Below are 56,283 nucleotides of genomic sequence, written 5' to 3'. Positions count from 1 at the left end.
GATACCATTGCGACGGACGAAATCCGCTATGGCGACAACGACCGTCTGGCGGCGCAGGTTGCCGTGACCGTTGGTGCGGACCAGTTGATCCTGTTGTCGGATGTCGACGGCTTTTACACAGCCAACCCCGCGACGGATCCGGATGCCACGCGCTATGAACAGATCGACACCATCACGCCCGAGATCGAGGCGATGGCAGGCGATGCAGGGTCTGGCCTCTCCAAAGGTGGGATGAAGACCAAGCTGATGGCAGCCAAAATGGCAACGGCTGGTGGTTGCGCCATGGCGATTACCGAAGGTTCGATCTTCAACCCCTTGCAATCGCTTGAAAATGGCGCGAATGCCACTTGGTTCACAGCCCAGCTTGATCCGCAGGCCGCGCGCAAACGTTGGATCGGTGCGATGAAGCCACGGGGGATGGTCACCGTGGATGCGGGGGCCGCGCAGGCGCTGAGCCGCGGCAAGAGCCTGCTGCCTGCTGGAGTCGTCAAAGTGGCTGGTACGTTCGGTCGGGGTGATCCGGTCGAGATCACCGACCCGGAAAATCACAAGATCGGGCAGGGACTTACGCGCTATACCGCGTCGGAATCACGGACTATCATGGGGTGCAAATCCTCGGATATTGAAGGCCGGCTAGGTTATCCGGGCCGGGCCGCTTTGATCCACCGCGATGATATGGCATTCTAGATACCTCATTGGCGGTTTCGAAACGCGAAACGGTTGCCGACACGACAGCACAGACAAGGGCGCAAACGATGAAAGACATGGACAATATTCCCGCTTTGATGGCTGATATCGGTGCTCGCGCCAAGGCTGCCAGCCAGGAACTTGCCTTTGCTACAGCCGAGAGCAAACGAACTGCATTGATGGCCGCCGCTGATGCGGTTTGGCTGCAGCGCAGCGATATCATCGCCGCAAATGCCCGCGATCTGGATTATGGCCGCGACAAGGGGCTGTCTGCGGCAATGATGGATCGTCTGATGCTGGACGAAGAACGCATCCACGGCGTCGTCGAAGGGTTGCAAGCCGTCGCAGACCAGCCCGACCCCGTTGGCGAAGTCATGGAAGAATGGGACAGACCCACGGGGCTGCATATCAGCCGGGTGCGAACGCCGCTTGGCGTGATTGGCGTGATCTATGAAAGCCGACCCAATGTGACCGCAGATGCCGGCGCGCTGTGCCTGAAATCAGGCAACGCCGTCATCCTGCGAGGCGGGTCTGAGAGTTTTCATTCCTCTTCCGCTATTCATGCCTGTCTGGCCGAGGGTTTGCGGGTTGCAGGACTCCCCGTAGACGCGATTCAACTGGTGCCCACACGAGATCGCGCCGCAGTATCCGAACTGCTGACCATGACCGACACGGTTGACGTGATTGTGCCGCGCGGTGGCAAGGGCTTGGTCGGTTTGGTTCAGCGCGAAGCCCGGGTGCCCGTCTTTGCTCACCTGGAAGGCATCGTGCATATCTATCTGGACAAGGACGCAAGCCTACAAAAGGCGCTGGATATCGTGCTGAATGCTAAAACGCGCCGGACAGGGATTTGCGGGGCCGCTGAATGCCTGCTGATTCATCAAGACATCGCCGAAACCATCGGCGCAGAGGTGATTTCAGCGCTGATAGCGGCAGGTGTCGAAGTGCGTGCAGAAGGCGCGCTTGCCAAGGTTAACGGGGCGATCAGCGCAGGTGACGAAGACTGGGGTCGCGAGTACCTGGACATGATCATCGCGGCCAAGCCGGTCGCTGACATCGACGCTGCGATTGCACATATTCGCGCCTATGGCTCAAACCACACCGACTGCATCATTACCGAGAGCACTGGCGCTGCCGCCCGGTTCTTTGAGCAATTGGACAGCGCCATCCTGATGCACAATGCGTCGACACAATTCGCCGATGGTGGCGAGTTTGGCATGGGGGCCGAGATTGGCATCGCCACCGGCAAGATGCATGCACGCGGGCCGGTTGGCGCAAAGCAGCTGACCAGCTTCAAATACCTTGTGCGCGGCGATGGAACGGTGCGCACCTAAGGCGCATACCGGCTCAGAAGTGGATGGCGATATGGCCGTCGGCTTGCTCGGTTGATATCGGGCGAGCAAGATCTTGGGCGATTGTGGGCATCAAGGCAAACTGCACCTGCGCCGGTGTGACCTGTGCAAGCGTGTCCGGCGCCGACAGTCCTGCCCACAGATCCGGATCGACATTCAATTTTGTCGACGTCCCGGTCACGCTCCATCGCCCATTCTCAACCGCTGCCACGATGTTGCCGCCATAGGGCATGGCGGTTTCAAGGCATTGGATCGCCAGAAACGCCAGCCTCACGCAAGCGCGGCTTTGCGGCTCATGAGGGCTCCAGTGTAATTGTAAACGCCCGCCGCGGCTGACATCGTCCAAGACCGATGTGACCTCGGCACGGCCCAACATCTGTTCGCCAGCTGCACCATAAGCGATGCGGAAAAACCGAATCCGGGCGCCAGCATTGCCCACGCTGTCGCTGATCAGTTCCAGTTCAGGCCCCTCCATGCCACCGGCCATATCCAGCAGTTCCAACCCGTTGGTGATGGCACCGATCGGGCTGATCAGGTCATGGCAGATTCTGGACCCTATCAAAGACGCCAGATTGTGATTACTCTGTCCCACGCAATTTCTCCGTTTCAGGGCAGTTTATGACCGATCTCAACGCAATACTGGAGCCCGGCATGCTGGTGCGCCATCCCGATTTCGATGAATGGGGCCTTGGACAGGTACAGTCAAACATTGGTGGCAAAATCACGGTCAACTTTCGTGAGCAAGGAAAGGTCGTCATTGACGGCACTCGGGTGTCGTTGGTTCCTGTCTTTGATTCCTGAAACCGGTTTACGAAAGGTTAATTTCTGGCGCAATCACCGCCTGTGTTGCCAATGCACTGCTGTGCAGGCTATTGATCACCTACTGAATTCCGGATCAATGATACAAAGCGAAAATGCCTGAATCCGCGCCAGAATTTTCCGTCAGGCTGGCAAGCACCGATGCCGAACGACGGGCCGCACAGGCGTTGCGCTATGATGTCTTTGTGCGCGAACTCGGAGGCGGCGGCCCGCTTGTGGATCACGAGAACGGGTTGGAGCGCGACCGATTCGATCCGTATTTCGATCACCTGCTGGTCTTTCACACTCCATCTGACCGCGTGGTCGGGGTCTATCGGTTGATGCCTGATGATCAGGCCATCAGGGCGGGGCAATTCTATTCCGAAGACGAATATGATCTGAGTCCTCTCAAATCCACCGGTCGCCGACTGCTTGAGCTTGGCCGGTCATGCCTGCATCGCGATTTTCGGGGGGGTATGGCACTGTACCATCTCTGGACCGGGCTGGCACGATATGTCGAGGCACACGGCATAGACATCCTGTTCGGCGTGGCCAGCTTTCATGGCACTGATCCTCAGGCGATTGCCCAACCGCTTTCGATGCTGAACCACGCACATCTCGCGCCGCCCGAATTGCGGGTCCGCGCCCGACCCGAGCATTTCCAGCGGATGGATCTTGTGCCGCCTGACCAACTTGACCGGCGTCGTGCCGTGGTCGAGATGCCTGCATTGATCAAGGCTTATCTGCGGCTCGGCGGGTTTGTCGGAAAGGGCGCCTATCTTGACCATGCCTTTAACACCACCGACGTTTGCCTTGTGCTGGACACCGCGCGGATGAATGACCGCCAAAGGCGGCTCTATTCGGGCGACCGTTCGGAATGAACCCGACTTGGGACAGTGGCTCGGAACCGGATCCGGTTCGAATAGGTCTGTCCGGCTGGCTGCGTGTGGCAATACGTGGGACTGCGCTGGCGGTCCTTGTGTTTGGCTGCCTGATCTTGCTGCTGTCGATCCGATTGGTCGAAAAGCCACTGTTTTGTGTTAGGCGACCAATGACACCTTTTATCACCCAATTCGTCTGCCGAAATGCCTTTCGCATCCTTGGCATGGGGTTTTCGACCTCGGGCGAGTTGATGGCCGAGCATGGCGCCGTGGTAGCCAATCACTCTTCGTGGCTGGACATCTTCGCGCTGAACGCCCGCAAGCGCGTGTACTTTGTATCAAAGTCAGAAGTTGCGAGCTGGCCGGGAATTGGTTGGCTGGCGCGGGCGACCGGAACCGTGTTCATTGAACGCAACCCGGCGCGGGCGCGTGAACAGACACAACTGTTTGAAGAACGGCTTTTGGCCGGACACAAGCTGTTGTTCTTTCCCGAAGGCACATCAACCGATGGGTTGCGGATTTTAGCATTTAAAACAACGCTTTTCGCTGCGTTCTTTACAGAATACCTGAGGGACATGGCCCATATTCAACCGGTGAACGTGATCTATCATGCGCCACAGGGGGAACCCGCTAGCTTCTATGGTTGGTGGGGGGACATGGAGTTTGCGGAACACCTGCTCAAGACACTTGCGGTGCGTCGCCCCGGGTCGGTCGAATTGGTCTATCATCCGGCGGTGCGGGTTGCGGACTTCACCGGTCGCAAGGAACTTGCCGCGCATTGTGAACGCGTGGTGCGGGCCTGCCATGATGCCAGATTGGCTGATCAGATCGATGGGATCCGCTGACCGCTCGCGTCAAAATGGATCTCGGTGTCTTGTGACCAGTCGATCCCGCAATGCTCGCCTTCTTGCCGCCCGTGCAACGCGCCATCCTGGCGGACCGTGAACGGATCGCCGGATGGCAACGCCAGATGGATCAGGGTTTCCGCGCCAAGGGCTTCGGAGAACGTGACGATGCCGTTTGCATGGCCTTCGCCAGAGTGAACGATGCGGGCATGTTCGGGGCGCACCCCGACCGTCGCGCAGCCTGGTCGCGGAGTGTTAAGCGACGCGGGCGGGACAAAGTTGGTGGCGGGCGAGCCGATAAACCCGGCGACGAACTGCGTGGCCGGGTTGGCATAAACATCAAGCGGTGCACCGATCTGATCAGCAACGCCGTCATGCATCACGATCATGCGGTCAGCTAGGGTCATCGCCTCGACCTGATCATGGGTTACATAGAGCGATGTGATACCAAGTTCTTTCTGTAACGCCTTGATTTCAAGCCGCATCTGAACGCGAAGCTTGGCATCGAGGTTTGACAAGGGTTCGTCAAACAGGAACACCGATGGCTTACGCACTATGGCGCGTCCCATGGCGACCCGCTGGCGCTGTCCACCCGACAGTTCGCGTGGTTTCCGTTGCAGGTAGTCTTCGAGTTGCAGCATCTTTGCTGCGGTCGCAACACGGCCGTCTATTTCGTCCTTTGGTACCTTCGCGATCTTCAAACCATAGGAAATGTTGTCAAAAACATTCATATGCGGGTAGAGCGCGTAGTTCTGGAACACCATGGCGATGTCGCGGTCCATCGGCTCCAGTTCATTGACACGCTTGCCTTCGATTTCGATGTCGCCGCTGCTCACCGTTTCCAGCCCAGCCACCATTCGCAGCAAGGTGGATTTGCCACAGCCAGAGGGACCGACGATCACGATGAACTCGCCATCCGCGATGTCGATGTCGACGCCGTGGATCACCTCGGTCGTGCCAAAGCGTTTCTTGACGTTGCTGAGTTTCAGAGTTGCCATGAGTTATTTCTCGCTGTCCACAAGGCCGCGGATAAACAGGTTCTGCATGCTGATCACCACGATGATCGGGGGCAGCATGGCAAGGATCGACGTGGCCATGATGACCGGCCAGTCGGCGACGTCGTCACCGGATGGAAACATCTGTTTGATGCCCATAACGATCGTGTTCATTGACGGATCCGTGGTGATGAGCAGGGGCCAGAGGTACTGGTTCCAGCCATAGATAAACAGGATTACGAAGAGAGCCGCGATATTCGTGCGGCTCATCGGGAGCAGGATGTCCCAGAAGAACCGCATTGGCCTTGCTCCGTCAACGCGGGCCGCTTCGGCGAGTTCATCCGGAACCGTGAGAAAGAACTGGCGGAACAGGAAGGTTGCGGTGGCGCTGGCGATCAGCGGAAAGATCAGACCCGAATAGCTGTTGAGCATACCGAACCCGGCGACGACTTCGTAAGTGGGGACGATGCGCACTTCGACTGGCAGCATGAGGGTGAGAAAGATCAGCCAGAAGAACAGCCGCCGTCCGGGAAAGCGGAAATAGACGATGGCAAAGGCCGAAAGCAGTGAGATGAGGATTTTGCCAAGCGCAATGCCCATCGCCATGACCAGTGAATTTGCCAGCATCCGCAGGACGGGTGCGTTCACGCCAGAGAACAGAGCATCGCGGTAGTTCTGAAAGAACTGATCGCCCGGCCAAAGCGGCATCGGTGGCTGCGTAATCTCGGGTTGGGTGACGGTAGATGCGACGAAGGCCAGCCAGATCGGGAAAAAGATGATCAGAACGCCAACGATCAGACCCGCATGGGTCAGCCAGAGACCTGCGCCGCGCGTTTCGACCATGCCTGTGCGCTCTGCCATCAGTAATGCACCCGACGTTCGATGAATTTGAACTGGATGATGGTCAGCAGGCCGACAACCACCAGAAGGACCACTGATTGGGCGGCTGAACTGCCCAGATCCTGACCGACGAACCCATCGGCATAAACCTTGTAGACTAGGATCGTGGTGGCCTGCTGCGGCCCGCCGCTGGTGATGGTGTGGATCACCCCAAAGGTTTCAAAGAACGCATAGACGATGTTTACGACCAGCAGGAAAAACGTCGTCGGCGACAATAGCGGCCAGACAATCGTTCTGAACCGTGTCCAGAAACGTGCGCCATCGATGGCCGCGGCCTCGATCACTGAACGCGGGATCGCCTGCAGCCCCGCAAGGAAGAACAGAAAGTTATAGCTGATCCGCCCCCAGCTAGAGGCGGCGACGACAAGGCCCATGGCCTCGGTCTGGTTCAGCACATGGTTCCAGTCATACCCAAGCAGGCCCAGATACCAGGAAACAACCCCAACCCGGGTGTTGAACATGAAGAGCCACAGCACACCCGCGACTGCCGGGGCAACCGCATATGGCCAGATCAGCAATGTACGATAGGTGCCCGCACCCTTGATCAGCCGATCCGCCAGGAGGGCGAGATAGAGCGCCATGCCCATCGACACGACTGTGACCAGCCCCGAAAACACCGCCGTCGTCACGAACGATGCGCGATAGTATGGATCGCCAAACAGATATTCGAAGTTACCAAGCCCCACGAACTGGGATTTGAGGCCAAAGGGGTCGGGTATGAACAGCGACTGCCAGACCGCCTGACCGGCGGGATAAAAGAAGAAGACCGCCGTGATGATCACTTGCGGCAAAAGCAGCAGGAGCGGGAGTAGCCAGCCTTTGAAGGTTACGCGCTTTTCCATTCGGCTTCGATCAGTGTTGGGGCAGGGGATTTTGACCAAACGTATCGGTCGACATCTTGCCCAATGGGTTATTGATCTGTGCGCCCGGTTGCATCCGGGCGCAGCAGTTGTTCTTGACGGTGATTATTGGTTGGCCTGCTCAAAGCGACGCAGCAATTGGTTGCCACGCTCGACCGCGCTGTCCAAGGCCGCCTGTGCGTCCTTGTCACCGGCCCACACGGCCTCGAGCTCTTCGTCGATGATGCCTCGGATCTGATCAAAGCTACCAAGGCGCAACCCTTTGGAGTTTGGCGTAGGTTCTGCACCGGTCATCTGCAGAATGGCGATGTCGGTGCCGGGATTGGCGTCATAGAACCCTTCGTCCTTGGTCTGTTCGGCGGCGGCCAGAGTGATCGGCAGATAGCCGGTGTCCTGATGCCATTTCGCCTGAATGTCAGATGTCGACAGGAAGCTTAGGAATTCCGCAACACCTTCGTATTCTTCGGGATCGTGACCAGCCAGAACCCAGAGCGAAGAGCCACCGATGATTGTGTTTTGCGGAGCGCCTTCGACACCTTCCCAATAGGGCAGTGGCCGGATTTCAAAATCGAATTCGGCTTCGGCCTTGATCCCAGCGTATCCGGCAGAGGATTCAGTAAAAAGTGCACATTCACCGGCGCGGAAGTTCGCCCCGCCTTCGTTGCGGCGACCGTTGTAGATGAACTTGCCGTCCTTGGCCCAATCACCCATCTGCTGGATATGCTGAACCTGTACCGGCCCGTTCAGAGTGAGTTCGGTATCAAGCCCGGCATAGCCGTTCTCCTGACTGGCAAACGGCTGGTTGTGCCATGTGCTGAAGTTTTCGAGATGGATCCAGCTCTGCCATGCGGTGGTCAGGGGGCATTCATGTCCCGATTCCTTCAGCGCATCCAGCGCTTCTCCGACCTTTTGCCACGTGGAAAGGTCCATGTCGGGATCAAGTCCGGCACCCGACAGCGCGTCGCGATTCACCCAGAGAACCGGGGTCGAAGAGTTATAGGGCAGCGACAGCATCTGGCCATCGGTGGTGGTGTAATACCCTTTGACCGGGCCCAGATACCCATCCGGGTCAAATGGTGCGCCGCCTTCGGCCATCACTTCGTAAACCGGTTTGATGGCACCCTCTGCGGCCATCATCGTGGCGGTGCCAACTTCGAACACCATCAGGATCTGCGGCTGCTCGCCCGCGCGGAACGCGGCGATACCGGCATTCAGCGTTTCCGAATAGTTACCCTTGTGGTTTCCGACAACAACATAGTCGGACTGGCTGGCGTTGAAGGTTTCGATCTGCTCGGCGAGAAGTTCGCCAAGTCGTCCGGTGAATGCGTGCCACCATTGGATTTCGGTCTGCGCCCAAGCGCCATTGGATAGCGCTAACGTTGACGCTGCGGCAGCGAGCAAAGTTTTGATTTTCATGGCTTTCCCCCCAAGGAATTTATTTTGGTTCGATGTTTCATAGCCTAGCCACCTGCGCGATTCTGACAACAGTTTTACGACAACCGATCCGGAGATCGTGAAATTGCTCACGCTTGACGTCACGTGATGCCGCCGGTTCTCGCGAAACAACATTGCGGCCTCGGGATCCCGCGAAGTAGGCAAATACACGAGCGGATCGAAGCCATAATGCGAAGGGGCTTGCACCCCGGTTCATCCTGCAGTATGGCCCCCACATTCAACCCGCAGGCGGGGTTGGGCCGATGGGGGAGACATCCCCAAAGGTCCGCCGGTTGGCGCATTCGCGTCGAGACCCCCGCCGAGGATCAAACCGGAAAGGAAAACGAGCATGGCTCTTCCCGAGTTCTCCATGCGCCAGCTGCTGGAAGCAGGCGTACACTTTGGTCACCAGACACAGCGCTGGAACCCGCGTATGGCGCATTACATATATGGCGCACGTAACGGCATTCACATCATGGACCTGACGCAGACTGTTCCGATGCTGGATCAGGCGTTGCAGGTCATCCGTGACACCGTCGCCAAAGGTGGGCGCGTTCTGTTCGTCGGCACCAAGCGTCAGGCCAGCCAGCCCATCGCCGAAGCCGCCGAGAAATCAGCGCAGTATTACATGAACCACCGTTGGCTGGGCGGCACGCTCACCAACTGGCAGACCGTGTCCAAATCGATCCAGCGCCTGAAGCACATCGACGAGCAGATGGAAACTGGCGCCGAGGGCCTGACCAAGAAAGAGCGTCTTGGCATGGAGCGCGATCAGGGCAAATTGGAAGCCTCGCTGGGCGGCATTCGCGAAATGGGCGGCACACCCGACCTGTTGTTCGTGATCGACGTCAAGAAAGAGGCGCTCGCCATTGCCGAAGCGAACAAGCTGGGCATCCCGGTTGTCGCGATCGTCGATACCAACTGTTCCCCCGATGGCGTCGACTTTGTCATTCCGGGCAATGACGACGCTGCTCGTGCGATTTCGCTTTATTGCGATCTGGCCGCGCGCGCCGCACTGGACGGCATGTCGGCACAGCTTGGTGCCGCAGGCGTGGATCTGGGCGCCATGGAAGAAGCACCGGTTGAAGAAGCCGTTGCTGAACCTGCTGGTGTTGAAGTTGGTGGTGCATCGAGCGAGACCGTGTCGAACGACGCCATGGCAAAAGACGCCCCGATGGACATCGAGTCCACAGCAAAGACTCTGGAAAAAGCCGCCAAAGGCAGCTGATCGGTTTGCCACCGTTTTTTGCGGTGGTCTGACATGAACCTGAAATGCGGCGCGAGTATAGCTCGCGCTGCACCCGTTGAAAATTCCTGAACAGGAGAGCCGAACATGGCAATTACCGCATCTATGGTAAAGGAACTGCGCGACAGCACCGGCGCGGGCATGATGGACGCCAAGAAGGCGCTGACCGAAACCGATGGCGACATGGACGCCGCCGTTGATTGGCTGCGCACCAAAGGTCTGGCAAAAGCCGCCAAGAAATCCGGTCGTGTTGCTGCCGAAGGTCTGGTCGCTGTTGTCGTAGACGGCGGCAAAGGCGTTGCAGTCGAAGTGAACTCGGAAACAGACTTTGTCGGCAAAAACGCCGAATTCCAGGAAATGGTCAGTGGCATCGCCCGCACTGCTCTTGGCGTGTCTGACATCGAAGCGCTGAAAGCGGCTGACATGGGTGGCAAACCGGTTGCCGATGTCATCACAGACAAGATCGCCACCATCGGCGAGAACATGTCGGTTCGCCGGATGTCTGCCATCGAAGGCGACGCTGTCGTGTCCTACGTTCACAACGCAGCAGCCCCCGGTATGGGCAAGATCGGCGTTCTGGTTGCACAGTCAGGCGGCGACGAGGCGTTTGGCAAGCAGGTGGCGATGCACATCGCTGCTGTGAACCCCGCCGCGCTGAGCGAAGAAGGCATGGACCCTGCTGTTGTCGAGAAAGAAAAGCAGGTTCAGATGGACATTGCACGCGAGAGCGGCAAGCCCGAGCAGGTTATCGAAAAGATGATCATTGGCCGGATGAAAAAGTTCGTCGCCGAATCTACGCTGCTGAACCAGCAGTTCGTGGTGAACCCTGACCTGACCGTCGGTGAAGCGGCAAAAGAAGCCGGCGCCACGATTTCTGGTTTCGTTCGCCTCGAAGTGGGCGAAGGCATCGAGAAGAAGGAAGAGGATTTCGCCAGCGAAGTGGCCAAGGCCGTTCAAGGCTGATCCCCATTCTCTATTGATTGAAAGGCCCGCCTGGCACTGCGCCGGGCGGGCCTTTTCTATTTCCGAGATATGACATCGATAGCGAGCCAAATTGACGTCGCAGGAGTTGGTTAGGTCATGGGCGAAAAAAGACGGAGCCGCGCTCAACACTGCGCGGCTCCAATCAATTGAACGCCCCGATTCTATGGGGATGGAAGGGGCTACTCAAAGATTCCGGCCCAATACGTGGAACAATACACGCACGAGCCGGACAGGTAAGAGAGCCTTGTAATATCAAGGGTCGTTTCCCGATGTTCCCAGGCTAAAGCCACCACTCACGGAACAACTGCACTTTGCGATTTAAAGCGCGTTTGTTAAAGTAATGTATTCCTTACCCGAGGTAAACATGACCCAAAAATTCATGAAATATTATAATAGAATCAGGTGTCTGCGGGCATCGTGAACATCTGATTGAGCAGCGCTGCCTTGAGCACCGCCTGCGCCGAGGTTTCAACCGACAGCGACTCTCGCGCAAGACGCAGATGCTTTTCCACCGTCGCCGAGGTAAGCCCCATCAGGATCGCGATATCCTGCGTGGTCTTGCCGTCACCAACCCATTCCAGCGCTTCACGCTGCCGTTTTGTCAGCGCTCTGTTCGGGGGGGTGTAGGGAAGTGTGAGGATCCGAAGATGCGCCACGTTGTTCATCAGATGGATATCAGCGCCGTGTTCTGCCCAGACCTCGTCAATTTCTTCTTGCGACATCTCGGCCCTCGCCGCGAGCGAGATTGCACCCTTGGACCGTGGTGAGATCGATTTGAAGCTGATCGTATAGCCGGATTTGACCTTGAACGTCAGATTGAACGTCACAACCTTGATCTGTTCGGGGGTCAGCTTACCCAAGTCAAATTTTTCGTAGATCTGCCGCCAGCTGCCTGCACCTTCGTTTTCCAATGCCCAGTTCAGCATCGGCGCGTGAAAATACAGCCCGCCGTGAAGAAAGCCCGCAAGGTATTCCTGGCTGTGGTTGCTGAGGATCGTGAAATCATCAGGATCGCCCAGCGATGTTTCCGTGCGATAGCGCGTGAACCCATAAATCAGACGGTCAAAGCCGAACCGTTCCATCTGCGCGGTATGCACCGGCCAGAGTTCTTCCAGGCTTTGCGCGTTTGTGATGGTATGCAGATACTCGCGCAACTCCATAGCGGCTACGATCCTTCCAGATGAGATTTGAGCGCATCAAGCGCCATGATATAGCCCTGTGGTCCGAACCCGCAGATCTGTCCAAGGGCGACCTTTGCCAGATAAGACACGTGGCGGAACGACTCGCGCGCGTGGATATTGGACAGGTGTACCTCGACCGCAGGCAGCTCTACCGACGCAACCGCATCCATCAGAGCGATAGAGGTATGGGTGTAAGCGCCGGCATTGATCACCAGACCGGCTTGGGTTGCCTTGGCAGCATGGATGGCATCGACCATGCCGCCTTCGTGATTTGTCTGCAGGCAGGATACGTTCAGGCCGATGGCCTCGCCATGTGCACGACAGGCGTCCTCTACCATCGCAAGCGTGGTCGTTCCGTAGACCTCTGGCTGGCGGGTCCCAAGCAGGTTCAGATTTGGACCATTGAGGATCAGAATGCCGTTCATGATGCCAGTTTCCCTTTTTCAATAGGTCTTAGGCACGAAATTCTGGTTCTGTCCAGATCACAGCCAGCCGATGTCACAAATCAGTCAAAGACCGCCAGTCCCAGCCATTGTGCAACCAGCGCAGGGGTATCCTGACCTTCAATCTCGATTGTCAGGGTGTTTTCGCGCAAAAGGTCCGTGTCGTTACGTTTGGTAACTTCGGCCAAAACGAAGCGCCCGCGCAGCCGTGACCCGGCTTTGACCGGCGACAGAAAGCGCAGCTTGTTAAAGCCATAGTTGATGCCCATGACCTGACCGGGCAGCATCGGAAAACAGTCATAGGCAAAACGGCTTGCCAGCGACAGCGTCAGGAAGCCGTGCGCGATGGTGCCGCCAAATGGCGTCTCGGCTGCGGCGCGTTCGGGATCAACATGGATCCACTGGGTGTCGTGGGTCACGTCGGCAAAGGTATCAATCATCGGCTGATCAACCGTGATCCAATTGGACACGCCGACTTCGGTTCCAATACTTGCCTGAGCATTTTCCAATGCCTGATCGATTGCAGCCATGGTTGCCTCCTCTTCTTGTGGTCAGTTGATTAGGGATCAGGGCCGACACGCACCATGCGCTTGCCCTTGTTTTCACCGGCGAGCAGGCCAATCAGCGCGGCGGGCGCATTGTCTAGCCCGTCGACGATGTCTTCGAACACCTTGATCTGGCCATTGCTGACCCATGTCTGCAGCGCGCGCAGGGCGGTCGCGTCCTGATCGGCGAAATCCATCACGATAAAGCCTTCCATCCGCAGCCGTTTCACGACCACCAGCCCCGGAAGGTTGCGGGGGCCTGTCGGGGTGTCGGTGTCATATTGGCTGATCGCGCCGCAACAGGAAATCCGACCCCGGTTATTCATCACGGCAAGCGCCGTTTCCAGAACCGCGCCACCGACATTGTCGAAATAGACATCCACGCCATCGGGGCAGGCGGCGCGCAACGCCTTGAACAGGCCTGGCTCGCGATAGTCCACACAGGCATCAAAGCCCAGCGTATCAACAACCCAGCCGCATTTTTCCGGACCACCGGCGATACCGACAACGCGACAGCCAATCGCCTTGGCGATCTGTCCGACATACCCACCGACCGACCCTGCCGCAGCAGAGACGAGGACCGTTTCGCCCGCAATCGGACGCGCCACATTCACCAGACCGTGAAACGCGGTTTTTCCTGCGATGCCAAAGACCGACATCAGGTTGGACAAGGGGCGGATATCCGGCATCTTTTGCACCTTGTGCGCCGGACGGGTCACATATTCTGCCCAGACCGATTCCGACGCAACGATGTCGCCCTTCTTCAGCCGTGGGCTGTTGCTCTCCATCACTTCGCAGATCGCATAGGTTGGCATGATGTCACCCGCCTTGACCGCGTCACGATAGGTCGCGCCCTGCATCCAGCTTCTGTTGGCGGCATCGATCGACATGAGGATTGTGCGCAACAGCACCTCGCCGTCGCCTGCGGTCGGCATGTCGCCGTCTTTTGCGTTGAAATGCGCCTGTGTCAGTTCGCCTTTCGGCAATTCAGAGATCGCGATCATACGGTTGGTCATGTTCAGGTCCTGAGGTTTGGGCGTTCGTAGGGGTGTCAAACGGGCGCGTATCCCGGTAATCGTCGGGGCAAAAGCGTCAGAGAGGCCCGCGTGACATGAGCAAAGAGTATCACCAACCCAAGTTTTCGCCGCCACCGGGCGCTGCCGATCTGCTGTTGATCCGGCATGGACGCACCGAGGCCGCGCGCCCCGGCGTGTCGTTTCCCATGAAGGACGGGCATGGCGATCCGGCGCTGCATCCCGAGGGCGAAGAACAGGCGCTGGCTGTGGCCGCGCGGCTTGAACACGAACCTCTTTCTGCAATCTATGTGACGAACCTGCGGCGCACTCATCAGACCGCTGCGCCCTTGGCCGAACGTCTGGGGCTTGAGCCGCGTGTCGAAGCCGATCTGCGCGAGATCCATCTGGGCGAGTGGGACGGTGGCCTGTACCGCATCAAGGCGGCCGAGAACGCGCCCGAATTCCAACGCGCATTTGCGCAGCAAGAGTGGGGAGAAATCCCCGGTGCGGAAACCACAGCGATCCTGCATGCGCGTGTGCGCGCAGGTCTGTTGCGGATTGCCGCCGCGCACCCGGATGAACGGGTCGCGGTCGTCGTGCATGCGGGCGTTGTGGGCGCGGCCATGGCGATTGCCAGCGGTTCGCAAGCCTTTGCCTTCAACAGGGTCGCCAATGGCTCGATCAGCCGCATCGTGGTCGATGGGGACCAGATGATCGTGCAGGGGTTCAACGATATCTCGCATCTGAACTGACGGTCAGTCCATCGTCACGACGACTTTGCCCATCACCTTGCGTTCCGCCATCATGGTGAGCGCATCGGCGGTCTGGGCAAGTGGAAAGCGTGCGCTGATCCGGGGTTTGATATTGCCCGCAGCATATAGCTCAAACAACTCGCCCACGTTTTCCATGTGCCCCTTGGGGTCGCGGACCGTCGAGGCCCCCCAGAACACGCCGACCACCTGACAGCCTTTGAGCAGTGTCAGGTTCAGCGGCAGTTTGGGAATACCGGCCGGGAATCCGACCACAAGGAACCGACCCTCCCAGGCAAGTGCGCGCACGGCAGGCTCGGCATAGGCGCCGCCCACGGCATCATAGACAACATTGACGCCCTCGGACCCGACAAGTTCCTTGATCTCGCCAGAGAACGCCTTTTGCGCGTCGCGATCCATTTCGCGCGGATAGATGATGGTGTCGTCGGCTCCGATGGATGTGCAGAACTCGGCCTTTTCGGCGCTGGACACCGCTGCGATGACCCGCGCACCCGCTGCCTTGCCCAATTCAATGGCTGCGGCCCCAACACCGCCCGCAGCACCAAGGATCAGCAGGCTTTCACCAGCTTTCAGATGGGCACGGTCTTTCAGGGCGTGATGCGATGTGCCGTAGGTAAAGATAAAGCAGGCGGCATCCTCATAGGGCATGTTGTCGGGGATCTTGATCAGCCGTGTCGGGTCGACCGCCATGTGGGTGGCAAAGCCGCCAAAACCGGTCAGCGCCAACACGCGGTCGCCAACGGCAAAGCCCTTGACGTCCTTGCCAACGGCGGCAACGTCGCCCGCGATCTCGCCACCGGGCGCAAACGGGCGCGGGGGTTTCATCTGATAGAGATCACGGATCATCAGCGTATCGGGAAAGTTGACACCTGCCGCGCGAATTCTGACGATCACCTCGCCATCCTTGGGCTGCGGATCCGGCAGTTCGGTCAGTTCCAGCGTTTCGGGCCCACCGATGGCCTGGCTCAGCATTGCGTGCATGTGATCTCTCCCTGATGTCGCGGTTCCGCGCCGCAATCTTACCGCGCGACTGTTTCCCCGCAAATCAGTGTTGTCAATCGAAATTCGAAATGCAATTCTGCACAGCGGAACGGCGACGTGTGACGGGGAGGGAACCACCATGACACCGGAAATCTTGTTTTCCTTGAGCGGGAAAACCGCACTTGTAACAGGGGGCGCAACCGGCATCGGACGCATGGCTGCCGAGGCGCTGGTGCGCGCCGGGGCGCGGGTGCTGATCGCCTCGCGCAAAAGCGAGGCCTGCGAAGCTGTCGCGGAGCAGTTGAATGCTCTGGATGCGGAAGGATCGGCAGAAGGCTTTGCCGGGGATGTCAGCAGCGAAGACGGCGTCGACGCGTTGGCCAAAGCTGTCGCAGAGCGCACGGATCGGCTTGATATCCTGATGAACAATGCGGGTGTGACATGGGGTGCGCCGCTTGGTCAGTTTCCGTTTGCCGGTTGGGAAAAGGTCAACGCGGTTAACGTCGCCGGGCTGTTTCACCTGACGCAAAAGCTGATGCCGATGCTGATCGCTTCCGGCACGACAGAGGATCCAGCAAGGGTGGTCAATGTCGGCTCGGTCATGGGCGAAGTGCCGATGGGCGATGGCGCCTACAGCTATTCCGCGTCCAAGGCCGCCGTCCTGCACCTGAGCAAGATCTTGGCCAAGGAACTCGCCGGGCATCACGTGACAGTCAATGCGCTCGCACCCGGGCCGTTCGTGTCGCGGATGACGGCCTTTGCGACCCATGACGAAGGGTTGCGCGAAAAGGTCGGCTCGGACGTGCCGTTGGGCCGCGTCGGGCGGGATGAAGATATCGCTGGTTGCATGTTGTTCCTGTGCGGGCGTGGCGGGGCCTATGTGACAGGTGCCGTGATCCCGGTCAGCGGTGGCATCAATGTCATGACGGCCCCGAATATCTTTGCAAGCGCAATGGAATAGAAAAGGACGTTAAAACATGACAATCAGGTTTGACGATCGCGTGGCCATCGTGACCGGCGCCGGTGTGGGGCTGGGGCGTTCACATGCCTTGGGACTGGCGGCGCGCGGTGCCAAGGTGGTCGTGAACGACCTTGGTGCCGCAACGGACGGGTCCGGTACGTCCTCGGATGCAGCGCTGTCGGTGGTTGAAGAGATCAAGGCTGCAGGTGGTCAGGCGATGGCACATGGGGCCGATGTATCGGACCCCGAAGGCGTGGACGACATGGTCAAACAGGCCATGGCCGCTTGGGGTCGCATCGATATCGTTGTGAACAACGCCGGTATCCTGCGCGACAAGACCTTTGGCAAGTTGAGCCTTGATGATTTCCGCAAGGTGGTCGATGTGCACCTGATGGGCAGCGCCACGGTGAGTCATGCCTGCTGGCCGATCATGCGCGAACAGGGCTATGGCCGGATTGTTCTGACCTCTTCGGGCAGCGGGCTGTATGGCAATTTCGGTCAGTCCAATTACGGTGCGGCCAAGGCGGCGATGATGGGCTTGATGAACGTGCTGCATATCGAAGGCGCGCGCGACAATATCCGGGTTAACGTGCTCGCACCGACTGCGGCGACACGGATGACAGAAGCGCTGATCCCGGCGGATGCACTGGCACTGATGGCACCCGAAACAATCACGCCGGGCCTGCTGTATCTGGTAAGCGAAGACGCACCGAGCCGGGTGATGCTGGGCGCCGGAGCCGGATGTTTCGCACAGACGCGGGTCTATGAAACCCAAGGCATCACCTTGACCGGAGAGATCACGCCCGAAGACGTCGCCGAACGGTTTGCAGATGTCACCGATCCGGAAGGGCAGGAAGATCTGGCAAATGCCTTTGAACAAACCAAAAAATATGTGGCCAATGCGTCGAAAGCCCGTGGGCTGACGCTGGACTGGGGCTGAAGGGAATTCACCATGCGCGACATTGCGACCTCCTCTGACGAAATTGCGGATGGCGTATACGCCGCCGCGCCGAGGGACCTGTGATGGTTGCCTGGAAACGGGATGAAAGCCATTTGCCGGCGGCATTGCGCGGCCTGCGCCTGCCGTTGATCGGGTCTCCGCTGTTTATCGTGTCCGGTCCGGAACTGGTGATTGCACAGTGCAAGGCCGGGATCATCGGGTCGTTCCCGGCGCTGAATGCGCGCGAAGCAGAAGGCGAACCGCCATTGCTGGAAGCGTGGCTACAACAGATCAACGACGAGTTGGATCGCCATAATCAGGAGAACCCTGATCGACCTGCAGCGCCCTTTGCCGTCAACCAGATTGTGCATCGATCAAACGTGCGGCTGGAGCGTGATCTGGAGATCTGCAACCACTACAAGGTTCCGATCTGGATCACATCGCTCGGCGCGCGGGTCGAGGTGAACGAGGCGGCGCATGATTGCGGCGGGATCGTCCTGCATGACATTATCAACAATACCTTTGCGAAAAAGGCGATCGACAAGGGCGCGGATGGTTTGATCGCCGTGGCCGCCGGGGCTGGTGGACATGCTGGTCCGCAATCGCCCTTTGCCCTGATCCGCGAAATCCGCGAGTGGTTCGATGGACCGCTGGCACTGTCAGGCGCAATCGCGACAGGAGAGGCGTTGCTGGCCGCGTGTGCGCTTGGTGCGGATTTCGGCTATGCGGGATCTCCGTTCATCGCCACGACCGAGGCGAATGCACAGCCCGCATACAAAGAGATGATCGTATCCAGTGGGGCCGAGGATATCGTGACATCCTCATTGTTTACAGGGGTTTCCGGGAACTACCTTAAACCCTCGATCACCGCTGCGGGGATGGACGCCGAGAACCTGCCGTCAGCCGATGCCAGTTCGATGAACTTCGGATCGGGGTCTTCCAAGCCTAAGGCGTGGAAAGAAATCTGGGGGTCCGGGCAAGGCATCGGTGCGATCAGCAAGGTCACGGATACTGCGGAACTCGTGGATCGGTTTGAGCGCGAATTTCTTGCGTCAGGCGCGCGTCAGGCCAGCGAGTTCACAACCTAGATGGCCGAGCTTCTGGTCATCCGGCACGCTCAGGCGAGCTTTGGGCAGGACAACTATGATCAGTTGTCAGATCTGGGCCACCGGCAATCGGAAATGGCCGGAGAGGCCCTGCGCGCATCCGGTTGGGTGCCGGACCGGCTTGTCACCGGCACGTTGACACGCCAGCAGGAAACCCTTGCGTCAATGGGATTTGCCGAGCAACCGGAACAGCATGCGGGCCTGAACGAGTATGATTTTCACGATCTGCTTTCAGTGCGGTTTCAAGGGGCCGTACCAGACCCGGTGCGCCATGACCGCAAGACCCATTTTCGCACCCTGCGGGAGACCATTCTGGAATGGCAGGCCGGTGGCCTGGCCGACGCAAAGGAAAGTTGGAAAGACTTCTCAGAGCGCGTTGAAAACGCCCGAACATTTGCCACGAATACCGACGCACGACGGGTGTTGGTGATCAGTTCCGGCGGCCCGATTGGCGAACTGGTCAAGGCAAGCCTTGGAGCACCGGACGCCCAGATGATGGCGCTGAATCTTCAGGTCAAGAACACGTCCTGGACGCGGTTCTTCTTCAACGCTTCGACCTTTCTGTTGCATGAGTTCAATGCGACCGCGCATTTTTCCACCCCGGATCGGGCAAAACTGCTTACCTTCAGCTGAGGATCGACCATGACCCAAGAGACGCAAACACTCGATCTTGACGCAGTCGGCGGGTATCTGGCCCAACATCTGCCCGGGTTTTCCGGCCCCTTGTCGGCGAGCAAGTTCGAAACCGGCCAATCCAATCCGACATTCCTGTTGAAAACGCCGGAGCAGAACTATGTCCTACGTCGCAAGCCGCCGGGAACATTGTTGAAATCCGCCCATGCTGTTGATCGCGAGTTTCGCGTGCAAAAGGCGTTGGCAGGCACGGATGTCCCGGTCGCCAAGATGCATTTGCTGTGTGAAGATGACAGCGTGATCGGATCGATGTTCTATATCATGGAGCATATGGACGGCCGCAATTTCAACGATCCCACCATGCCCGACGTCACCAATGAGGTGCGTGGCGCGGTGATTGGCGACATGAACAGGGTACTTGCAGCGCTTCACATGGTCGATATCGACGCGGTGGGGCTGTCCGATTATGGACCACCGGGCAACTATTTCCAGCGACAGGTTGAACGCTGGTCAAAGCAATATCGCGCGTCTGAAACCGATCCTGTCCCGGCGATGGACGACTTGATGCGTCTGTTGGTCGAACAGATGCCCGAAGACGATGGCCAGCGCACTCTGGTGCATGGCGACTATCGGCTGGACAACATGATCTTTGAAAAGGATGGCACGCGCTGTCTGGCGGTGCTGGATTGGGAACTGTCCACGATTGGCCATCCCTTTGCCGATCTCGCATCGGTCATCATGCAGTGGCAGATGCCGCCGGGGCGAGAAGGGCGGGGCCTTGCAGGGGTAGATCGTGAGGCGCTTGGTTTGCCAAGCGACGCCGAGTTCATCGCCCGCTATTGCGAACGTCGTGGGTTGCCGGGAATCGAAAATTTCGGGTTTTACCTGTCCTTCTGCTTTTTCCGGATGGCGGCGATCATTCAGGGCGTTCTGAAACGTGCGCTGGACGGGAACGCAAGCAACCCGGAACGCGCGATGAAGGTGGGCCAGTATGTGCCCGTCTTTGCCGATCACGGGCTCAAGGCGCTAACAGAATAAGGCAGCGCAGTCGCTGTGAAGGGAGGCAATCATGTCGGACACGGAATTCGGAGCCGACCCCGACGAGGCCAAGGATCGCAATTTCATCACGGCGCTGGCGCGTGGTCTGGACGTTCTGCGCTGTTTTCGTCCGAATGAAACTGATCTGACGAACAACGATATTTCCGAACGCACTGGCTTGCCAAAACCAACGGTTTCGCGCCTGACGCATACGCTGTGCAAACTGGATTATCTGATCGCGGATGCGCGGACAGGAAGCTATCGGCTGAGTGCGGGGGTGCTGCAGCTTGGCTATGGCGTGCTGTCGGGGATGGAGATTGGCGAGCGTGCTGCAGACGCGATGCGAGCGCTGCGCAATGGTCCAAATTCATACATCACCTGCGCATTGGCCGAGCGGCACAGGACTGACGCGGTATATGTCGCAGTGCAGAGATCGCGGGAAGAGATATCCCTGACGATGCATGTGGGGTCGCGGCTGCCCTTGTTCTTTTCCGCCATCGGTCGGTCGATATTGGTTGGCATGACCGACGAAGAGCGGGCCGCGGTGCTTCGTTCTGCCGATGAGAGCGATCCCGAGGGGCAGGAGGCGCGTCATGCCAGCATTGAGCGGGCGATAGAAGAATACAAGGCGAGCGGATTTTGCACCGGTTACGGTGATTGGCGACCGGATGTGAACGGCATCGCGGTTCCGGTCTATTCGCTGAGCGGGACTCGGGTTTATGGATTGAACGTGGGCGGGCCGTCATTTCACGTGAAAAAGAAGCAACTTGAACAGCACTATGCAAAGAGCCTGATCGAAGCTGCAGCCGCGCTGAGTTGCGGTCCTTCCCACTAGATCACAGCATAGAATCGGCCTGCAAACCGTGAAACCAAATTTTACTCTGCGAAACAGAATGGGGTGCCTATAGGCGGATTGATCAGGATTTTTCAGTGCGCCCACACGCCAAATTCTAAAGCTGTGTCCTAAAAATCCGTCTCAAACTTGTTGCTCCGAAACGAAGTACGATGTGTCGTATTGATCTGAAACAGGTCATAGATATTTTTTGATAAATTCAATCCAAAACAAAGCGTTACAAATCACTCCTAACACTTCAAACTGGATCGAGATCGACTAGCGCTGATGTCCAATCAATACGAAGTTACCTCAGCCAATTTGATATCGAATCCGCTAGTCGCCGGTCGTGACATGACACTGAGCGAAGCGAAGCAGAATGCTTGACTTTGAACGTCGATATGCAACTCTTTGCTCAGTGCTTGACATAAAAAAATTAAAACTGAGAACAGTCAGGCCGCGTGATAGGGAGGAAACTACATGCGCATCACCACCAGAATAGGTGTATCCAGCGTTCTGGCACTGGCCGTCAGTGCAGGCGCGGCATTTGCCGAGAATATTAAGATCGCTTTCATCGACCCGCTGTCCGGGCCATTTGCCAGCACTGGTACAAACGGTTTGCACCAGTATGAGTTCGCTGCAGACACGCTTGTGAATGAAAAGGGCGGTGTTCTTGACGGCGATATGTTCGAAATCGTTCCGTTTGACAACAAGGTCAGCCCCAAGGAATCCCTGATTCAACTTCAGGTCGCCATCGATCAGGGCATTCGGTATGTTGCCCAGGGCAACTCGTCCGGTGTGGCCCATGCGATCACCGAAGCGGTCGAAAAGCACAACAGGCGCAACCCTGACAGCCGGGTTCTGTTTCTGAACTATGCTGCGGTTGATCCGGCGCTGACGAACGACAAATGTAATTTCTGGCATTTCCGGTTTGATGCAAACGCAGATATCAAGATGGACGCCCTGACCGATGTCATGGCCGAAGACACCGATCTCAAGAAGGTCTACATCATCGGGCAGGACTATTCATTCGGCAAGGCGGTGGCCGCCGCCGCCGTAGCCAATCTGGGTGAGAAACGCCCCGATATCGAGATTGTCGGCAACGAGTTGCACCCGATTGGCAAGGTCAAGGATTTCACTCCCTACGCCCGCAAGATCGTTTCTTCCGAAGCGGATGCCGTGATTACCGGCAACTGGGGTTCAGACATGCTGGGCTTGGGTAAGGCCATCATCGAGAACGGCTATGACGGACCGATTTACACCTACTACGCTGCCGGCAGCGGCATGACAGGCGCATTCGGCGAAACCGGAAAAGGGACGATCCGTTTGGTCAGCGAAGGCCAGATCAACCCGCCGCCGACCGACGAAGCCAAAGCTTATTACGAGGCGTTCAGAGCCAAGTACCCCGATGGCAACATCGATCAGGCGCGGATCAGCAACGTGATCGGCATGTTGGCGCAGGCTATCAACGAAGCGGGTACCGCCACCGACGTGGTTGCCGTCGCAAATGCCTTGGAGGGCATGGAATTTGACAGCATGTGGGGCACCAAAATTTACATGCGGCCGAATGACCACCAGGCAATCCAGAACCTGCATATCAATGCACACACAGACGAAGGTGTAACCTTTGACTATGATGGTTCCGGCTATGGCGTCGTGTCTGAGTCCGCGATTGAGATGGCAGGTATGGACAGCTCCAGTACCTGTGACATGAAACGTCCGTGACCCTAGTACCTGCCCGCCCTGAAATGGGGCGGGCCGGACCGCTTTTCCCCATCACTCAATTCTGCCGGAGGGACTAATGGACCTCGTACTCGTCAACCTGATCGACGGGCTTGTCACCGGATTGCTGTTGTTCATGTTATCCGCCGGGCTGACCCTCATCTTTTCGATGATGGGAGTACTCAATTTCGCCCATGCCAGCTTTTACATGCTAGGCGCCTATTTTGCTTACCAGATCAGTACCTTCATGGGGTTTTGGATGGGGCTGATTATTGCGCCGGTGATCGTCGGGATCGCAGGCGCAGGCATCGAGCGGTATGGGCTTAGAAAAGTTCACCAGTATGGCCATGTCCCAGAGCTGATCTTTACCTTTGGCCTCGCCCTGCTGATCGAAGAAGTGGTGCAATTCTTCTGGGGCAAAAACCAGATGCCCTATAACCCGCCGGAAATCCTGCAATTCACGCTGTTCTCGATCTCCGGAAATTCGATCCCGGCCTACAAGGTCTTCATGATCTTCGTGTCGATCGGCATCTTCCTCGCCTTGCTCTATGTTCTGACGCGGACGCGGGTCGGGATGGTGATCCAGGCGGCATTAAGTTACCCAAGAACGGTCGAGGCACTGGGTCACAACGTACCCTTGGTCTTCATGGGCGTTTTTGGCGTCGGAACTGCGCTTGCGGGTGTCGCCGGAGTCATTGCCGGTCCGGTTCTCGGTACCTTTCCGGGCATGGCATTCCTGTTGGGCTCCATCGTGTTCGTGACCATCGTAATAGGTGGGTTGGGGTCGCTTTGGGGCGCGCTTGTTGCCTCGCTGTTGATCGGTTGGATCACCACCTTTGCCGCCAGCTACAACGTCGCCATGGCCGATATCCTGATGGCCATGGGCTTTGAACAACCCATCGACCTGTCAGAAAGCGCGTGGCGGGATTTGTGGTCGCTGACCTTGCCGCAGATCGGGCCGATCTTACCCTATCTGTTGATGGTGTTGATACTCGTTTTTCGCCCTTACGGCCTTTTTGGAAAGCGTGACGTATGAGCGAGACAACGAAAAACAGCGCAACAGCCCATCACAGCGGCGTTACACTGGCTAATGCGATGCCCTGGATATTGGCAACTGCAATCCTAGCGATTGTTCCGTATGTTTTTGCGTCAAACAGCGCCATCACGATCATGAACCAGATGGCGATTACCATCATCTTTGCATTGGCCTACAACATGTTGCTTGGGCAGGGCGGGATGCTGTCCTTTGGGCATGCCGTCTACATGGGGGTCGGCGGGTTCATGTGCGTTCACATCATGAACTATGTCGAAGACTACAGCTTGCCTTTGCCACTGCCGGTTCTGCCGCTGTTTGGTGGGCTGTTCGGCCTAGGGCTGGCCACGATTGTCGGCTCGTTTTCGACGCGCAAGGCAGGAACCGTGTTTGCAATGATTTCGCTAGGGGTAGGCGAGCTAATCGCGGCCTGTTCGGTGATCATCGTTGTCTTCTTTGGCGGTGAAGAAGGTGTAAGTGGCGACCGAACCTATGGGTTGCCAGTCTTTGGGGTCGAGTTCCTGCAACAGATCGAGGTCTATTACCTGACGGCCTTCTGGCTGCTGCTGTCTGCGTTCCTCATGTATCTCTTTTCGCGCACTCCGATCGGTCGCATGGCCAACGCGGTTCGGGACAACCCGGAACGGGCCGAATTTCTTGGGTATTCAGCGCGTTGGGTTCGGTTCTTTTCCTTCTGCGCATCTGGATTTTTCGCAGGGATTGCAGGCGGATTATTCGCGATCAACTATGAAATCCTGACCGAAGAAAACCTGAACCTCGTGCAATCCGGGGCGATCCTGTTGATCACCTTTCTGGGTGGGGTTGGGTTCTTTTTCGGGCCGATCATCGGAGCGGTCGTTTTCACGTTGCTGCAGACCGTTCTGAGCCTGGAAACCGAGCTTTGGCAGCTTTACGTCGGAGCGCTGTTTGTGGCGACGGTGATGTATTTTCCGGGCGGGCTCGCGGGCATTCTCATGATGCATGTTCCGGCCATTCGCTTGGGCAAGGCTCGGTTGTTGGTCCTACCCTATATCAAGACGTTGCTGCCCGCTGTCATCGGAACACTTGGCCTTGCGGCGATGATCGAGACGGTTTTTCACGTGCGGCATGCCGCGACGGGCGAAGCCGAGATGACCTTGTTCTGGACGACATTCGACAGCCATGCGGTGCTTCCGTGGATCGTGATGATCTTGGTCACCGCGGCCGCGTTCTGGGTGACCCGCAAAAATCTGCCTGAACTCAAGGCTGCCTGGCACGAGGCCAATACGATCGGAGGGACCCCGTCATGAGCAGTCAGCCACAACCGGGCGGGGCGCCTGCGCTTCTGATTGATGACCTGCGCAAGAGCTTTGGCAAGACCGAGATCATTCGGGGGGTGAACCTGTCGATCGGGCGTGGTGAACGGCATGCGGTGATCGGGCCGAACGGGGCAGGGAAGTCGACTCTGTTCAATCTGATCACAGGGAGGTTTCCCTCCAGCGGCGGCAAAATTCAACTGCATGGTCAGGATTTGGGCGGGCTTGCCCCGTTCCAGATCAACCGGATGGGGTTGAGCCGGTCGTTTCAGATCACCAACATTTTCCCGAACATGAGCGTGTTCGAAAATGTCCGCTGTTCGTTGCTGTGGAGCCGGGGCTACAAGTATTCGTTCTGGCACATGGTCAGCAAATCGCGGGAACTGACCGAGGCGGCGGATGCCGTACTTGAGCAGATCAATCTGACCGAGCGGCGCGAACTGCCCGCCGGAATGCTGTCTTATGCAGAACAGCGCGCGCTTGAGATTGGGATCACCATGGCGGGTGGCGCGGATGTGATCATGTTAGATGAGCCGACCGCCGGGATGAGCCATTCAGAAACCGATTACATTATGGACCTGATCCGGCAGGTCACCGAGAGCAAGACGTTGATCATGGTCGAGCATGACATGGGCGTCGTGTTCGGATTGGCCGACTACATTTCGGTTCTCGTCTATGGCGAGATCATAGCCACCGGTCGTCCCGAAGAGGTGCGGGCCAATCCAAAAGTTCAAGAGGCGTATCTTGGCGCCGCACTGGAGGCTGAGCACTGATATGCTGGAAGTCGAAGACCTTCATGCCTACTACGGCAAATCGCACATCTTGCAGGGCGTCAATCTGAACGTTCAGGAAGGCGAGATCGTCGCCCTTCTGGGCCGTAACGGGGTTGGGCGCTCGACCACTTGCAAGGCCATCATGGGCGAGGTTCCTCCGCGGGGTTCGGTGCGGTTCAAGGGGCAGGAACTGGCTGGCAAAAAAGCGTTTGAAGTGGCCAATATTGGGTTGGGGTATGTGCCCGAAAACCGCGACATATTCCCCGGCCTCACCACACGGCAAAACCTGATCCTCGGCCTCAAGCCGGGTCAAAAGGATGGCGCTGGCCGTTGGTCGATGCAGGACATGTTCGATCTGTTTGAAAACCTTCAGAACCGCGCCGATGTCGAGGCGTCGGTACTATCGGGCGGTGAGCAGCAGATGTTGACCATGTGTCGGACCCTGATGGGCGATCCGGATTTCATCATGATCGATGAACCCACCGAAGGACTGTCACCGCAGATGACCCAAAAAGTCGCCGAACTGCTGCAGGAAATCGCAAGGCGTGGGATCGCGACGTTGCTGGTCGAACAAAAGCTGGCCATCGCCATGGATATTGCCCATCGCGTTTACGTCATGGGGCACGGTCATGTGGTTTTCGAGGGAACCCCAGACGAGTTGCGCGCCCGCGAAGACGTGCGCAAGGAATGGCTTGAGGTCTAGACGAGGTTGCCCGCGCGGGTCTGCCTGACGCTTGTAGCGACCGGCACCTGACAAAAACTTGGATATCCCCCTGATTTTTCCCGCCTTTGTCGGTTGAGCTTTTGCCATCAAGGCCGGATAAATGCTGGCACAGACAAGGCCCGTGGCGGGCGCTGGAGAAGGTGTGACAATGGATCATCTCGTACGAACGGATCATGGGCAGGGTGTGACCGAGATCACCCTGCAGCGGGCACCCGTCAACGCACTAAGCGCCGAATTCTTGATGGATTTCGCCGATCTGATCACAGAGTTGACCTCGGATGACTCCGTCAAATCCATCGTTATTGCCAGCGATTTCAAAGTGTTTTCCGCCGGTCTTGATCTGAAGGAAGCGCAGCATTTCGATCTGGCCGCGCAGCATGACATTGTCGAAGGTTTGAATGTCGCGTTCCTGAGCTTGTTCGCCTGCCCAAAGCCCACGATTGTGGCCATAAACGGCGCCGCAATCGCCGGGGGTTTGTTTTTTGTGCTGGGCAGTGATTTTCGTCTGTCTGCACCGACCGCACGCTTCGGCCTTGCCGAAGTCCGGGTCGGAGCGGATTTCCCGGTGGGCCCCATGGAAATCGCGCGCGCAACACTGGATCCAGACACGTTGCGCCGTCTGATGCTGAACGGACAACCAATTGATGCCGAACGCGCCCATGCTGTTGGGATCGTGGATGAGATTGTCCCCGCGGAGGAGTTGAAATTTGCCGCGATCGCAAAAGCTGCTGAGATGGCGATGATCCCACCGCAAACGTTTGCAAATGTGAAGCGTCAGATCCGGGGCGTGGTGTGCGACCGGGTCGAACGCGCAATGGCCGAAGGCGGTAACGCGCCGGACGGGGGCTGGTTCAATGATGAGACCGTTGCCGCGATGAAGCGGGTGATTGGTTAACACAGCCGTACAATGTATGTCGTTGAAGAAAAAAGAGATAAGGGCGAATTGAAATGCAGACCACCAACCCGGATAGTGCTGGCTTTGACTCTGAGCGGTTGAAATGGATAGCGAACTGGATGGACCGCTATGTTCAGGAACGCAAATATCCCGGCTCTTCGGTTCTGATCGCACGGGGCGGGCAAGAGGTCTATTTCAATGCGGCTGGATACCGAAACATCGACGCCGCACTGCCGTTTGCGCGGGATACGGTGGCCAGAATCTATTCCATGACCAAGCCGATCACCACCGTTGCCGCGATGACATTGGTCGAAAAGGGTTTGTTTCATCTCGACGCTCCGGTTTCCGATTTCCTGCCTGCCTTCAAGGATATGACGGCGTTGGTGCCCGGTGCCGAGCGCCTGGATCAAGTGGAACCCTGCGCAAGCCCTACGGTTCATCAGCTCATGACGCATACCAGTGGGCTGAGCTATCCGTTCAATCCAGGGGTGCTCTCGCGAGAAATGGACGAGCAAAAGATCATGTTCGGACCGCGCCAAGGCGTGCTGTCCGACATGGCCGATCAACTGGGTGCCCTTCCTTTGGCATTCCGGCCCGGCAGCCGGTGGGAATATTCCGTCGGGATCGATATCCTCGGGAGGATTATCGAAGTGGTTTCCGGGCAATCGCTGGATGCCTTTTTCGCCGAGACCATTCTCGATCCACTCGAAATGAACGAAACCCGGTTTACCGTGCCGGAAGGAACCGGCGACAGGTTTGCGTCGCTCTATACACCCCTCGCGGGCAGCGCGATGGATCTGAACGCTGCCGAGAAAGGCGCCGATACGTTGCGCCTGACAGACCAGGCCGGGGCGTCACCCTTTGAAAAGGCTACCATGCATTCAGGCGGCGGCGGACTGGTCGGTACGATTGACGATTACATGTCCTTTGTCGAAATGCTGCGCCGAGGTGGTTCCATATCACGCGGGCGGATCCTGTCGCCTAAGACGGTAGAGTTCATGATGCGCAACCATTTGCCCGGCGACATTGCGTCTATGGGACCGCAGAGTTTTGCCGAGCAACCGATGGAGGGCATGGGTTTTGGCCTTGGCGGATCGGTTGTCCTGGAGCCCGGGCGGGTGCGCTGCCCGAGCAGTGTCGGTGATTTCAGCTGGGGCGGCATGGCGTCTACATTCTTCTGGATCGACCCCATTTTGGATGTTTCGGTCGTCTTCTTCACGCAGCTCTCGCCATCCAGCTCTTATCCGGCGCGCCCGCAACTCAAGGCGCTGGTTCACGGGGCGTTGATATAATGAGCGACACGCGTCCGATCCTTTGGAGCCCAACCGCCGAGCGGGCCGACGCGACCCGGATGGCCGCGTTCATCCGATGGCTCAAGAAGACACGCGGTCTGACCTTTGCCGACTACAACGCGCTTTGGGAATGGAGCATTGCGGATCTTGAAGGGTTCTGGACGGCGATCTGGGACTATTTCGACTTGCAAAGCAGCACGCCGCGCACAGAGGTTTTGCAAGAGAGCAAGATGCCGGGGGCTGTCTGGTTTCCGGGGACGCATCTGAACTTTGCAGAGCACATGCTGCGACAGGCGGCAAAGACGGCTGACCGAACTGCGCTGATCGTGCAGTCGGAAACCTTTGGCGAAACCGAGATGAGTTGGGCGGAGTTATCCGCACAGGTGGCGAGCGTCGCCGCACGGCTCCGTGCCATGGGCGTGGGGCAGGGGGATCGCGTCGTCGCAATACTGCCCAACACGGAAACGGCGTTGATCGCGTTTTTGGCAACGGCCAGCATTGGCGCAATCTGGTCGCTCTGCGCGCCGGATATGGGGCATGTGGCAATTCTGGACCGGTTCAGACAGATCGAGCCCAAGGTTCTGATTGTGCAGGACGGGTATGTTCACGGCGGCAAAACCATCGACCGGCGTGCGGTCCTGAAGGAAATCACTGACGGCCTTTCATCCCTGGAGCAAACCGTCTGGCTTTCGGTCGTCGGCTCGATGCCCGAGGGCGGCACAGCCTGGTCAGAGATGACCAGCGGCGACGATGATCCCGAGTTCGCGCAGGTGCCTTATGATCATCCGCTTTGGATCGTGTATTCCTCAGGCACCACCGGCAATCCGAAACCCATTGTTCATGGGCATGGCGGTGTGCTGGTTGAGGGCGCGAAGCAATCCTTGCATCAGGATCTGGATGAAAATGACCGGTTTTGCTGGTTCACATCCTCGGGCTGGATCATGTGGAACGCACAGATGGTCCCATTGGCGCGAGGGGCGACACTGGCGCTGTTTGACGGGGCGCCGAACCATCCTGACCTGTTGGAGCTCTGGCGATTTGTTGCAAAGCACGAACTGACGTTCTTTGGCGCAGGGGCTGCCTTTGTGACCGCCTGCGTCAAGGCGGGTATCCGTCCCGGCGATGCCTTGGACCTCGGCGCGTTGCGATCCATTGGTGTGACAGGCTCGCCATTAACGGCAGACGGGTATGACTGGATTTATGACGCGGTAAAGTCCGATGTCTGGTTGGCCCCGTTTTCTGGTGGCACCGATCTGGCCGGGGCATTTGTCGGCGGCAATCCCATGATGCAGGTGCGCGCGGGCGAGATGCAATGCCGGTTCCTCGGGAATGCTGTTCGCGCGTATGACGAGGATGGCAATGATCTGATCGGGCAGGTCGGAGAGTTGGTTTGCACCGAACCGCTCCCGTCTATGCCCATGTTTTTTTGGGGTGATGACGACGGTGCGCGGCTGCATGACAGCTATTACGATACCTATCCCGGCGTCTGGCGTCACGGCGACTGGATTGAGATCACACCCGACGGTGGTGCGATTATCTATGGGCGGTCGGATGCCACGATAAATCGCAAGGGGCAGCGCATGGGCAGCGCCGAGATCTATCAGGCGGTGGAATCGCTGCCCGAGGTGATGGATTCGCTTGTGGTTGATCTTGAATTTCTGGGGCGCGACAGTTTCATGCCGCTTTTTGTGGTGCTGTCAGAAGGAACAACCTTGACCGATACTCTGCGCGCACGGATCAACAAGGCCATCAGTACTTCGGTCTCAGCCCGGTTTCAGCCCAATGAAATTCTAGAGATCGCCGAGGTGCCGCGAACCTTGTCGGGCAAAAAGCTGGAAGTACCGGTCAAAAAGGTGTTGTTGGGCGGAGATCCGGAAAAGGTGGTCAATCGCGATTCCATGGCCAACCCGGACAGCTTTGACGCATTCATCGCCTATGCGCGGTCGAGGGCGTGAAACTAGGGCCAGAAAGGAACGGGTATCAATGACGGGTGTTGGACAGGAACTGCTGAACCTGCTGGATGTTGAACAGCTTGAGGTGGATCTGTTTCGCGGAATTGGATCCGGCGGCGAAACCGCGATGCGGATATTCGGCGGGCAGGTGATCGCACAGGCGCTGGCCGCAGCCTACAAGACTGTTCCAGACCGACTATGCCATTCGCTGCACGCCTATTTCATCCGCCCCGGTGACCCTTCAATTCCGGTGATTTACAGTGTCGACCGGGCGCGCGATGGGGGCAGCTTTACCACGCGGCGCGTCGTGGCGGTGCAGCATGGCCGACAGATCCTTAACTTATCAGCCTCGTTTCATGTGCAGGAAGAGGGGTGGGATTATCAGCATCCGATGCCAGAGGTCGACGGCCCCGAGGGTCTGGTTTCTCATGCCGAGCGCCGGGATCAGTTTGCTGAGAAAGTTCCCGAGAAAATGCGGGCAGAGTTCCTGCGCCCGCGACCCATTGAAATCCGCGAGGTCGCTCCGCGCGACTTTCTGACGCCAGAGCCAGCTGATGATGTGAACCATATCTGGTTCCGGATGCCCGATGCCAATGGCGCTGATGCAAAGACAGAGCATGTTCTACTGGCCTATGCATCTGACATGTATCTGCTTGGGTCGTCCCTGCGCCCCCATGGGCTGACATGGTTTCAAGGCAAGACGATGACGGCCAGCCTGGACCACGCCATGTGGTTTCATGCGCCCATCCAGTTTGAGAACTGGCATTTGTACACGATGGATGCGCCGTTCACTGGTGGCGCGCGCGGGTTCAACCGCGGGTCGATCTATCGTCAGGATGGCACATTGGTTGCCAGCGTTGCGCAGGAAGGGCTGATGCGCCCGCTGCGCAAGCCGGACGAATGAACGACGGACGTCGGTATCCGAACTGGAAGCCGGGGATCGAACTCCGTGACGAGTGGCTGGCGTCGGTACGAGAAGAGATCCTTGATCCGGATCGTGAGATCGTCGATCCACATCATCACCTGTGGAGGCATGGCGATGCGATCTATGATCTGGACAGGCTGCACCAAGATACCGATGCCGGGCATAAGGTTGTACAGACCATCTATGTCGAATGCCGATCCTACTACGACGACGCCCTGCCATATCCGCCGGTTGGAGAAACCGCGCATGTAGCCGCCTTGGCCGAGACGATCCCCGAGGGCAAGGCGCAGATCGCCGGGATCATTGCGCACGCGGACCTGCGGCGGCCTGACCTGACTGATGTTCTGGACGCACATGTCGCGGCCGGGCAGGGACGGTTGGTCGGTATTCGCCATGCGGGTGCATACGATCGTGAACCGCACAGGCTGATGATTTCGCCACGTGGGGATGCGCGTCTTTATGCAGATCCGGATTTTCGCCGAGGGGTCGCCCTGTTGGGCGAGCGCGGTCTGACATATGACACTTGGCACTACCATCATCAGGCCGAGACGTTTCTGGCGCTTGCAAAGGCGGTTCCGAACACGACGCTCGTGCTTGACCATTTTGGCACGCCGCTTGGGGTAGGGCGCTTTGCTGGTCAGCGGGATGCGATCCACGATGTCTGGAAAAAGGATATGGCGGCGCTGGCCCGTTGTCCCAACGTGACGGCCAAGCTGGGTGGTCTGTCGATGCCCGACAACGGGTGGGCTGGGCATGAATGCGACCGGCCGCCGTCTTCGGATGAACTGGTCAGCGCGCAGGGTGCATGGTTCCAGCACATGATCGCGTGCTTTGGGCCAGAGCGCTGCATGTTTGAGAGCAATTTTCCGGTTGATCGCGTCTCGATCAGCTATGCGGTGCTGTGGAATGCGTTCAAGAAGATGGCAGCGGTTTATGATCGTGATGCGCAGGCCCGCATGTTCGCAGGCACCGCGCGTTCAGTATATGGGCTCTAGCCTTCTCCGTATATCCGGTTGAGCTTGCGCATGCCGCCGATCCAGCGGTCATAATTCTCGGTCTTGAGCCGCATGTATCCCAGAACTTCGGGATGCGGCAGGACCAGAAAGGTTTCGTCGTTGATCGCCTTAACGCAGGCGTCGGCCACCACTTCGGGTTCCAGCAAACCGTCCAGCGATGCAACCGAGTCTTCGTGGCCACGGGTCATTTCGCTGCGCACGGCCTGCGGGCAGAGAACCGAAACGTGTATGCCCTGATCGCCGTGGCTGAGCGCCAGCCATTCTGCCAGACCGACAGCCGCGTGTTTGGTCACGCCATAGGGAGCAGCCCCAACCTGATTGAGCAACCCGGCCGCCGAGGCGGTGTTCAGCAGATACCCGCCGCCGCGTTCGATCATCCGGGGTACAAGATGGCGTGCTGCCCAAACGTGGGACATCACGTTGATATCCCATATCTTTTGCCAATCTTCGTTGGGCACTTCCATGCCGCCGACCGTCAGGATTCCGGCATTGGAGCAAAAGAGATCAATGGGCCCGATGTCGCTTTCGACCCGTTCGATCAATGCTGCAATGTCGCCTTCGCGTCCTACATTCACCTCAAACGCAACGCCATCAATCTGCTCGGCGGTTTCCACAGCGCCGACCAAATTGAGATCGACACAGACCACGGTTTTTGCACCTTCTGCGGCGAACCGCAGAGCCAACGCGCGCCCGATCCCGCTTGCGGCTCCGGTGACAACGACAACCTTGTCCTTTAGCTCCATTTGCTTCCCCTCATGTCCACATGTTGGAGCCACCACATACCGTCAGCGCCTGACCGGTCATGTAGCGGCTTGCGTCCGATGCCAGGAACACGGCAATTCCTTCGAAATCATCGGGTTCACCCAAACGGCGCAGCGGGATGTCCTTGCGGATGCGCTCTTCGACCTCTGGCTTGTCCCAGAGTTCGCGGGCGAAATCGGTTTTGACGAGGCCCGGACAGATGGCGTTGACGCGAATGCCATCGGGTCCGAATTCAGCCGCAAGATTGCGTACGAGACCGATCAACGCCAGCTTGGACATGCCGTAGGTGCCCAGCATTTCCGACGGTTTGAACGCGCCTATCGAGCTTGTGAACATCATCGAACCGCCGCCGGCCTGTGCCATGTCTGGTGCGACCATCTTGGCAAGCCAGAGGTTGGATTGCACATTTGCCGACATGGTCTTTTCATAGGCATCGTCCGGTATGTCCGAGGTCGGCCCATAGTATGGATTGACCCCGGCATTGCCGACAAGAATGTCAATCGGACCCGCCCGCTCGTGTGTAGTGTCCACCAGCGCCTGCAATTGTTCTTTTGAACCGATATTGCAGCCCACCGGAATGGCGCGCGCCGCGCCGGTTTCCGCGTTGATCCGCGCGGCGGCGGCGTCAAGCTGGTCCTGTTTGCGCGCCGAGATCACAACCGTCGCGCCCTTGCGGGCAAGGGCTGTCGCCATGTGCAAGCCCATGCCCTTTGAGGCCCCGGTGAGTACCGCGACCTTGCCTGTCAAATCAAAGAGATCCGTCATTCTTTTCAGGGTCCTTCGAACATGCGGCCACGATTCTGACCCTTGCCGTCAGACTTGCGGTGGTTCGAATCCTGAAAATCCTTCACTTCGGCGCGTGCGACGACGTGGTGGTGCACTTCGTCAGGACCATCGGCAAAGCGCAGCGTGCGTTGCCCGGTGTACATTTCCGACAGAGGCGACCACTGCGAAATCCCGGTTGCGCCATGCACCTGCATGGACTGGTCGATGATCTGACAGACCTTTTCAGGCACCATCGCCTTGATCATGCTGACCCAGATCCGTGCCTCTTTGTTGCCAAGCACGTCCATTGCCCGCGCGGCCTTGAGAACCATCAGGCGCATGGCCTCGATCTCGATCCGCATCCGCGACACCGTTTCCATGTTCTTGCCAAGATCAATGATCTTTTTGCCGAACGCTTCGCGCGACACACCGCGTTCAATCAACAGATCCAGCGCCTTTTCCGCCTGACCGATCGAGCGCATGCAGTGGTGGATGCGTCCGGGCCCAAGGCGAACCTGGCTGATCTCGAAACCACGTCCTTCGCCCCAAAGCATGTTGGTCGCGGGAACACGTACATCCTTCATCCGGATGTGCATATGCCCATGAGGCGCGTCGTCATGGCCAAACACACACATCGGGCCGACGATTTCGACACCCGGCGTGTCCATCGGTACAAGGATCTGGCTTTGCTGACGAAATGTCTCGGCCTCTGGTGAGGTTTTGACCATGCAGATCATGATCTTGCAGCGCGGATCACCGGCACCGGAGATATAGTATTTCTCGCCATTGATGACCCATTCGTCACCTTCAAGGACTGCGCTGGTCGAAATGTTGCGCGCATCGGAGCTCGCGACGTCAGGCTCGGTCATTGCAAAACAGGAGCGGATTTCGCCCGCGAGCAACGGCTTGAGCCACGTCTCTTTCTGCTCTGGTGTTCCAACCCGTTCCAGAACTTCCATATTTCCGGTATCGGGTGCCGAACAGTTCAGTGTTTCGGGCGCGAGTGGGCTTTTGCCCAGTTCTGCCGCGATATAGGCATAGTCCAGATTTGACAGACCTTCGCCGGTTTCCGCGTTTGGCAGAAAGAAGTTCCACAACCCGGACTCACGTGCTTTGACCTTGGCGCTCTCCAACAACTCAAGCTGACCCGGCGCATATGACCAGCGCTCGGCGCGACCTTCTCCGAGGCGATAGAATTCCTCTGTAATCGGGTCGACGTTCTCGCGGATATGTTTGACGACGGCCTCAAGCAACGGTTTGGCCTTGTCGGACATTTCCAGATTGTTGAGTTCCAGTGGCGTGTTGTCATGGACCATATGGGATCCCCTTCCTGTTTATTCAGTCAAATATGTGCATCGCCTGCAATTGGCTTTGCGAATTCACGAGCGGTTTTCTTTTCATCCAGACTTGCGAGGCATTGATCGCGCAGCGCACGGCGGTCGATCTTCTCGGTTGCGCCACGGGGCAGGGGTGTCGCCTGCATCCAGATACGTTCCGGTACTTTGAACTTTGCGATATGCTCGGAAAGAAAGCGGATCAGATCTTGGTCTGTCGCGGTTTTAGACTTGTCGATCTGTGCCGCTGCGCCGACGACCTCGCCCAGTCGGTCATCCGGTACGGAAAATGCGCAGGCCTCGACTACCGCCGGGTGCCGATGCAGGGCCTCCTCAACATCCAGACAGGCGATGTTTTCACCGCCGCGGATAATGATGTTCTTGCGCCGATCTACAATCGTGACAAAGCCGTCTTCGTCCATGTATCCTAGATCACCGGTGCGCAACCAGCCATCCTGCAAAACCTCGGCCGTTGCCTCGGGTTTGTTTAAGTAGCACCGCATGTTACACGGACTCTTAACTGTGATTTCACCAATCGAACCCGGTGACACATCTTGCCCGTCTTCATCAACAAACCTGAGGTCCTGAATTGGCGGATACAACCGTCCTGCGCTGCCGGGGCGATTTACATAATCGTTGCCAACCATCCCAATCCCGTTGGCGTTTGTTTCGGTCATGCCCCAGCCGGTCGCGACTTCGGCATTTGGAAACGCTTCGTTCAGGCTCGCAACCTGCGCTGGCGGGCGTTTGGCACCGCCAGACCCGATATAATCCAGGCTTTCCAGAGAGATGCCCAGCGTTCTTGCCGCTTGCGCCAACTCGAATGATTGCGTTGGTACGCCCAGAAACCGCGTGATTTCTTCTCGTTCAATGATTTGTGCCGCTTTGATGGGGTCCCATTTCTCCATCAACACGATCTTGGCGCCCGCTGGCATGCTGAGCAGGAACAGAGGGTGTGTTGCTGTGACGTGAAACAGCGGTGTTACGACCAGCACGGCCGGGCGAGGGGGGGTCTTAGCATCTGGCGCTGGCGGATTGATCAACGGTGCCATCGCGGCCTGCATCAACCACGTGAAAACTGCGTTCATCGCGCCACGGTGGGTCTGAACAACGCCTTTTGGATGCCCGGTGGTGCCCGAGGAATACATGATTGCAAAGTCGTCATCGGTATCGATGGGCGTGTCCGGTGCCTCGGCGGTTGTCGTGGTCCTGATCAGGTCGTAATAGCGCGGCTCTGTCAGCGATTCACCGTCCCGAACGCCGATCACACTCAGTTCCATCTCATCGGTCAATGGAAACAACTTCTGGCAACGCTCTGCATCGGCGAGAACAATGCGAGCCTGGCTGTCACCGAGCGCATATTTCAGTTCTTCAGTCGTCCACCAAGCATTCAGGAAAACAGTAACGCCTCCAAGCGAGGCTATAGCCATGATAAGCACCAGGTATTCCGGACAATTGCGCATCGCAATCGCGACAGGTGTGCCGTTCTTTACGCTGAATTGTCTTTCAAGGGCATTCGCTACCGTGTTGATCTCAGTAATAAACTCATCAAAGCTCCAACGTTCCTCATTCAGCACGAGGTATTCGGCAGAGCCTTCGCCTTGTGCTTGTCGCGACGCTTGAAGCAACGCTCTGGCGTGAGGTGGAATGTTTTTGAACGCACGATACTGAACCCCGCGAATATCAACGGTTTCCAACTCGAACACCGGTTGGGTTGCGGTCAGATGGCGAGCAGCCTCATCAAGAGTCAGACCGCTCACAGGTTCAGACCAAACGTTTGGGTGCCGCGCAAGCGGTGCAGAACAACCATCAGACTTCCTCCCGAGGCATGTGCAGTTGCGCGAACTTCAAAGTCCGAACAAAGGCGACTCTGCCAATAGAGGAATGTTAGACTGGATCGCAGGGACTTCCAATGGTGTACCGCATGACGGAACTGCGTTTCACTAAACCTAAAGCAACGCGGTCGACCTAATGTAAAATATTAACATAATTAACATAATACTGATTATAGGAATATTGGATGCGCACTGGGTGTGCCGACACTGGATACCGGAACCTCTGCTATCTCTCCGATCAGAAACAGAAACACTACCCCATACGCATATCGAGTTCTTGATGAAGGCTCATGATTGGAAAATCGCGGTCGACGAAACGTACGACCGCGATTTAACATACTCCTCTAGAAAAACGCCTGAAGCCCAGTCTGGGCGCGCCCCAGTATCAGAGCGTGGACATCGTGTGCGCCTTCGTAGGTGTTGACGGTTTCCAGATTCAACAGATGACGGATCACTTGATATTCGAGGCTGATGCCGTTGCCGCCATGCATGTCTCTCGACAGTCGCGCCACATCGAGCGCCTTGCCGCAGTTGTTGCGTTTGATGATCGAGATCATCTCTGGCGCAGCATTGGCCTCATCCATCAAGCGACCCACACGTAGGCTTGCCTGTAGACCAAGCGCGATTTCGGTTTGCATGTCTGCCAGCTTTTTCTGAAACAACTGGGTCTGGGCCAGAGGACGTTTGAACTGATGGCGGTCCAACCCGTATTGCCGCGCCGCGTGCCAGCAGAATTCCGCAGCGCCCATCGCGCCCCAACTGATGCCATAACGCGCCCGGTTGAGACAGCCGAATGGCCCCTTCAAACCCTGAACATTGGGAAGCAATGCATCTTCGCCAACTTCAACATCCTCCATGACGACCCCACCGGTGATCGATGCACGAAGACTCATCTTGTTGGCGATCTTTGGGGCGCTCAGCCCCTTCATTCCTTTCTCAAGGATGAAGCCACGGATTTTGCCGCCATGTTTCTCGGATTTCGCCCAGACCACGAACACATCCGCAATTGGCGCGTTTGAGATCCACGTCTTGGACCCGGTCAGCTTGTATCCTGTGGCCGTCTTGACCGCGCGGGTTTTCATCCCTGCCGGATCGCTGCCGGCGTCAGGCTCGGTCAGACCAAAGCAGCCGATGAATTCACCGCTGGCCAGTTTCGGAAGGTATTTCTGGCGTTGTTCCTCGCTTCCATAGGCATAGATCGGATACATCACCAGCGAGCTTTGCACCGACATCATCGACCGATAGCCGCTGTCGACCCGCTCCACTTCGCGCGCGACCAGGCCATAACTGACATAGCCCGCACCGATGCCGCCGTATTCCTCAGGAGTAGTCACACCCAACAGGCCCATTTCACCCATTTCACGAAAGATTCCGGGATCGGTGTCTTCGTTGGCAAATGCATCCAGAACACGGGGCTGCAGCTTCTCCTGCGCATAGGCCCGGGCGCTTTCCGCGATCATGCGCTCGTCCTCGGTGAGCTGATCTTGCAGCCGCAATGGATCTTCCCAGTTGAACTGGCCGAGATCAGGCGCGTCTTTGGCCTTGAGACTGGGTTTATGCGATATGTTCATGTATTGCTCCTGAGCGGGCTGACTTTTCGGCAGCATACGCGGCATATGGGTTAAAATACAGCGAGACATTCACATATATTCATGAGTAAATCGCATACATGAATACCCCTCGCCGCCTTTTGCCAACAATTTCGTCTCTGCGCGCGCTTGAGGCGTTGGATCGTCTTGGCAGCGCGACCGCCGTTGCCCAAGAGCTTTCGCTGACCCAAAGCGCAGTCAGCCGACAGTTACAGGTTCTCGAACACCAGATGGGACTGGACCTGATCGCGCGCGACGGTCGCCGATTAACGCTGACACCTGCGGCGCAGAAATACGCCAGCGAAGTAAGACAGGCGCTCGAACAGATTGCGCAGGCGTCATTGCGGCTTCGGATTGCACCGGATGGCGGAACCTTGAACCTCGCGATCCTGCCGACCTTTGGGATGCGCTGGCTGGTCCCCCGCCTGCCGGAATTTGCACGCCTGCATCCACAGGTTACGGTCAACATGAACACCCGCCTCCAGCGCTTTAACTTTGCCAACGAAGGCTTTGATGCTGCAATTCATTTTGGAAACGCCGATTGGCCGGGGACCGGGCATTTGCTGCTCAGACATGAACATCTGTTGCCCGTTTGCGCCCCGTCTCTGGTTCAGGACCCCGGGGCGCTGACGCCAACGGACCTGTCGCATATGCCACTCTTGCATATCGAAACGCGCCCGGATGCCTGGGCCGATTGGTTCCGTGCACAAGGTGTTGCGCTCACCGGATCGGTGACCGGAACGCTCTATGACCAGTTTTCAACCATAACGCAGGCGGCGCAGCATGGATTGGGTGTTGCACTGATGCCGGACTACCTGGTTGAACAGGACCTCGCCCTTGGTCATCTGATCGCGCTGCACGATGCCCCGATCGAGGCACAAGGCGCCTATTATCTGGTCTGGCCGTTGGACAAGGCGCAGGATCCCGCGTTGAAACAGTTCCGCGAATGGCTGGCGACGCAAGCAGAACCCGAAGATCCCCTGCCCCGTTGAAAACCCCTAGCGCGGAAGGATCACGGTGAATGTCGCGCCTTCACCCGGTTCGCTTTCGACCTTCATCCGCCCGCGATGCCGGTTGACGATGTGTTTTGCGATTGCCAGCCCGAGGCCGGTACCCCCTAGTTGCCGGGACCGGTGACTGTCACCGCGATAAAAGCGTTCGGTCAGACGTGGCAGGTGAATCGGATCAATTCCAGCCCCCTTGTCGCGGACTTCGATCTCGGCGGTTGGTGCCCGCAGCGCGGGGTCCCGGTCACACAGTTGAATGGACAGAGACACCTCTTTGCCCGAGCCACCGTATTTGATGCCGTTTTCGACGAGATTGGTAAACACTTGCCGCAATTGATCCTCGTCACCGGGGATCATTACAGGGTCTTCTGGCAATGCGACTGTCAGGGCGACGCCATTCGTTTCAGCAAACGGGGTCAGCGATGACAAGGTGGAGGACAGCAGCGCTCCCAATTCGACCTGACCGGTCGGGCGCACGCGCTCTTCCGCCTCGACCCGGCTGAGCGACAGTAAATCCCCGACAAGGCGATTCATGCGACTCGCTTCCTGCTCCATGATGGTGAGAAAGCGATCACGCGCCTCGGTGTCATCGCGCGCCGGGCCGCGCAATGTGTCGATAAAGCCGATCAGAGCGGTCAAGGGCGTGCGCAGTTCATGGCTGACATTGGCGACAAAATCGCGGCGCATCTGGCCCGCATGTTCCATGTCCGCGCGATCCTGAAAGCTGACCACAGCCGCGCCCGATCTCCCCGGCCCCGCCGTTTCGAGATAGCGGCAGGTCACGTCAAGCGGCGCGTCCTGCTCCGCACTCCCCAACTTGTGCCGTGCGAGGTGTTCGCCATGGTCGGCAAGCGTCGCCTCGATGGCGGCGATCACCTGCGGCTGGCGCAGCACGGTCGCGAAATGCCGCCCGACCATTTCGGGGCTGAACATCTTGAGCGCCTCGGCGTTGGCGGCGACAATCCATTCGGACGGGTTGATCACGACCGTTGGCAGCGGCGTCGCCCGCAAGAGCAGGTCCAGTGAGGTCTCAGGCACCTGTCTGGGCCGTTGTCGCTGCGGCAACAGCATCCGAGAAAATCGCCTTCAGTTGCTCTGGGTCTTCAAGGCCAACGGAAATCCGAAAGAACCCTTCATTCAGGCCGTTTGCCGCGCGTTCTTCGGGGCTCATGACCCGATGGGACGAGGACGCGGGATGTGAAAGCGTGGTTCCGACATCGCCAAGCGTCGGCGCAAAGCTGAGCCCATCGGCAGCGCGGGTAAAGGCATTGGCCGAGGCCCGACCACCGTTCAGTTCAAAACTGACCATGTTGCAGCCCTGCCCGTTCAGCAAGTGATTGGCGCGGTCGTGATCCGGATGATCGGCGCGCGACGGATAGAGCACCCGCGTGACGCCCGGCAACGTCGCAAGATGGTCGGCCAGAATGGCTGCCGTCTGCTGGGCGCGATCAAACCGCAAATCAAAGGACAACATGCCGCGTTCCGCCAGCCAGCAATCAAAAGGGCTTGGCGTCAGCCCGGTGGTCACGGCGAAGACACGCAGTTTTTCGGCCAGTGCGGGGTCACGGGCAACCGCATAACCAAGCATCACGTCGGAATGGCCCGCCAACAGCTTGGTCAGCGAATGTATCACGATATCTGCGCCGTGCTCGAAAGGTCGAAAAGCGCGCGGGGTGGTAAAGGTATTGTCCACCGCCAAAAGGATATTGCGCTCACGGCATAACGCCGCCAGCCCTTCAATGTCAGCCACCCGCAGCGTAGGGTTTGAAACCACCTCAACCAACAGCATGCGTGTTTCAGGCCGCAAGGCGGCCGCAACCGCCGCTGCATCTCCGGGATCTGCGAGTGTCGAGGAAATACCGAGGCGCGGCAGGTCCTCGTTCATCAGCCGCATTGATCGACCGTAAAGCTGATTGCCACCGACGACGTGATCACCGGTGTCCAGCAGACCCATCAGAACCGCGCTGACGGCTGCCATGCCTGACCCGGTGACAATGCCTCCGCTCACGCCTTCCATCGCGTCCATACGGGCGGCGACGACATCGGCGTTGGGGTGGCCTTCGCGCGAATAGGTGTAACCGTGCAGACGACCGTCATATTGATCGTCCAGCATATCGGGTGTTTCGCTGGCATAGACCACCGATGGTGACAGCGGCGTTACCACGGGATGACTGGCGCTATCCGGCAGCGGTTGTGGCCGGATCAGCGATCCTCGCGCGTTCTTCATTGTTCAACCACCTTAAGCTGTTCGCGGAAAATGACCATGTTCTTGTGATAGTGCGAGGCCGAGCTTGCCAGAATCTTTTTCGCCTTTTCATCAAGCTGCTTTACGACACGGCCCGGTGCGCCCATCACCACGCTTCCCTCCGGGATCTCCTTGCCTTCGGTAATCAGCGCCCCTGCCCCGATCAGGCAGTTCTTGCCGATTTTTGCGCCGTTCAGCACCGTGGCACCCATCCCGATCAGCGAATTATCTCCGATCGTGCATCCATGCAGCATAACCTTGTGGCCGATTGTGCAATTGGTTCCGATCGTCATGGGAAATCCGGGATCCACGTGCATCACACAGTTTTCCTGTACGTTTGAGCCCTCGCCGATCAGAATCTGCTCGTGATCTGCCCGAATGGTCGTACCGAACCAGACAGAGGAACCTTCCTCCATCACCACCTGACCGATGACGTTGGCATCGGGGGCGATCCAGGTATCGGCGTGTATCGTCGGGCTTTTTTCGCCCAAAGCGTAAATCGTCATGAGTTTTCCTCGAATTCTGCCTGCAGGGCGCGGACATGCCCAGTCAGGTCCGGTTGCTGGCTGCGCCGCAGCCGCGTGGCGGTGACGATGGTCTTGAGCCGCTCTTCGGTGGCATCCAGATCATCGTTGATGAGCACAAAATCATAACCATCCCAGTGGCTGATCTCGTCCCAGCTTTTCTGCATCCGGCGCGCAATGGTCTCGGCATCATCCTGCCCGCGACCTTCAAGCCGCCGGCGTAGTTCGGTGATCGACGGGGGCAGCAGGAAGATCGAGAGCGTGTTCTGCCCAAGGGCCGAGTTGCGGATCTGCTGAGCGCCCTGCCAGTCGATGTCAAAGAGAACGTCCTGTCCCGAGTCTATTGCAGCCTGAACCGGCGCGCGCGGCGAGCCATAGAAATTACCAAAAACATGGGCATGCTCCAGCATTCCACCGGCGGTGACCTGAGTTTTGAAGTCGGACTCTGTTGTAAAGAAATAGTCGACCCCATCGGTTTCACCCGGTCGCGGCGTACGGTTCGTGGCGCTGACCGAAAATACGATCGACGCATCCCAGTCGCGCAACCGCCGCGCCAGTGTGGATTTGCCCGCGCCCGAAGGCGAAGAGAGGATGATCAAGAGGCCGCGCCGGTCTGCCATTTCGTATGAATTCCCTTTGCTATTCCACGTTCTGAACTTGTTCACGCATCTGGTCTATCACCGCCTTGAGGTCGAGTCCGACAGCCGTCAGTTCCGTAGACTGCGATTTGGCGCAGAGCGTGTTGGCCTCGCGGTTGAATTCCTGCATCAAGAAATCCAATTTGCGCCCGACCGCTCCACCCTTGGCAAGCAAGTCACGGGCGGCAACGACATGGGCGTCGAGACGGTCGATTTCTTCGGTGACATCGGCCTTGACCGCGATGATCGCAAGTTCCTGCGCAACGCGGGTCGGATCAGCCCCATCGGTGTTGTCCAAGACACGGGCAAGATTGGTCCTGAGCGCGTCTGCCATTGCCTCTTTGCGGGCCTCGGCGAACCCCTTGGCCTGCGTTGTCAGGGCCTGTATGCGGTCAAGCTGTTCGGCCAGAACATCCTGCAATGCAGCCCCTTCGGCCTTGCGCATCTCTAGAAATGCGGCGACGAGCGCCGGGAAGTCGGACCGCAACCGAGCGATCAACGCTGCATTGTCGTCGTCGGTGGCTCCGGCGTCGAACATACCACGCAGCGAAAGCAGGTCACTGGCATGTGACGGTGCCAGCGTTACCCCCCATTCCTTTGCTTCGGCCTCTATCTCTGACAATGCGCCCAACGCCGCGGACAGAGCCGAGCGATTGAGGGCCAGTTCGCCGGCCTGGTCATTGCGCGCAATGCGCAGAGACAGCGTGACGTTGCCACGTGTCGCGGCCTTGGCGAGATCGGCGCGCAACGCAGCCTCCAACCCCTGAAGCCAGTCAGGCACGCGCAGGCGCAGGTCCAGCCCCTTGCCATTGACGCTGCGCAGCTCCCATCCCCAAGAATAGGGCGCGAGTTCCCCTTTTGCCGAGGCGAATCCCGTCATCGAGTTGATCATCTGCGCCCTGCCCTGCTCGCGGTCTGTTGTGCGTCGTGTCGTGGCTTACCTAATGGTATTGCCCAATACAGGGCAAGCCCCCGACAGAGCGCCCAAGGACCAGGCACCGGCGCAAGGTTAACCAAATGCTAAGGTTCTTGTTCAAAATCTTCAAAAATGTGTCACGTTAAAGCTTAGGTAACGATTATGAAGCAAGTCCTACGAACGGGTTTGGCCAGAAGGCAAAGCGTGTGCGATCGGGCTGCTGTGCAAGAGAGACAAACACATGTTCAGTATTTTCCGCCCGAAAGAAACGGGAAAGGTGGTTGCAATGGATCGGTTCCGCAGTGGAGCAAGTCTGTCTTCGATCCGGCAGGCAGAAGCCTATTGGAGCGCGCTGCGTGACGGCGCCGAAATCCCGTTCCGCTCGCAGATTGATCCGCGCGGGTTGGAACAGGTTCTGGAATATGCCTTCATCCTCGAACGCGTGGCACCTGGCGTTGGCCGGTTCCGTCTGGCCGGGCAGCACCTGTGTCAGCTTGCCGGAATGGAAGTGCGCGGCATGCCTGTGACGTCGTTTTTCACGACTGACGGGCGCGAAGGGATGGCCGCAACGCTGGAATACGTCTTTGACACTCCGGCGATTGCGGAACTGAGCCTCAATGGCGAACGGCAAAGTCTCCGCGGCCCTTGCGAAGCACGCATGATCCTGCTGCCTTTGAAGAGTGACCTTGGTGATTGCAGCCGCATTCTCGGCGTCCTGATTGCAGACGGTGATTTTGGGCGTGCACCACGCCGCTTTGATATTGTCGACACCCAGATACGTGACCTAGCGGCGGGCCTTGAGCGCCCAAAGCGTGCGCAAGAGGCCGCACAGGGTTTCGCCGAAACGCAGGCCGTTCTAGGCGGTAAGGCGCCCTGGCTGCGTTTGGTCAAGAGTGACGAGTGAGCGCACGGTCGGAAAATCAGCCGACGTTGTGGATTTCGTCCTGAACGGCGCCCAGATCCGGGAAGAATACGGTCCGGCCATCAAAACTGGCGATTCGATCCCGTTCCAGCTTGCGGATGGTACGCGAAATCGATTCTGGCCCGGTGCCGACCAGCGCGGCCAGATCCTTGCGAGCGATGGGCAATTCCAGAATATGCCCCTTACCCGTCACGAATTGACCGTAGCGTTCATAGAGCTTCAGAAGCGCATAGAGAAAACGCGTACGGACGCCCCGGTTCAGAGCAGCGACGAGATTTTTCTCGGTCTTTTCGTGGTCGCGCACGCAACGCTGTAAAAAGCGGTCGCGCAGCTTGGTATTTCGGTCGAGCAATTCCCGGATCGCAGCATGGCTGAGGTAGCAGGTGGCGGTCCGCTTCAATGCCTCGGCCGAATTGCGGTAGGGTTTACCTGTCAAAAGCTCTTGGTAGCCGAGCGCCCCTCCCGCGTAGCCGAGGCGAACCAAGGCCATTTCCCCATCCGGATCGAGGCGGCGTTCGCCGGTCAAGCCGGTGCGCACCCAGTACATGCCGTCACAAGGCGCCCCCTGGTGAAAAATTACTTCGCCGGGCTCGAACACATGATCTCGCTTGACGCGGGTCACGAAGGCGAGTTCGTCGGCATCGAGATCGTGCCACTCGTCCATACGATGCAGGGGGCAACTAGTGCATTTGAATGTTGGTACTCTGCGACCGGCTTTTGTCATGGCATCTGCGATCGATTTTTGACCCGGCAAAGAGAATTTGGGTTCGCACGCTTGATCAGGATCAACGACGGCGCTCTATCATTCAAGCATGTATGGTTTAAGGAAATGCGTCAAGCTGAGGGGCGCAACTTGGAAGAGACGGAGACCAACACCATCGCAACCGCGTTCCGGATGCTGGACCGGTTCGGAGACGCGGCCCCGCATCAGGTTGGACTGCGTATAGTAGAACTGCGGGAACGAGGCGAGATGGAGGCGGCGGCGTACTGGCTTCGGGTGCATCGGCTGGTCGCCGAGTTGCTCGAAGACGGGCCCAAACGGTCACGCCAATAGCAAGAGAACCATCGTGACTTGCGAGGCGCCGGAGGCCGGCACCCGCGTGTTTCATGAGAACCAGATGTGGCTGAACCGCTTCAACCAGCTTCGCGTTGCTGGCGGTTTGCGCGAAGGCTTGACAGTTCCTCGGCCACGAGAAACGCCAGTTCCAGCGATTGGCTTGCATTCAGGCGCGGATCACAGGCCGTGTGGTACCGGTCCGACAGATCCTCGTCGCTGACGGCCTTAACGCCACCGGTGCATTCGGTCACGTCTTGCCCTGTCATCTCAAAATGCACACCACCGGGCACGGTGCCTTCGGCGGTATGGATTGCAAAGAACTCCCGAACTTCACGAAGTACCGAGTCAAAGGGCCGTGTCTTGTAGCCGCTCGACGATTTGATGGTATTGCCATGCATCGCATCGCAGACCCAGACCACCTCGGCACCCTCTTCGCGCACTGTCTGGATCAGGCGCGGCAGGTTCTCTGCCACCTTGCCAGCGCCAAACCGTGCGATCAGGGTCAACCGGCCCGGCTCGTTTTCCGGGTTCAGCTTGGCCATCAGCAACTTGAGATCGTCGCTGGTCATCGTCGGGCCACATTTCAGGCCAATCGGGTTCAACACACCACTCGCGAATTCTACATGCGCGCCGTCCGGCTGACGCGTGCGATCACCGATCCAAATCAGGTGACCCGAGCCGGCCAGCCAGTTGCCCGAGATTGAATCGCGACGGGTCAGCGCCTCTTCGTATTCCAGCAGCAGGCTTTCATGGCTGGTGTAGAATTCGACGGATTGCAACGTGTGCGCCGTGTCCTGATTGACGCCTGCCGCTTTCATGAAGTCGAGCGTGTCACTGATCCGGTTGGCGACTTCGCGATACCGTTCCGCCTCTTCGCTTTCGGTAAAGCCAAGGGTCCAGGCGTGAACCTGATGCACATCCGCATAGCCGCCGGTCGAGAACGCACGCAGCAGGTTCAGCGTGGCAGCAGCCTGCGTGTAAGCCTGCAGCATCTTGGCCGGATCGGCGATGCGTCCCTCGGGGGTAAAGGCCAGTTCGTTGATGATGTCGCCCCGGTAGCTGGGCAACTCAACACCGTCGACCACTTCGGTGGGCGCGCTGCGTGGCTTGGCGAATTGCCCCGCCATGCGCCCGACCTTGATCACAGGAACCTTGGCGCCATGCGTCAGCACCATCGCCATCTGCAGCATAACCTTGAAGGTGTCTCGAATGCCATCGGCGCTGAACTGGTCAAATGCTTCGGCGCAATCCCCGCCCTGCAGCAGAAACGCTTCGCCACGCGAGGCCGCAGCCAGATGCGTCTTGAGGCGGCGGGCTTCGCCAGCAAAGACCAATGGCGGATACTTGGCCAGTTGCGCCTCGACAGCGTTCAATTCCGACTGGTCGGTATAGTCGGGCATCTGAATCCGAGGCTTGCTGCGCCATCCGGTTTTTTGCCACTTGCTCATCGCTCTGATCTCCGTTCCGCGTGTCAGATTGCCTCTATACAAAAGGCCGTCGCGGGTTGCCATATACGAATTGCGTCTCTTGACGTCGCAGATAGGGTTTGAGCAAGGTAACCTTGGCGTGGTGCTGTTCGAAGGAATTGGTAGATGAAAGAGCAACGCAAAGTTGTCGATGTCGAAACGAAGCTTCTGAAACCGCGCCGCTTTGTCTTTGTGCTGCTCGACAATTTCAGCATGCTGAGCTTTGCATCGGCACTGGAAAGCCTGCGGATTGCAAACCGTATGGCCGGGCGCGATCTCTATTCGTGGCGATTGATCGGTGAAGGCGGCGAGTCGATGAAATGTTCGGCGGGCACCCTGTTTCACCTTGATGGCGATCTGGACGAACTGAACCGCGACGATACAGTCCTGATCTGTGGCGGGATCGACGTGCAGGCCGCGACCAACAAACGGCTGTTGGGCTGGGCGCGGCGAGAGGCCCGAAAGGGACTTTTGGTCGGTGGGTTGTGCACGGCGGCCTTTTCGCTTGCCAAGGCCGGTCTTCTCGATGGCAAGAAAGCGACCATCCATTGGGAAAACTCAGACAGCTTTGCCGAAGAATTTGAAGACGTTGTGCTGACCAAGTCGGTGTTCGTGATCGACGGCAACCGGATGACGACGGCGGGCGGAACCTCTTCCATCGACTTGATGCTGAAACTGATCGCGGATGATCACGGCGAAGAACTGGCCAATTCGGTGGCGGACCAGCTGATCTATTCAAGCATCCGCACTGATCAGGATACACAGCGCCTGTCCGTTCCGACACGCATTGGCGTGCGTCACCCCAAGTTGAGCCAGGTCATTCAGAAGATGGAACAGAACATCGAGGATCCGATCAGCCCCTCGGTTCTGGCCAAAGAAGTCGGCATGTCGACCCGGCAGCTTGAGCGGTTGTTCCGGCGGTATCTCAACCGATCGCCCAAGCGTTACTACATGGAACTCCGCCTGCAAAAGGCGCGTAATCTGTTGATGCAGACCGACATGAGCGTGATCAACGTCGCACTCGCTTGTGGATTTGCCTCACCCAGCCATTTCTCAAAATGTTACCGCGCGCATTACGACACGACCCCATACCGTGAACGCGGCAGCCACGCGGCCCGGCTGTCTGTGTGATCAGGGCGCGGCGATTGCTGCTACGACCGGCGCGGCCCGACGACTTGATGCCGCTTCACGAGATTTTCTCGGATCCGCAGACCATGCGGTATTGGAGCCATCCCGCACACGAGGACCTGGCGCCGACGCAGGCGTTTCTAAAGGGGTTCATGCGTGCAAACCCGATCGAAACCTACCAATTCATTCTCGACCTTGACGGCATCTGTGTTGGTAAGGCCGGAGTGTGTACCAAGCCCGAAGTCGGGTTCATCCTTCATCACGCACATTGGGGTAACGGGCTGGTCCGCGAGGCGATGGAAGAGATCCTTCCTCGTGCCTTTAACGTGTTTTCGGACTGCGATGCGCTGACTGTAGAAGTTGACCCGCGTAACACAGCGTGATGTCGGCTGCTGGAACGGCTCGGCTTTCAGATCGATCGCATTGGCGAACAGGATTTTCTCTACGGCGGGACAGAATGGTGCGATACGGCCTATTACCAGCTGCCCCGCGCCGGGCTTCATCCCGCGGGCGATAAACGGTAAATCGCCCCCTGCCCGACAGAAATGAACCAGATTGATCCGTCCGGCGCTTCGACGATATCGCGGACACGCTCGGTTTCCGCACCTTTGATCTGTTCGACCTCTCGCAAGGGGGCACCATCAAGTCGGCTGATATAGTCAAACTTTAATGCACCGACAAAAATGTCCCCTCGCCATTCGGGCCGAAGCCGCCCGGAATAGACCATCAGGCCAGACGGCGCGATGGATGGATCCCAATAATGCTGGGGTTGCTCCAACCCCGGTTTTGACGTGCCTTCCCCTATTCGTTTTCCCGAATAGTGTTTGCCATAGGAGATGATCGGCCAACCGTAATTCTGGCCCTTGCGGATCAGGTTCACTTCGTCCCCACCGCGTGCCCCGTGTTCGGACGTCCAGGCCCTGCCCTGTGGGTCCGCACCTAGGCCTTGTGGATTGCGATGGCCCAGTGACCAAATTTCAGGCAGCGCACCGGGAACGCCGATAAACGGGTTGTCCGAAGGCACGGAACCGTCGCGGTTTATCCGCACGATCTTGCCGTTATAGGCCCCAAGATCCTGCGCCAGCGCGCTTTGTCCGCGATCACCGACGCTGATCAAGAGCGTCCCGTCCCGCGCCTCGATGACACGGCTTCCGAAATGTCGGCCAGCACCACCGCCATCCGTGGCTTCAAACAGCGTACGGACATTGGTAAGCGCGGTTCCGGCGGCGTTCAGCCGACCCGAGGCCAAAGCGGTCCCCGCACCACCGCCCTGTGGTTTGGAGTAGGTCAAAAAGACCTCACGGCTGGTCGCAAAATCACGCGGGACCATAACGTCCAGCAACCCGCCCTGCCCAGAGGCACGCACCTTGGGGACGCCATCGACCTTCGCCGCCTTGCCATTCGCCACATAGAGCAGATCGCCATCCCGCTCGGTCACCAGAAACGCACCGCCGGGCAGGAAGTCGACCGCCCAAGGCGTATCGAGCCCGGTGATCATCGGATCAACGCGGACCTCGCCCGCGTCCGTCTCAATGGTGCCGGCGTGTGCGAGCGTGGTGGTGAGCGCAATCAGGGCGCCGATCAGGACGTTGAGCATGGCAAACCTCGTTTCTTACCTGTTCTACCTAGGCCGGTATTCCTGTTTACCAAATCTGCCGAAGCCCGATCTGACCCAGCGGAAACCACAGCGACATGGGACTTTTCTTTTGCAGGCGCCTTGCCTAGGGTTCCCTTTGAACATTGCGTTCCAACACGGGAGAAACCAAATGAAAAAACTGCTTTTGGCCACAACGGCCACCGCATTGATCGCAGGCTCTGCCTTTGCGGGCGGCCATGCAAAAGATGTGAAGCTCGGGATCCTGATCGGCTTTACCGGCCCAATCGAATCCCTGACCACTGCGATGGCAGCGGGCGCCGAATTGGCGATGAAAGAAGTCACCGAGAGCGGTGCTCTGCTCGACAGTGCGACAGTCACGCCGATGCGCGCCGACACGGGCTGTATCGACAACGGTTTGTCGACAGCCAACGCCGAACGCCTGATTGCCGACGGCATCAACGGCCTGATTGGTGGCGACTGTTCCGGCGTCACCGGTGCGATCCTACAGAACGTGGCGATCCCCAATGGCATGGTGATGATCTCGCCCTCGGCGACCTCGCCCGGCCTGTCCACAATGGATGACAACGGTTTGTTCTTCCGCACAGCACCGTCCGACGCCCGCGAAGGTCAGGTGATGGCCGACATCCTGACGGATCGCGGCATCAAGTCGATCGCACTGACCTATACCAACAATGACTATGGCAAAGGCTTGGCCGATGCGATTGTCACATCTTTTGAAGCAGCTGGCGGTGAAATCACCATCAGCGCGGCGCATGAAGATGGCAAAGCGGACTATTCCGCAGAAGTCGGCGCGCTGGCCTCGGCTGGCGGCGACATGCTGGTTGTGGCCGGGTATCTGGATCAGGGCGGATTGGGCATCATCAATGCCTCGCTCGACTCTGGTGCCTTTGACACCTTTGGTCTGCCCGGCGGGATGATCGGGGACAGCCTGCCCGAGAATGTCGGCCCTGATCTGAACGGCTCGTTCGGGCAGATTGCCGGTTCCGGTGGGGACGGTATTGAAAAGCTGACAGCGATGGCCGGAGACGCGTTTGACGCGACCTCGCCCTATACCCCTGAAAGCTATGATGCGGCGGCGTTGTTCATGTTTGCGATGCAGGCGGCCAATTCGACCGATCCGGCAGAATATGGCTCCAAAATTCTCGAAGTCGCGAATGCACCCGGCGAAAAGATCTATCCCGGTGAGCTGGCCAAAGGGCTTGAGATCATCAAGAACGGCGGCGACATTGACTATGTCGGTGCGTCCGCGGTGGAATTGATCGGACCGGGCGAGAGCGCTGGCAGCTATCGCGAGATCGAGGTCAAGGACGGCAAGAACGAAACCGTCAACTTCCGTTGATCGCCAAGATTTGAACAATAGAGCAGCCCGGCCAGAATTGTCCGGGCTGTTTAAACAATGATAACCGCGCAAAGCGGATTTCGAACAAGCCGCAAAAATGCGGCGCAGGGGGTGCGATGATCGTCGTTGAAGACGTGCACAAGCATTTTGGCGGATTTCACGCCGTGGACGGGGCATCGCTGGAGATTGCCGAAGGATCAATCACCGGGTTGATCGGACCAAACGGAGCCGGAAAGACCACGCTTTTCAACGTGATTGCAGGTGTTCTTGAACCAACGTCCGGGCGCGTGACGATGGCAGGTGAAGACATCACCGGGCTGCCGCCACATGATCTGTTTCACAAGGGATTGTTGCGCACGTTTCAGATTGCGCACGAATTTTCGTCGATGACATGCCGCGAGAACCTGATGATGGTGCCCGGTGAACAGTCGGGCGAGACACTTTGGAACACTTGGTTTGGCCGCAAACGAATTGCCGATGAAGAGCGGGCGTTGCGAGCCAAGGCGGATGAGGTGCTGGAGTTTCTGACCATCGAGCATCTGGCCGATCACAAGGCCGGGCAAGTATCGGGTGGGCAGAAAAAGCTGCTGGAGCTTGGCCGCACCATGATGGTGGATGCCCGGATCGTGTTCCTGGACGAGGTTGGCGCGGGCGTGAACCGGACCCTGTTGAACACAATTGGTGACGCGATCATTCGGCTGAACGAAGAGCGCGGATACACGTTCGTTGTCATCGAACACGACATGGATTTCATCGGACGCTTGTGTGACCCGGTGATCTGCATGGCAGAGGGCAAGGTGCTCGCTGAAGGGACATTGGACGAAATCAAGGCCAATGAACACGTGATTGAAGCCTATCTGGGGACCGGATTGAAGAACAAGGACAAGGTGGGCGCATGATCAAAGCAAGGCAATTGCGCGCCTGCGGCGCATTCGATTTCCGTGTTGGGGCTCTGCCCCAAACCCCGGAGTATTGCGACAAAGATGAAGGGGTTGGACATGTCTTCTGATCCTTATGGAGATCGTGGGAACAAGGACCGCTCTATTGCCAATCCGCATGGGGCGGGCAGCTTGCGGGCCTCTCCGGGAACCGGGCAAGCCATGGAAACGGCCAATGCATTTTTAATCGGGGACAGTATGACCGGCGGCTATGGCAAGGGGCCGGATATTCTGCATGACTGCACCGTGGCTGTCGACAAGGGCGAGATCGCGGTGATCGTCGGGCCCAACGGCGCAGGCAAATCAACAGCGATGAAAGCGGTTTTCGGAATGCTGGACGTGCGGCAGGGGTCGGTGCGGCTGGACGGGGAAGACATTACCGGGCTGTCACCACAGGACAGGGTCGTGAAAGGTATGGGGTTTGTTCCGCAGACCAACAACATCTTTACCTCGATGACCGTGGAAGAGAACCTTGAAATGGGCGCGTTCATTCGGACCGATGATTTTTCCGATACGATGGAGCAGGTCTATGATTTGTTCCCGATCCTCAAGGAAAAGCGCGTTCAGGCAGCAGGTGAATTGTCGGGCGGGCAACGCCAGCAGGTCGCTGTGGGGCGCGCATTGATGACGCGGCCGAAGGTACTTATGCTGGACGAACCAACGGCAGGGGTGAGCCCGATCGTCATGGATGAGTTGTTTGATCGGATCATCGAAGTGGCTCGCACCGGCATCCCGATCCTGATGGTCGAGCAAAACGCGCGACAGGCGTTGGAGATTGCCGACAAGGGCTATGTTCTGGTGCAGGGACGCAACGCCTATTCCGGCACGGGTAAGGATTTGCTCGAAGATCCCGAAGTACGCAAGAGCTTTCTGGGAGGATAAGATGCGTTTCTTAACAGGGCTGGCTTTCGTTGTGATCTGTTCGTCTAATATTGGTTCAGCCTCTGCTCAAGTATACCGATGTGCAGTCAACAGAATCTGCCATACTTTCATGGATTGCCCCGAAGGCATTGATTGCGAAATAAACAATCAATGTCTGGACGGTGATACCTACGCTATCGGGCTGGCGATCAATCCGCAGAAGACGCATGCGCGAATTTCAGATGACAAGGGCCTCATTCACAATTTTTCCGTCCAGCCTTCGCAACCTTGGACGATTGCGGTGGGAGCAAATGCAAGTGGTGACACATTCAATTCCATGTTTACCCTCTATCGAACACAAAAGTTGGTTATGACGACCCATGTTTATGTCTCCGATGATGACCAAAAGCAGAGCTTTCCAACTGTACTGAACATCCTTGGCCTCTGTGCGGAAGAAGTGTCGTAATGGATTTCCTTAACGCTATTGTCGCCCTCTCCAACTATGTGCTGATCCCGGCCATGTCCTATGGTAGCCAACTGGCGCTTGGCGCTTTGGGTGTCACGTTGATCTATGGGATCCTGCGGTTCTCGAACTTTGCCCATGGCGATACCATGGCGTTCGGGGCCATGGTGACCATTCTTGTGACCTGGTGGATGCAATCGATTGGCATCAGCTTTGGCCCGCTGCCGACCGCCCTGCTCGCCCTGCCCTTTGGCATTCTCGGTTGTGCGCTGATGGTTCTGGCGACGGACAAGATGGTGTATCAATTCTATCGCGAACAAAAGGCCAAGCCGGTCATATTGGTGATCGTTTCGATGGGGATCATGTTCATCATGAACGGCCTTGTGCGGTTCATCATCGGGCCGGATGATCAAAACTTTTCGGACGGGTCGCGGTTCATCATTTCGGCGCGCGAATTCAAACGAATGACGGGGCTGGACGAAGGGCTTGCGATCAAGACTAGCCAAGGCATTACGGTAATCACCGCGATCGTGGTGGTGGCGCTGTTGTTCTGGTTTCTGAACCGAACGCGCACTGGGAAATCCATGCGGGCCTATTCCGACAACGAGGATCTGGCGCTTCTCTCGGGCATCAATCCCGAGCGTGTTGTCATGTACACTTGGTGCATCGTTGCTGCGTTGGCGACGGTAGCTGGCGTACTCTATGGGCTTGATAAGTCGTTCAAACCCTTCACCTATTTCCAGTTGCTTCTGCCAATCTTTGCCAGCGCCATTGTCGGCGGCCTGGGCAGTCCGCTGGGTGCGATTGCCGGCGGTTTCATCATCGCGTTTTCCGAGGTCACGATCACCTATGCCTGGAAGAAAGTCCTGATCTATCTGATGCCGGAACCGCTTGAACCCGATGGGCTCGTGCAGTTGTTGAGCACGGATTACAAGTTCGCAGTCTCTTTTGTGATCCTGCTGATCGTTCTGCTGTTCCGTCCAACCGGTATTTTCAGAGGGAAAGCGCTATGAGCGAGGCCGTTAAAAACACCGGTCTGTTCGCAATCGTCGGCGGGTTGATTCTGTTGACCGGCTTTATGCAGAGCTGGAATGCGGCACTGTTGATCCTGAACATGGGGTTGATTTCTGCGGTCATGGCGATTGGCGTGAACCTGCAATGGGGGTTCGCAGGGCTCTTTAATATCGGCGTCATGGGGTTTGTCGCGCTCGGCGGACTGGCGGCGGTTCTGGTTTCCATGCCTCCGACACCGGCGGCATGGGCCGCAGGGGGCGCCGGTATCATCGCCGGTCTTGTTCTGGGTGCGCTCACGGTTGTGGCGGCGGTTTTCCTGTTAAGGCGAATGCAGGCGGGTTTGGCCCGGAACGTAGCGTTGATCGCATTGCTGGTGGGCGGGTTCTTTCTGTACCGAGCGGTTCTGGATCCGTCGGTCGAGGCCGTTGAAAAGGTTGACCCGGCGATCACAGGATATCTTGGCGGGCTTGGTCTGCCGGTCATCCTCGCGTGGCCTTTTGGTGGTCTGCTGGCGGCAGGAGCCGCGTGGCTGATCGGTAAAACAGCGCTTGGCCTGCGATCAGATTACCTTGCGATTGCGACGCTAGGCATTGCCGAGATCATCATTGCAATCCTCAAGAACGAGGACTGGCTGTCGCGTGGGGTCAAGAACGTGGTCGGTATCTCCCGCCCGGTTCCCTATGAGATCGACCTGCAGAACGATCCGGGTTTTGTAGATCGCGCTGCCGGATTTGGTCTTGATCCAGTCACGGCATCGACCCTTTATGTCAAACTCGGTTATGCGCTGCTCTTTCTGATTGTGTTGCT

At 58.0% G+C, this 56,283-nt stretch carries 58 protein-coding genes (2 of these 58 cut by a window edge); 35 read left to right on the top strand and 23 right to left on the bottom strand.

Features of this window, described 5'->3' with window-relative positions; all coding sequences use genetic code 11:
* Positions 1-687, top strand: the 3' portion of a protein-coding gene (gene proB, locus ABJO75_RS26075; RefSeq protein ID WP_348125387.1) for a glutamate 5-kinase. Its footprint begins 420 nt before the window's first position; the window shows 687 of its 1,107 coding nt (coding positions 421-1,107); its start codon lies beyond the left edge, outside the window; its stop codon occupies positions 685-687.
* 68 nt (positions 688-755) lie between these two features.
* A complete protein-coding gene (locus tag ABJO75_RS26070) occupies positions 756-2,021 on the top strand; it encodes a glutamate-5-semialdehyde dehydrogenase (protein WP_348125385.1) in 1,266 nt (421 codons plus the stop codon).
* Between the two features lie 13 nt (positions 2,022-2,034).
* Here ABJO75_RS26070 and ABJO75_RS26065 read toward each other — a convergent pair whose 3' ends face one another.
* The gene (locus ABJO75_RS26065; RefSeq protein ID WP_348125383.1) at positions 2,035-2,631 is read right to left on the bottom strand and encodes a histidine phosphotransferase family protein; all 597 of its coding nucleotides are present in this window, start codon (positions 2,629-2,631) and stop codon (positions 2,035-2,037) included.
* A gap of 26 nt (positions 2,632-2,657) precedes the next feature.
* Between ABJO75_RS26065 and ABJO75_RS26060 the strand changes: the two genes are divergently transcribed.
* From ABJO75_RS26060 to ABJO75_RS26050, 3 genes are all read left to right on the top strand, one after another.
* A complete protein-coding gene (locus ABJO75_RS26060; RefSeq protein ID WP_348125381.1) occupies positions 2,658-2,840 on the top strand; it encodes a DUF3553 domain-containing protein in 183 nt (60 codons plus the stop codon).
* A gap of 113 nt (positions 2,841-2,953) precedes the next feature.
* Positions 2,954-3,718, top strand: a complete 765-nt coding sequence (locus tag ABJO75_RS26055) for a GNAT family N-acyltransferase (protein ID WP_348125380.1) — start codon at positions 2,954-2,956, stop codon at positions 3,716-3,718.
* Complete coding sequence (locus tag ABJO75_RS26050) at positions 3,715-4,563, top strand: lysophospholipid acyltransferase family protein (protein WP_348125378.1); 849 nt, start codon at positions 3,715-3,717, stop codon at positions 4,561-4,563. Before ABJO75_RS26055 ends, ABJO75_RS26050 begins: the two co-directional genes overlap by 4 nt.
* Here the strand turns inward: ABJO75_RS26050 and ugpC are convergent.
* The 4 genes from ugpC to ugpB form a co-directional block, all read right to left on the bottom strand.
* A complete protein-coding gene (ugpC, locus tag ABJO75_RS26045) occupies positions 4,542-5,561 on the bottom strand; it encodes a sn-glycerol-3-phosphate ABC transporter ATP-binding protein UgpC (RefSeq protein WP_348125376.1) in 1,020 nt (339 codons plus the stop codon). The two genes, ABJO75_RS26050 and ugpC, sit on opposite strands and share 22 nt — an antisense overlap.
* A 3-nt stretch (positions 5,562-5,564) precedes the next feature.
* A complete protein-coding gene (gene ugpE / locus ABJO75_RS26040; protein ID WP_348125692.1) occupies positions 5,565-6,401 on the bottom strand; it encodes a sn-glycerol-3-phosphate ABC transporter permease UgpE in 837 nt (278 codons plus the stop codon).
* Positions 6,402-6,418: 17 nt separating this feature from the next.
* On the bottom strand, positions 6,419-7,300 hold the full coding sequence (gene ugpA, locus ABJO75_RS26035; RefSeq protein ID WP_348125374.1) for a sn-glycerol-3-phosphate ABC transporter permease UgpA: 882 nt from the start codon (positions 7,298-7,300) through the stop codon (positions 6,419-6,421).
* A 123-nt stretch (positions 7,301-7,423) separates the two neighbouring features.
* Entirely contained in the window at positions 7,424-8,734 is a 1,311-nt protein-coding gene (ugpB, locus tag ABJO75_RS26030; protein ID WP_348125373.1) for a sn-glycerol-3-phosphate ABC transporter substrate-binding protein UgpB, read from the bottom strand.
* Positions 8,735-9,101: 367 nt separating this feature from the next.
* Here ugpB and rpsB point away from each other — a divergent pair, with 367 nt between their 5' ends.
* Together rpsB and tsf are read left to right on the top strand one after the other, a co-directional pair.
* Positions 9,102-9,980 (top strand): 30S ribosomal protein S2, encoded by an 879-nt coding sequence (gene rpsB, locus ABJO75_RS26025; protein ID WP_348125371.1) that lies wholly within the window; start codon positions 9,102-9,104, stop codon positions 9,978-9,980.
* Positions 9,981-10,085: 105 nt separating this feature from the next.
* Positions 10,086-10,961 carry a translation elongation factor Ts gene (gene tsf / locus ABJO75_RS26020; protein WP_348125369.1) on the top strand — a complete coding sequence of 292 codons (876 nt, stop codon included), beginning with the start codon at positions 10,086-10,088 and terminating at the stop codon, positions 10,959-10,961.
* A 419-nt stretch (positions 10,962-11,380) separates the two neighbouring features.
* Here the strand turns inward: tsf and ABJO75_RS26015 are convergent, their stop codons facing one another.
* From ABJO75_RS26015 to ABJO75_RS26000, 4 genes are all read right to left on the bottom strand, one after another.
* Positions 11,381-12,142, bottom strand: a complete 762-nt coding sequence (locus tag ABJO75_RS26015) for a LuxR family transcriptional regulator (protein WP_348125368.1) — start codon at positions 12,140-12,142, stop codon at positions 11,381-11,383.
* Between the two features lie 5 nt (positions 12,143-12,147).
* Positions 12,148-12,588, bottom strand: a complete 441-nt coding sequence (gene aroQ / locus ABJO75_RS26010) for a type II 3-dehydroquinate dehydratase (RefSeq protein WP_348125366.1) — start codon at positions 12,586-12,588, stop codon at positions 12,148-12,150.
* An 80-nt stretch (positions 12,589-12,668) separates the two neighbouring features.
* The gene (locus ABJO75_RS26005) at positions 12,669-13,136 is read right to left on the bottom strand and encodes a MaoC family dehydratase (RefSeq protein ID WP_348125364.1); all 468 of its coding nucleotides are present in this window, start codon (positions 13,134-13,136) and stop codon (positions 12,669-12,671) included.
* A 29-nt stretch (positions 13,137-13,165) separates the two neighbouring features.
* Positions 13,166-14,167: an NADP-dependent oxidoreductase gene (locus ABJO75_RS26000; RefSeq protein ID WP_348125362.1), complete on the bottom strand. Its 1,002-nt coding sequence runs from the start codon at positions 14,165-14,167 to the stop codon at positions 13,166-13,168.
* Positions 14,168-14,262: 95 nt separating this feature from the next.
* Here ABJO75_RS26000 and ABJO75_RS25995 point away from each other — a divergent pair, with 95 nt between their 5' ends.
* Positions 14,263-14,919 (top strand): histidine phosphatase family protein, encoded by a 657-nt coding sequence (locus tag ABJO75_RS25995; RefSeq protein ID WP_348125360.1) that lies wholly within the window; start codon positions 14,263-14,265, stop codon positions 14,917-14,919.
* Positions 14,920-14,922: 3 nt separating this feature from the next.
* Here ABJO75_RS25995 and ABJO75_RS25990 read toward each other — a convergent pair whose 3' ends face one another.
* Positions 14,923-15,918, bottom strand: a complete 996-nt coding sequence (locus tag ABJO75_RS25990; RefSeq protein WP_348125358.1) for an NADPH:quinone oxidoreductase family protein — start codon at positions 15,916-15,918, stop codon at positions 14,923-14,925.
* 139 nt (positions 15,919-16,057) lie between these two features.
* Between ABJO75_RS25990 and ABJO75_RS25985 the strand changes: the two genes are divergently transcribed.
* The 16 genes from ABJO75_RS25985 (at position 16,058) to ABJO75_RS25910 (ending at position 33,034) form a co-directional block, all read left to right on the top strand.
* Complete coding sequence (locus ABJO75_RS25985) at positions 16,058-16,879, top strand: SDR family NAD(P)-dependent oxidoreductase (protein ID WP_348125356.1); 822 nt, start codon at positions 16,058-16,060, stop codon at positions 16,877-16,879.
* Positions 16,880-16,895: 16 nt separating this feature from the next.
* Entirely contained in the window at positions 16,896-17,819 is a 924-nt protein-coding gene (locus ABJO75_RS25980) for an SDR family NAD(P)-dependent oxidoreductase (protein WP_348125354.1), read from the top strand.
* 83 nt (positions 17,820-17,902) lie between these two features.
* Positions 17,903-18,907, top strand: coding sequence for a nitronate monooxygenase family protein (locus tag ABJO75_RS25975; protein WP_348125352.1), 1,005 nt, complete (start codon positions 17,903-17,905; stop codon positions 18,905-18,907).
* Positions 18,908-19,558 (top strand): histidine phosphatase family protein, encoded by a 651-nt coding sequence (locus ABJO75_RS25970; RefSeq protein ID WP_348125350.1) that lies wholly within the window; start codon positions 18,908-18,910, stop codon positions 19,556-19,558.
* 9 nt (positions 19,559-19,567) lie between these two features.
* Positions 19,568-20,596, top strand: coding sequence for a phosphotransferase family protein (locus tag ABJO75_RS25965; RefSeq protein WP_348125348.1), 1,029 nt, complete (start codon positions 19,568-19,570; stop codon positions 20,594-20,596).
* A gap of 31 nt (positions 20,597-20,627) precedes the next feature.
* On the top strand, positions 20,628-21,431 hold the full coding sequence (locus ABJO75_RS25960) for an IclR family transcriptional regulator (RefSeq protein WP_348125346.1): 804 nt from the start codon (positions 20,628-20,630) through the stop codon (positions 21,429-21,431).
* Positions 21,432-21,908: 477 nt separating this feature from the next.
* Positions 21,909-23,153 (top strand): branched-chain amino acid ABC transporter substrate-binding protein, encoded by a 1,245-nt coding sequence (locus ABJO75_RS25955; RefSeq protein WP_348125344.1) that lies wholly within the window; start codon positions 21,909-21,911, stop codon positions 23,151-23,153.
* Positions 23,154-23,229: 76 nt separating this feature from the next.
* The gene (locus ABJO75_RS25950; RefSeq protein WP_348125342.1) at positions 23,230-24,186 is read left to right on the top strand and encodes a branched-chain amino acid ABC transporter permease; all 957 of its coding nucleotides are present in this window, start codon (positions 23,230-23,232) and stop codon (positions 24,184-24,186) included.
* Positions 24,183-25,472 carry a branched-chain amino acid ABC transporter permease gene (locus tag ABJO75_RS25945; protein ID WP_348125340.1) on the top strand — a complete coding sequence of 430 codons (1,290 nt, stop codon included), beginning with the start codon at positions 24,183-24,185 and terminating at the stop codon, positions 25,470-25,472. The genes ABJO75_RS25950 and ABJO75_RS25945 overlap by 4 nt, the downstream gene beginning before the upstream one ends.
* Positions 25,469-26,251 (top strand): ABC transporter ATP-binding protein, encoded by a 783-nt coding sequence (locus ABJO75_RS25940; protein ID WP_348125338.1) that lies wholly within the window; start codon positions 25,469-25,471, stop codon positions 26,249-26,251. Before ABJO75_RS25945 ends, ABJO75_RS25940 begins: the two co-directional genes overlap by 4 nt.
* A gap of 1 nt (position 26,252) precedes the next feature.
* Positions 26,253-26,954 carry an ABC transporter ATP-binding protein gene (locus ABJO75_RS25935; RefSeq protein ID WP_348125336.1) on the top strand — a complete coding sequence of 234 codons (702 nt, stop codon included), beginning with the start codon at positions 26,253-26,255 and terminating at the stop codon, positions 26,952-26,954.
* A gap of 169 nt (positions 26,955-27,123) precedes the next feature.
* Positions 27,124-27,870: an enoyl-CoA hydratase/isomerase family protein gene (locus ABJO75_RS25930; protein WP_348125334.1), complete on the top strand. Its 747-nt coding sequence runs from the start codon at positions 27,124-27,126 to the stop codon at positions 27,868-27,870.
* Positions 27,871-27,923: 53 nt separating this feature from the next.
* A complete protein-coding gene (locus ABJO75_RS25925) occupies positions 27,924-29,162 on the top strand; it encodes a serine hydrolase domain-containing protein (RefSeq protein WP_348125332.1) in 1,239 nt (412 codons plus the stop codon).
* Entirely contained in the window at positions 29,162-31,117 is a 1,956-nt protein-coding gene (locus ABJO75_RS25920; protein ID WP_348125330.1) for an acetoacetate--CoA ligase, read from the top strand. The genes ABJO75_RS25925 and ABJO75_RS25920 overlap by 1 nt, the downstream gene beginning before the upstream one ends.
* A 28-nt stretch (positions 31,118-31,145) precedes the next feature.
* Positions 31,146-32,018, top strand: a complete 873-nt coding sequence (locus ABJO75_RS25915) for an acyl-CoA thioesterase II (RefSeq protein WP_348125328.1) — start codon at positions 31,146-31,148, stop codon at positions 32,016-32,018.
* Positions 32,015-33,034 carry an amidohydrolase family protein gene (locus ABJO75_RS25910; protein ID WP_348125326.1) on the top strand — a complete coding sequence of 340 codons (1,020 nt, stop codon included), beginning with the start codon at positions 32,015-32,017 and terminating at the stop codon, positions 33,032-33,034. Before ABJO75_RS25915 ends, ABJO75_RS25910 begins: the two co-directional genes overlap by 4 nt.
* Here the strand turns inward: ABJO75_RS25910 and ABJO75_RS25905 are convergent.
* From ABJO75_RS25905 to ABJO75_RS25885, 5 genes are all read right to left on the bottom strand, one after another.
* On the bottom strand, positions 33,031-33,798 hold the full coding sequence (locus tag ABJO75_RS25905) for an SDR family oxidoreductase (protein WP_348125324.1): 768 nt from the start codon (positions 33,796-33,798) through the stop codon (positions 33,031-33,033). The two genes, ABJO75_RS25910 and ABJO75_RS25905, sit on opposite strands and share 4 nt — an antisense overlap.
* A gap of 10 nt (positions 33,799-33,808) precedes the next feature.
* Positions 33,809-34,582, bottom strand: a complete 774-nt coding sequence (locus ABJO75_RS25900; RefSeq protein WP_348125322.1) for an SDR family oxidoreductase — start codon at positions 34,580-34,582, stop codon at positions 33,809-33,811.
* A gap of 5 nt (positions 34,583-34,587) precedes the next feature.
* Positions 34,588-35,898 carry an acyl-CoA dehydrogenase family protein gene (locus tag ABJO75_RS25895; protein ID WP_348125320.1) on the bottom strand — a complete coding sequence of 437 codons (1,311 nt, stop codon included), beginning with the start codon at positions 35,896-35,898 and terminating at the stop codon, positions 34,588-34,590.
* Between the two features lie 26 nt (positions 35,899-35,924).
* Entirely contained in the window at positions 35,925-37,676 is a 1,752-nt protein-coding gene (locus ABJO75_RS25890; RefSeq protein WP_348125318.1) for a class I adenylate-forming enzyme family protein, read from the bottom strand.
* 419 nt (positions 37,677-38,095) lie between these two features.
* Positions 38,096-39,322: an acyl-CoA dehydrogenase gene (locus ABJO75_RS25885; RefSeq protein WP_348125316.1), complete on the bottom strand. Its 1,227-nt coding sequence runs from the start codon at positions 39,320-39,322 to the stop codon at positions 38,096-38,098.
* 98 nt (positions 39,323-39,420) lie between these two features.
* Here ABJO75_RS25885 and ABJO75_RS25880 point away from each other — a divergent pair, with 98 nt between their 5' ends.
* Positions 39,421-40,332, top strand: a complete 912-nt coding sequence (locus ABJO75_RS25880; RefSeq protein WP_348125314.1) for a LysR family transcriptional regulator — start codon at positions 39,421-39,423, stop codon at positions 40,330-40,332.
* Between the two features lie 6 nt (positions 40,333-40,338).
* Here ABJO75_RS25880 and ABJO75_RS25875 read toward each other — a convergent pair whose 3' ends face one another.
* From ABJO75_RS25875 to ABJO75_RS25855, 5 genes are read right to left on the bottom strand one after another with little or no spacing between them, the layout of a single operon-like run.
* Positions 40,339-41,385 (bottom strand): ATP-binding protein, encoded by a 1,047-nt coding sequence (locus ABJO75_RS25875; RefSeq protein ID WP_348125312.1) that lies wholly within the window; start codon positions 41,383-41,385, stop codon positions 40,339-40,341.
* Complete coding sequence (locus ABJO75_RS25870; protein ID WP_348125310.1) at positions 41,378-42,574, bottom strand: aminotransferase class I/II-fold pyridoxal phosphate-dependent enzyme; 1,197 nt, start codon at positions 42,572-42,574, stop codon at positions 41,378-41,380. The genes ABJO75_RS25875 and ABJO75_RS25870 overlap by 8 nt, the downstream gene beginning before the upstream one ends.
* Positions 42,571-43,098 carry a gamma carbonic anhydrase family protein gene (locus tag ABJO75_RS25865; protein WP_348125308.1) on the bottom strand — a complete coding sequence of 176 codons (528 nt, stop codon included), beginning with the start codon at positions 43,096-43,098 and terminating at the stop codon, positions 42,571-42,573. Before ABJO75_RS25865 ends, ABJO75_RS25870 begins: the two co-directional genes overlap by 4 nt.
* Positions 43,095-43,736, bottom strand: coding sequence for a guanylate kinase (gene gmk / locus ABJO75_RS25860; RefSeq protein WP_348125306.1), 642 nt, complete (start codon positions 43,734-43,736; stop codon positions 43,095-43,097). Before gmk ends, ABJO75_RS25865 begins: the two co-directional genes overlap by 4 nt.
* Positions 43,737-43,755: 19 nt before the next feature.
* Entirely contained in the window at positions 43,756-44,646 is an 891-nt protein-coding gene (locus tag ABJO75_RS25855; protein WP_348125304.1) for a YicC/YloC family endoribonuclease, read from the bottom strand.
* A 265-nt stretch (positions 44,647-44,911) separates the two neighbouring features.
* Between ABJO75_RS25855 and ABJO75_RS25850 the strand changes: the two genes are divergently transcribed.
* Complete coding sequence (locus ABJO75_RS25850; protein WP_348125302.1) at positions 44,912-45,574, top strand: PAS domain-containing protein; 663 nt, start codon at positions 44,912-44,914, stop codon at positions 45,572-45,574.
* 16 nt (positions 45,575-45,590) lie between these two features.
* On the opposite strand, the gene ABJO75_RS25845 is transcribed toward ABJO75_RS25850, so the two are convergent.
* A complete protein-coding gene (locus tag ABJO75_RS25845) occupies positions 45,591-46,256 on the bottom strand; it encodes a Crp/Fnr family transcriptional regulator (protein ID WP_348125300.1) in 666 nt (221 codons plus the stop codon).
* 189 nt (positions 46,257-46,445) lie between these two features.
* Between ABJO75_RS25845 and ABJO75_RS25840 the strand changes: the two genes are divergently transcribed.
* Positions 46,446-46,646, top strand: coding sequence for a hypothetical protein (locus tag ABJO75_RS25840; RefSeq protein ID WP_348125298.1), 201 nt, complete (start codon positions 46,446-46,448; stop codon positions 46,644-46,646).
* Positions 46,647-46,726: 80 nt separating this feature from the next.
* On the opposite strand, the gene ABJO75_RS25835 is transcribed toward ABJO75_RS25840, so the two are convergent.
* On the bottom strand, positions 46,727-48,097 hold the full coding sequence (locus ABJO75_RS25835; RefSeq protein WP_348125296.1) for a 3-deoxy-7-phosphoheptulonate synthase class II: 1,371 nt from the start codon (positions 48,095-48,097) through the stop codon (positions 46,727-46,729).
* Between the two features lie 144 nt (positions 48,098-48,241).
* On the opposite strand from ABJO75_RS25835, the gene ABJO75_RS25830 reads away from it, so the two are divergent.
* Together ABJO75_RS25830 and ABJO75_RS25825 are read left to right on the top strand one after the other, a co-directional pair.
* Positions 48,242-49,246 (top strand): GlxA family transcriptional regulator, encoded by a 1,005-nt coding sequence (locus ABJO75_RS25830; protein WP_348125294.1) that lies wholly within the window; start codon positions 48,242-48,244, stop codon positions 49,244-49,246.
* Between the two features lie 14 nt (positions 49,247-49,260).
* On the top strand, positions 49,261-49,626 hold the full coding sequence (locus ABJO75_RS25825) for a GNAT family N-acetyltransferase (RefSeq protein WP_348125292.1): 366 nt from the start codon (positions 49,261-49,263) through the stop codon (positions 49,624-49,626).
* A gap of 116 nt (positions 49,627-49,742) precedes the next feature.
* On the opposite strand, the gene ABJO75_RS25820 is transcribed toward ABJO75_RS25825, so the two are convergent.
* Positions 49,743-50,840: a PQQ-dependent sugar dehydrogenase gene (locus tag ABJO75_RS25820; protein WP_348125290.1), complete on the bottom strand. Its 1,098-nt coding sequence runs from the start codon at positions 50,838-50,840 to the stop codon at positions 49,743-49,745.
* Positions 50,841-51,009: 169 nt separating this feature from the next.
* Here ABJO75_RS25820 and ABJO75_RS25815 point away from each other — a divergent pair, with 169 nt between their 5' ends.
* From ABJO75_RS25815 to ABJO75_RS25790, 6 genes are all read left to right on the top strand, one after another.
* Positions 51,010-52,200: an ABC transporter substrate-binding protein gene (locus tag ABJO75_RS25815; protein ID WP_348125288.1), complete on the top strand. Its 1,191-nt coding sequence runs from the start codon at positions 51,010-51,012 to the stop codon at positions 52,198-52,200.
* Between the two features lie 116 nt (positions 52,201-52,316).
* The gene (locus ABJO75_RS25810; RefSeq protein WP_348125286.1) at positions 52,317-53,099 is read left to right on the top strand and encodes an ABC transporter ATP-binding protein; all 783 of its coding nucleotides are present in this window, start codon (positions 52,317-52,319) and stop codon (positions 53,097-53,099) included.
* A gap of 99 nt (positions 53,100-53,198) precedes the next feature.
* Complete coding sequence (locus tag ABJO75_RS25805; protein WP_348125284.1) at positions 53,199-54,020, top strand: ABC transporter ATP-binding protein; 822 nt, start codon at positions 53,199-53,201, stop codon at positions 54,018-54,020.
* Position 54,021: 1 nt separating this feature from the next.
* On the top strand, positions 54,022-54,465 hold the full coding sequence (locus ABJO75_RS25800) for a hypothetical protein (RefSeq protein WP_348125282.1): 444 nt from the start codon (positions 54,022-54,024) through the stop codon (positions 54,463-54,465).
* Complete coding sequence (locus ABJO75_RS25795; RefSeq protein WP_348125280.1) at positions 54,465-55,475, top strand: branched-chain amino acid ABC transporter permease; 1,011 nt, start codon at positions 54,465-54,467, stop codon at positions 55,473-55,475. The genes ABJO75_RS25800 and ABJO75_RS25795 overlap by 1 nt, the downstream gene beginning before the upstream one ends.
* Positions 55,472-56,283: the 5' portion of a branched-chain amino acid ABC transporter permease gene (locus tag ABJO75_RS25790; protein WP_348125278.1), read on the top strand. Its footprint extends 490 nt past the window's final position; the window shows 812 of its 1,302 coding nt (coding positions 1-812); the start codon lies at positions 55,472-55,474; its stop codon lies beyond the right edge, outside the window. The genes ABJO75_RS25795 and ABJO75_RS25790 overlap by 4 nt, the downstream gene beginning before the upstream one ends.

The organism is Sedimentitalea sp., from assembly GCF_039973035.1.
Taxonomy (GTDB): Bacteria; Pseudomonadota; Alphaproteobacteria; order Rhodobacterales; family Rhodobacteraceae; genus Sedimentitalea.
Note: the sequence above shows the minus strand (reverse complement) of the source record. Positions and strands in the feature narration are given on the sequence as shown.

Bases quoted from the DNA above. Each gene is read 5' to 3' on its own strand.
- ABJO75_RS25915 (WP_348125328.1), top strand. From the start codon at position 31,146: ATGACGGGTGTTGGACAGGAACTGCTGAACCTGCTGGATGTTGAACAG.
- ABJO75_RS25990 (WP_348125358.1), bottom strand. From the start codon at position 15,918: ATGCACGCAATGCTGAGCCAGGCCATCGGTGGGCCCGAAACGCTGGAA.
- ABJO75_RS25885 (WP_348125316.1), bottom strand. From the start codon at position 39,322: ATGAACATATCGCATAAACCCAGTCTCAAGGCCAAAGACGCGCCTGAT.
- ABJO75_RS25910 (WP_348125326.1), top strand. From the start codon at position 32,015: ATGAACGACGGACGTCGGTATCCGAACTGGAAGCCGGGGATCGAACTC.
- ABJO75_RS25815 (WP_348125288.1), top strand. From the start codon at position 51,010: ATGAAAAAACTGCTTTTGGCCACAACGGCCACCGCATTGATCGCAGGC.
- ABJO75_RS26015 (WP_348125368.1), bottom strand. From the start codon at position 12,142: ATGGAGTTGCGCGAGTATCTGCATACCATCACAAACGCGCAAAGCCTG.
- ABJO75_RS25900 (WP_348125322.1), bottom strand. From the start codon at position 34,582: ATGACGGATCTCTTTGATTTGACAGGCAAGGTCGCGGTACTCACCGGG.
- tsf (WP_348125369.1), top strand. From the start codon at position 10,086: ATGGCAATTACCGCATCTATGGTAAAGGAACTGCGCGACAGCACCGGC.
- ABJO75_RS25920 (WP_348125330.1), top strand. From the start codon at position 29,162: ATGAGCGACACGCGTCCGATCCTTTGGAGCCCAACCGCCGAGCGGGCC.
- ABJO75_RS25895 (WP_348125320.1), bottom strand. From the start codon at position 35,898: ATGGTCCATGACAACACGCCACTGGAACTCAACAATCTGGAAATGTCC.
- ugpA (WP_348125374.1), bottom strand. From the start codon at position 7,300: ATGGAAAAGCGCGTAACCTTCAAAGGCTGGCTACTCCCGCTCCTGCTG.
- ABJO75_RS25870 (WP_348125310.1), bottom strand. From the start codon at position 42,574: ATGAAGAACGCGCGAGGATCGCTGATCCGGCCACAACCGCTGCCGGAT.
- ABJO75_RS25980 (WP_348125354.1), top strand. From the start codon at position 16,896: ATGACAATCAGGTTTGACGATCGCGTGGCCATCGTGACCGGCGCCGGT.
- ABJO75_RS25970 (WP_348125350.1), top strand. From the start codon at position 18,908: ATGGCCGAGCTTCTGGTCATCCGGCACGCTCAGGCGAGCTTTGGGCAG.
- ABJO75_RS25925 (WP_348125332.1), top strand. From the start codon at position 27,924: ATGCAGACCACCAACCCGGATAGTGCTGGCTTTGACTCTGAGCGGTTG.
- ABJO75_RS26055 (WP_348125380.1), top strand. From the start codon at position 2,954: ATGCCTGAATCCGCGCCAGAATTTTCCGTCAGGCTGGCAAGCACCGAT.
- ABJO75_RS25865 (WP_348125308.1), bottom strand. From the start codon at position 43,098: ATGACGATTTACGCTTTGGGCGAAAAAAGCCCGACGATACACGCCGAT.
- ugpB (WP_348125373.1), bottom strand. From the start codon at position 8,734: ATGAAAATCAAAACTTTGCTCGCTGCCGCAGCGTCAACGTTAGCGCTA.
- ABJO75_RS25850 (WP_348125302.1), top strand. From the start codon at position 44,912: ATGTTCAGTATTTTCCGCCCGAAAGAAACGGGAAAGGTGGTTGCAATG.
- gmk (WP_348125306.1), bottom strand. From the start codon at position 43,736: ATGGCAGACCGGCGCGGCCTCTTGATCATCCTCTCTTCGCCTTCGGGC.
- ABJO75_RS25820 (WP_348125290.1), bottom strand. From the start codon at position 50,840: ATGCTCAACGTCCTGATCGGCGCCCTGATTGCGCTCACCACCACGCTC.
- ABJO75_RS25835 (WP_348125296.1), bottom strand. From the start codon at position 48,097: ATGAGCAAGTGGCAAAAAACCGGATGGCGCAGCAAGCCTCGGATTCAG.
- ABJO75_RS26005 (WP_348125364.1), bottom strand. From the start codon at position 13,136: ATGGCTGCAATCGATCAGGCATTGGAAAATGCTCAGGCAAGTATTGGA.
- ABJO75_RS25960 (WP_348125346.1), top strand. From the start codon at position 20,628: ATGTCGGACACGGAATTCGGAGCCGACCCCGACGAGGCCAAGGATCGC.
- rpsB (WP_348125371.1), top strand. From the start codon at position 9,102: ATGGCTCTTCCCGAGTTCTCCATGCGCCAGCTGCTGGAAGCAGGCGTA.
- ugpC (WP_348125376.1), bottom strand. From the start codon at position 5,561: ATGGCAACTCTGAAACTCAGCAACGTCAAGAAACGCTTTGGCACGACC.
- ABJO75_RS25795 (WP_348125280.1), top strand. From the start codon at position 54,465: ATGGATTTCCTTAACGCTATTGTCGCCCTCTCCAACTATGTGCTGATC.
- ABJO75_RS26050 (WP_348125378.1), top strand. From the start codon at position 3,715: ATGAACCCGACTTGGGACAGTGGCTCGGAACCGGATCCGGTTCGAATA.
- ABJO75_RS25810 (WP_348125286.1), top strand. From the start codon at position 52,317: ATGATCGTCGTTGAAGACGTGCACAAGCATTTTGGCGGATTTCACGCC.
- ABJO75_RS25830 (WP_348125294.1), top strand. From the start codon at position 48,242: ATGAAAGAGCAACGCAAAGTTGTCGATGTCGAAACGAAGCTTCTGAAA.
- ABJO75_RS25880 (WP_348125314.1), top strand. From the start codon at position 39,421: ATGAATACCCCTCGCCGCCTTTTGCCAACAATTTCGTCTCTGCGCGCG.
- ABJO75_RS25955 (WP_348125344.1), top strand. From the start codon at position 21,909: ATGCGCATCACCACCAGAATAGGTGTATCCAGCGTTCTGGCACTGGCC.
- ABJO75_RS26000 (WP_348125362.1), bottom strand. From the start codon at position 14,167: ATGACCAACCGTATGATCGCGATCTCTGAATTGCCGAAAGGCGAACTG.
- ABJO75_RS25995 (WP_348125360.1), top strand. From the start codon at position 14,263: ATGAGCAAAGAGTATCACCAACCCAAGTTTTCGCCGCCACCGGGCGCT.
- ABJO75_RS26060 (WP_348125381.1), top strand. From the start codon at position 2,658: ATGACCGATCTCAACGCAATACTGGAGCCCGGCATGCTGGTGCGCCAT.
- ABJO75_RS25800 (WP_348125282.1), top strand. From the start codon at position 54,022: ATGCGTTTCTTAACAGGGCTGGCTTTCGTTGTGATCTGTTCGTCTAAT.
- ABJO75_RS25905 (WP_348125324.1), bottom strand. From the start codon at position 33,798: ATGGAGCTAAAGGACAAGGTTGTCGTTGTCACCGGAGCCGCAAGCGGG.
- ABJO75_RS25855 (WP_348125304.1), bottom strand. From the start codon at position 44,646: ATGATCAACTCGATGACGGGATTCGCCTCGGCAAAAGGGGAACTCGCG.
- ABJO75_RS25945 (WP_348125340.1), top strand. From the start codon at position 24,183: ATGAGCGAGACAACGAAAAACAGCGCAACAGCCCATCACAGCGGCGTT.
- aroQ (WP_348125366.1), bottom strand. From the start codon at position 12,588: ATGAACGGCATTCTGATCCTCAATGGTCCAAATCTGAACCTGCTTGGG.
- ABJO75_RS25805 (WP_348125284.1), top strand. From the start codon at position 53,199: ATGTCTTCTGATCCTTATGGAGATCGTGGGAACAAGGACCGCTCTATT.
- ABJO75_RS25845 (WP_348125300.1), bottom strand. From the start codon at position 46,256: ATGGACGAGTGGCACGATCTCGATGCCGACGAACTCGCCTTCGTGACC.
- ABJO75_RS25985 (WP_348125356.1), top strand. From the start codon at position 16,058: ATGACACCGGAAATCTTGTTTTCCTTGAGCGGGAAAACCGCACTTGTA.
- ABJO75_RS25930 (WP_348125334.1), top strand. From the start codon at position 27,124: ATGGATCATCTCGTACGAACGGATCATGGGCAGGGTGTGACCGAGATC.
- ABJO75_RS25965 (WP_348125348.1), top strand. From the start codon at position 19,568: ATGACCCAAGAGACGCAAACACTCGATCTTGACGCAGTCGGCGGGTAT.
- ugpE (WP_348125692.1), bottom strand. From the start codon at position 6,401: ATGGTCGAAACGCGCGGCGCAGGTCTCTGGCTGACCCATGCGGGTCTG.
- ABJO75_RS26070 (WP_348125385.1), top strand. From the start codon at position 756: ATGAAAGACATGGACAATATTCCCGCTTTGATGGCTGATATCGGTGCT.
- ABJO75_RS25940 (WP_348125338.1), top strand. From the start codon at position 25,469: ATGAGCAGTCAGCCACAACCGGGCGGGGCGCCTGCGCTTCTGATTGAT.
- ABJO75_RS25935 (WP_348125336.1), top strand. From the start codon at position 26,253: ATGCTGGAAGTCGAAGACCTTCATGCCTACTACGGCAAATCGCACATC.
- ABJO75_RS25950 (WP_348125342.1), top strand. From the start codon at position 23,230: ATGGACCTCGTACTCGTCAACCTGATCGACGGGCTTGTCACCGGATTG.
- ABJO75_RS25975 (WP_348125352.1), top strand. From the start codon at position 17,903: ATGGTTGCCTGGAAACGGGATGAAAGCCATTTGCCGGCGGCATTGCGC.